This window comes from Shewanella sp. NKUCC05_KAH, assembly GCF_019345585.1.
Classification (GTDB): domain Bacteria; phylum Pseudomonadota; class Gammaproteobacteria; order Enterobacterales; family Shewanellaceae; genus Shewanella; species Shewanella oncorhynchi.
Genome location: NZ_JAHKQZ010000026.1, coordinates 1 through 57671, shown reverse-complemented (window position 1 = coordinate 57671; position 57671 = coordinate 1). Strand labels below are relative to the sequence as shown.

48 protein-coding genes and 1 riboswitch (1 of these 49 running past the window's edge) are annotated in these 57671 nt (G+C 46.2%); of the genes, 28 read left to right on the top strand and 20 right to left on the bottom strand.

Annotated elements, in window-relative coordinates:
* The 3 genes from KO533_RS19920 to KO533_RS19910 all read left to right on the top strand — a co-directional run.
* Positions 1 to 666, top strand: the 3' portion of a protein-coding gene (locus KO533_RS19920; RefSeq protein ID WP_219255822.1) for a 2-dehydropantoate 2-reductase. It extends 291 nt beyond the left edge of the window; only the last 666 of its 957 coding nucleotides appear in the window; the start codon falls outside the window, past its left edge; the stop codon is at positions 664 to 666.
* A 350-nt stretch (positions 667 to 1016) separates the two neighbouring features.
* Positions 1017 to 1355: a P-II family nitrogen regulator gene (locus KO533_RS19915; protein ID WP_105250140.1), complete on the top strand. Its 339-nt coding sequence runs from the start codon at positions 1017 to 1019 to the stop codon at positions 1353 to 1355.
* The gene (locus KO533_RS19910) at positions 1352 to 2665 is read left to right on the top strand and encodes an ammonium transporter (RefSeq protein ID WP_219255819.1); all 1314 of its coding nucleotides are present in this window, start codon (positions 1352 to 1354) and stop codon (positions 2663 to 2665) included. The genes KO533_RS19915 and KO533_RS19910 overlap by 4 nt, the downstream gene beginning before the upstream one ends.
* Before the next feature lie 102 nt (positions 2666 to 2767).
* Here KO533_RS19910 and KO533_RS19905 read toward each other — a convergent pair whose 3' ends face one another.
* From KO533_RS19905 to KO533_RS19880, 6 genes are all read right to left on the bottom strand, one after another.
* A complete protein-coding gene (locus tag KO533_RS19905; protein WP_219255817.1) occupies positions 2768 to 4288 on the bottom strand; it encodes an EAL domain-containing protein in 1521 nt (506 codons plus the stop codon).
* 159 nt (positions 4289 to 4447) lie between these two features.
* Positions 4448 to 5320, bottom strand: coding sequence for a DMT family transporter (locus tag KO533_RS19900; RefSeq protein WP_219255815.1), 873 nt, complete (start codon positions 5318 to 5320; stop codon positions 4448 to 4450).
* 188 nt (positions 5321 to 5508) lie between these two features.
* The gene (gene kdsA / locus KO533_RS19895; RefSeq protein WP_105250144.1) at positions 5509 to 6357 is read right to left on the bottom strand and encodes a 3-deoxy-8-phosphooctulonate synthase; all 849 of its coding nucleotides are present in this window, start codon (positions 6355 to 6357) and stop codon (positions 5509 to 5511) included.
* A 58-nt stretch (positions 6358 to 6415) separates the two neighbouring features.
* Positions 6416 to 7663 (bottom strand): DUF819 family protein, encoded by a 1248-nt coding sequence (locus KO533_RS19890; RefSeq protein WP_105250145.1) that lies wholly within the window; start codon positions 7661 to 7663, stop codon positions 6416 to 6418.
* A 156-nt stretch (positions 7664 to 7819) separates the two neighbouring features.
* The gene (locus tag KO533_RS19885) at positions 7820 to 8608 is read right to left on the bottom strand and encodes a tetratricopeptide repeat protein (RefSeq protein WP_105250146.1); all 789 of its coding nucleotides are present in this window, start codon (positions 8606 to 8608) and stop codon (positions 7820 to 7822) included.
* Positions 8608 to 9003 (bottom strand): SirB2 family protein, encoded by a 396-nt coding sequence (locus KO533_RS19880; RefSeq protein ID WP_006080263.1) that lies wholly within the window; start codon positions 9001 to 9003, stop codon positions 8608 to 8610. Before KO533_RS19880 ends, KO533_RS19885 begins: the two co-directional genes overlap by 1 nt.
* 119 nt (positions 9004 to 9122) lie before the next feature.
* Between KO533_RS19880 and KO533_RS19875 the strand changes: the two genes are divergently transcribed.
* Positions 9123 to 9536, top strand: coding sequence for a GNAT family N-acetyltransferase (locus tag KO533_RS19875; protein ID WP_219255813.1), 414 nt, complete (start codon positions 9123 to 9125; stop codon positions 9534 to 9536).
* Between the two features lie 202 nt (positions 9537 to 9738).
* On the opposite strand, the gene KO533_RS19870 is transcribed toward KO533_RS19875, so the two are convergent.
* Positions 9739 to 9942 carry a YheV family putative zinc ribbon protein gene (locus tag KO533_RS19870; protein WP_011788205.1) on the bottom strand — a complete coding sequence of 68 codons (204 nt, stop codon included), beginning with the start codon at positions 9940 to 9942 and terminating at the stop codon, positions 9739 to 9741.
* A gap of 253 nt (positions 9943 to 10195) precedes the next feature.
* On the opposite strand from KO533_RS19870, the gene KO533_RS19865 reads away from it, so the two are divergent.
* Complete coding sequence (locus tag KO533_RS19865; protein ID WP_219255811.1) at positions 10196 to 12109, top strand: ABC transporter ATP-binding protein; 1914 nt, start codon at positions 10196 to 10198, stop codon at positions 12107 to 12109.
* Positions 12110 to 12163: 54 nt separating this feature from the next.
* Complete coding sequence (locus tag KO533_RS19860) at positions 12164 to 12625, top strand: TIGR02444 family protein (RefSeq protein ID WP_219255809.1); 462 nt, start codon at positions 12164 to 12166, stop codon at positions 12623 to 12625.
* Between the two features lie 79 nt (positions 12626 to 12704).
* Here the strand turns inward: KO533_RS19860 and KO533_RS19855 are convergent, their stop codons facing one another.
* The 3 genes from KO533_RS19855 to KO533_RS19845 all read right to left on the bottom strand — a co-directional run bounded on the left by KO533_RS19855 (position 12705) and on the right by KO533_RS19845 (position 15338).
* Positions 12705 to 13115: a GFA family protein gene (locus KO533_RS19855; RefSeq protein WP_219255807.1), complete on the bottom strand. Its 411-nt coding sequence runs from the start codon at positions 13113 to 13115 to the stop codon at positions 12705 to 12707.
* 51 nt (positions 13116 to 13166) lie between these two features.
* A complete protein-coding gene (locus tag KO533_RS19850) occupies positions 13167 to 14762 on the bottom strand; it encodes a GMC family oxidoreductase (protein ID WP_219255805.1) in 1596 nt (531 codons plus the stop codon).
* A 69-nt stretch (positions 14763 to 14831) separates the two neighbouring features.
* The gene (locus KO533_RS19845; protein WP_105251529.1) at positions 14832 to 15338 is read right to left on the bottom strand and encodes a TAT leader-containing periplasmic protein; all 507 of its coding nucleotides are present in this window, start codon (positions 15336 to 15338) and stop codon (positions 14832 to 14834) included.
* A gap of 188 nt (positions 15339 to 15526) precedes the next feature.
* On the opposite strand from KO533_RS19845, the gene KO533_RS19840 reads away from it, so the two are divergent.
* The 3 genes from KO533_RS19840 (at position 15527) to KO533_RS19830 (ending at position 17777) form a co-directional block, all read left to right on the top strand.
* Positions 15527 to 16570, top strand: a complete 1044-nt coding sequence (locus KO533_RS19840) for a hydrolase (protein WP_219255803.1) — start codon at positions 15527 to 15529, stop codon at positions 16568 to 16570.
* Positions 16554 to 16799 (top strand): YheU family protein, encoded by a 246-nt coding sequence (locus KO533_RS19835; RefSeq protein WP_105251527.1) that lies wholly within the window; start codon positions 16554 to 16556, stop codon positions 16797 to 16799. The genes KO533_RS19840 and KO533_RS19835 overlap by 17 nt, the downstream gene beginning before the upstream one ends.
* Positions 16800 to 16889: 90 nt before the next feature.
* Positions 16890 to 17777 carry a phosphoribulokinase gene (locus tag KO533_RS19830; protein WP_011847692.1) on the top strand — a complete coding sequence of 296 codons (888 nt, stop codon included), beginning with the start codon at positions 16890 to 16892 and terminating at the stop codon, positions 17775 to 17777.
* 588 nt (positions 17778 to 18365) lie between these two features.
* Here the strand turns inward: KO533_RS19830 and KO533_RS19825 are convergent.
* Positions 18366 to 18875 carry a GNAT family N-acetyltransferase gene (locus KO533_RS19825; protein ID WP_219255826.1) on the bottom strand — a complete coding sequence of 170 codons (510 nt, stop codon included), beginning with the start codon at positions 18873 to 18875 and terminating at the stop codon, positions 18366 to 18368.
* Between the two features lie 177 nt (positions 18876 to 19052).
* Complete coding sequence (gene pepB, locus KO533_RS19820; RefSeq protein ID WP_198572876.1) at positions 19053 to 20345, bottom strand: aminopeptidase PepB; 1293 nt, start codon at positions 20343 to 20345, stop codon at positions 19053 to 19055.
* A 181-nt stretch (positions 20346 to 20526) separates the two neighbouring features.
* Here pepB and sfsA point away from each other — a divergent pair, with 181 nt between their 5' ends.
* The 10 genes from sfsA to KO533_RS19770 all read left to right on the top strand — a co-directional run bounded on the left by sfsA (position 20527) and on the right by KO533_RS19770 (position 30108).
* The gene (gene sfsA / locus KO533_RS19815; RefSeq protein ID WP_105251524.1) at positions 20527 to 21231 is read left to right on the top strand and encodes a DNA/RNA nuclease SfsA; all 705 of its coding nucleotides are present in this window, start codon (positions 20527 to 20529) and stop codon (positions 21229 to 21231) included.
* 163 nt (positions 21232 to 21394) lie between these two features.
* A complete protein-coding gene (gene dksA, locus KO533_RS19810; RefSeq protein ID WP_006082967.1) occupies positions 21395 to 21838 on the top strand; it encodes an RNA polymerase-binding protein DksA in 444 nt (147 codons plus the stop codon).
* A 197-nt stretch (positions 21839 to 22035) separates the two neighbouring features.
* Positions 22036 to 22950 carry a tRNA glutamyl-Q(34) synthetase GluQRS gene (gene gluQRS, locus KO533_RS19805; RefSeq protein WP_219255801.1) on the top strand — a complete coding sequence of 305 codons (915 nt, stop codon included), beginning with the start codon at positions 22036 to 22038 and terminating at the stop codon, positions 22948 to 22950.
* Between the two features lie 19 nt (positions 22951 to 22969).
* Complete coding sequence (locus KO533_RS19800; protein ID WP_173246716.1) at positions 22970 to 24493, top strand: polynucleotide adenylyltransferase PcnB; 1524 nt, start codon at positions 22970 to 22972, stop codon at positions 24491 to 24493.
* A complete protein-coding gene (folK, locus tag KO533_RS19795) occupies positions 24493 to 24975 on the top strand; it encodes a 2-amino-4-hydroxy-6-hydroxymethyldihydropteridine diphosphokinase (protein WP_173246719.1) in 483 nt (160 codons plus the stop codon). The genes KO533_RS19800 and folK overlap by 1 nt, the downstream gene beginning before the upstream one ends.
* Positions 24976 to 25031: 56 nt before the next feature.
* Positions 25032 to 25829 (top strand): 3-methyl-2-oxobutanoate hydroxymethyltransferase, encoded by a 798-nt coding sequence (panB, locus tag KO533_RS19790; protein WP_028761774.1) that lies wholly within the window; start codon positions 25032 to 25034, stop codon positions 25827 to 25829.
* 24 nt (positions 25830 to 25853) lie between these two features.
* Positions 25854 to 26699, top strand: a complete 846-nt coding sequence (gene panC, locus KO533_RS19785; RefSeq protein ID WP_173497277.1) for a pantoate--beta-alanine ligase — start codon at positions 25854 to 25856, stop codon at positions 26697 to 26699.
* A 388-nt stretch (positions 26700 to 27087) separates the two neighbouring features.
* A complete protein-coding gene (locus KO533_RS19780) occupies positions 27088 to 27615 on the top strand; it encodes a DUF4124 domain-containing protein (protein ID WP_168822497.1) in 528 nt (175 codons plus the stop codon).
* A 553-nt stretch (positions 27616 to 28168) separates the two neighbouring features.
* A complete protein-coding gene (locus tag KO533_RS19775) occupies positions 28169 to 28588 on the top strand; it encodes a curlin (RefSeq protein WP_105251518.1) in 420 nt (139 codons plus the stop codon).
* Between the two features lie 14 nt (positions 28589 to 28602).
* Complete coding sequence (locus KO533_RS19770; RefSeq protein WP_219255799.1) at positions 28603 to 30108, top strand: curlin; 1506 nt, start codon at positions 28603 to 28605, stop codon at positions 30106 to 30108.
* Positions 30109 to 30282: 174 nt separating this feature from the next.
* On the opposite strand, the gene KO533_RS19765 is transcribed toward KO533_RS19770, so the two are convergent.
* Positions 30283 to 30948 carry a LuxR C-terminal-related transcriptional regulator gene (locus KO533_RS19765; protein WP_014611267.1) on the bottom strand — a complete coding sequence of 222 codons (666 nt, stop codon included), beginning with the start codon at positions 30946 to 30948 and terminating at the stop codon, positions 30283 to 30285.
* A gap of 394 nt (positions 30949 to 31342) precedes the next feature.
* Complete coding sequence (locus tag KO533_RS19760) at positions 31343 to 31951, bottom strand: DUF2238 domain-containing protein (RefSeq protein ID WP_105251516.1); 609 nt, start codon at positions 31949 to 31951, stop codon at positions 31343 to 31345.
* Positions 31952 to 32105: 154 nt separating this feature from the next.
* On the opposite strand from KO533_RS19760, the gene serA reads away from it, so the two are divergent.
* Together serA and ygfZ are read left to right on the top strand one after the other, a co-directional pair.
* Positions 32106 to 33335 (top strand): phosphoglycerate dehydrogenase, encoded by a 1230-nt coding sequence (gene serA, locus KO533_RS19755; RefSeq protein ID WP_219255797.1) that lies wholly within the window; start codon positions 32106 to 32108, stop codon positions 33333 to 33335.
* Between the two features lie 154 nt (positions 33336 to 33489).
* Entirely contained in the window at positions 33490 to 34452 is a 963-nt protein-coding gene (gene ygfZ, locus KO533_RS19750; protein ID WP_219255795.1) for a tRNA-modifying protein YgfZ, read from the top strand.
* Between the two features lie 88 nt (positions 34453 to 34540).
* On the opposite strand, the gene KO533_RS19745 is transcribed toward ygfZ, so the two are convergent.
* From KO533_RS19745 to KO533_RS19735, 3 genes are all read right to left on the bottom strand, one after another.
* Positions 34541 to 35557, bottom strand: coding sequence for a two-component system response regulator (locus tag KO533_RS19745; protein ID WP_028759378.1), 1017 nt, complete (start codon positions 35555 to 35557; stop codon positions 34541 to 34543).
* A 48-nt stretch (positions 35558 to 35605) separates the two neighbouring features.
* The gene (locus KO533_RS19740) at positions 35606 to 40939 is read right to left on the bottom strand and encodes a PAS domain S-box protein (protein ID WP_219255794.1); all 5334 of its coding nucleotides are present in this window, start codon (positions 40937 to 40939) and stop codon (positions 35606 to 35608) included.
* A gap of 130 nt (positions 40940 to 41069) precedes the next feature.
* Positions 41070 to 42428 carry a sodium:alanine symporter family protein gene (locus tag KO533_RS19735; RefSeq protein ID WP_219255792.1) on the bottom strand — a complete coding sequence of 453 codons (1359 nt, stop codon included), beginning with the start codon at positions 42426 to 42428 and terminating at the stop codon, positions 41070 to 41072.
* Positions 42429 to 42678: 250 nt separating this feature from the next.
* Positions 42679 to 42808: riboswitch (glycine riboswitch) on the bottom strand.
* A 447-nt stretch (positions 42809 to 43255) separates the two neighbouring features.
* Between KO533_RS19735 and KO533_RS19730 the strand changes: the two genes are divergently transcribed.
* From KO533_RS19730 to napB, 6 genes are all read left to right on the top strand, one after another.
* Positions 43256 to 43930 carry an ABC transporter ATP-binding protein gene (locus KO533_RS19730; RefSeq protein ID WP_105251511.1) on the top strand — a complete coding sequence of 225 codons (675 nt, stop codon included), beginning with the start codon at positions 43256 to 43258 and terminating at the stop codon, positions 43928 to 43930.
* Complete coding sequence (locus KO533_RS19725) at positions 43920 to 46529, top strand: FtsX-like permease family protein (RefSeq protein ID WP_219255790.1); 2610 nt, start codon at positions 43920 to 43922, stop codon at positions 46527 to 46529. Before KO533_RS19730 ends, KO533_RS19725 begins: the two co-directional genes overlap by 11 nt.
* Positions 46529 to 47752: a lipocalin-like domain-containing protein gene (locus KO533_RS19720; protein ID WP_219255788.1), complete on the top strand. Its 1224-nt coding sequence runs from the start codon at positions 46529 to 46531 to the stop codon at positions 47750 to 47752. Before KO533_RS19725 ends, KO533_RS19720 begins: the two co-directional genes overlap by 1 nt.
* Positions 47753 to 48191: 439 nt before the next feature.
* On the top strand, positions 48192 to 48461 hold the full coding sequence (locus KO533_RS19715; protein ID WP_071940060.1) for a chaperone NapD: 270 nt from the start codon (positions 48192 to 48194) through the stop codon (positions 48459 to 48461).
* A complete protein-coding gene (gene napA, locus KO533_RS19710; RefSeq protein ID WP_219255786.1) occupies positions 48458 to 50953 on the top strand; it encodes a nitrate reductase catalytic subunit NapA in 2496 nt (831 codons plus the stop codon). The genes KO533_RS19715 and napA overlap by 4 nt, the downstream gene beginning before the upstream one ends.
* Complete coding sequence (gene napB / locus KO533_RS19705) at positions 50950 to 51381, top strand: nitrate reductase cytochrome c-type subunit NapB (protein ID WP_219255784.1); 432 nt, start codon at positions 50950 to 50952, stop codon at positions 51379 to 51381. Before napA ends, napB begins: the two co-directional genes overlap by 4 nt.
* Positions 51382 to 51649: 268 nt before the next feature.
* On the opposite strand, the gene KO533_RS19700 is transcribed toward napB, so the two are convergent.
* The gene (locus KO533_RS19700; RefSeq protein WP_081729124.1) at positions 51650 to 51802 is read right to left on the bottom strand and encodes a hypothetical protein; all 153 of its coding nucleotides are present in this window, start codon (positions 51800 to 51802) and stop codon (positions 51650 to 51652) included.
* A gap of 93 nt (positions 51803 to 51895) precedes the next feature.
* On the opposite strand from KO533_RS19700, the gene KO533_RS19695 reads away from it, so the two are divergent.
* Complete coding sequence (locus KO533_RS19695) at positions 51896 to 52783, top strand: LysR family transcriptional regulator (RefSeq protein WP_219255782.1); 888 nt, start codon at positions 51896 to 51898, stop codon at positions 52781 to 52783.
* 172 nt (positions 52784 to 52955) lie between these two features.
* Here the strand turns inward: KO533_RS19695 and fusA are convergent, their stop codons facing one another.
* On the bottom strand, positions 52956 to 55049 hold the full coding sequence (gene fusA / locus KO533_RS19690; RefSeq protein WP_105251504.1) for an elongation factor G: 2094 nt from the start codon (positions 55047 to 55049) through the stop codon (positions 52956 to 52958).
* 440 nt (positions 55050 to 55489) lie between these two features.
* Entirely contained in the window at positions 55490 to 56944 is a 1455-nt protein-coding gene (locus KO533_RS19685; RefSeq protein ID WP_173246758.1) for a diguanylate cyclase, read from the bottom strand.
* Positions 56945 to 57671 lie beyond the last annotated feature (727 nt).

Genomic DNA, 57671 nt, shown 5'->3' with positions numbered 1-57671 from the left:
GATGCACTTTTGCCCTTACTTAACCAACTGCCCAGACAATGCCACATTTTGTTGTTACACAATGGAATGGGACCTCATTTAGCCCTAGCGCCGCTAATTGATGCGCAAGCTGATAGCAGAGGGTTAAGCCTAGGGACAACTTCTCAAGGGGTGTTACGTCAAGCCAGTTGGCAAATTAGGCAAACGGGACAAGGGCTAACTCAATTTGGGCATTTTGCAGGTACAGAGCTCACTGAGCATTATCGCAATGCTTTACTGGCGGCTATCCCAAACAGTGAATGGGTGGATGCCATTGTGCCTTGTCTATGGCAGAAACTCGCCGTTAATGCCGCGATTAATCCACTTACAGCACTATATCAATGTCCTAATGGCACACTCGCCGAGCCAGGTTTTAGTGACATGATTAAAGGCATTCTCGACGAGTTAGTCACGGTTGCCACACTCGAGGGCGTGCCTCTCGATAAACAATTGTTACACGACAGGGTCTATCAGGTGATCCGACTCACTGCGGGGAATTTCTCATCGATGCACCAAGATATTGCACACCAAAGACGAACTGAGATAGACCAAATTAATGGTTATATCTGTGAGCGTGCACGAGCGCACGGTTTAAGTGCACCAGTTAATGCTGACCTCTGGGCGCGCGTCAAACAGCTAGAAGCTTAAGCAAGAAAACTCACATAACAAAACTAAATATAACATTATGTTTAATTGATATAATTTTTAATTTTTTGCTAAATCCCCACTTTTTATTTACCGCATTAAAACGCGAATTCCCCTAGTGCCATACTCACTCGGCTTTTGCCGCACTCATGCTAGTCAAGCAAATTTAACTTGCACCAACAATACGCACCAAATCAGGGCAGATTAACTTTGCCTTGCACCGTTTTGCATCAAAATTTTAAGCTATTTCGGTGCATTTTAATGTTAACGCAATGATAATAAATGCTTTATCTATATGGCCTAATTCCTGCTTTATTCCAATAAATTGAGTCTGCAGCTTGTTGGAGAGAAAATTGAAACTGGTCACCGCAATCATTAAACCATTCAAATTAGACGATGTACGTGAAGCTTTAACCCAGCTCAGCGTCCATGGCATGACAGTCACTGAAGTACGCGGTTTTGGCCGCCAAAAGGGCCATACGGAATTGTATCGTGGTGCTGAATATGCAGTGGACTTTTTACCTAAGATTAAACTCGAAGTTGCCATTCATTCCGATCAAGAAGATGCCGTTATTGATGCCATTATTGCTGCAGCCCATACGGGCAAAGTGGGTGATGGCAAAATCTTTGTGACTTCGTTAGAACAAGTGGTGCGCATTCGCACTTCGGAAGAAGGAGTTGATGCCCTATGATGCTAGTGAGCTTCAGACTCAGTATTAAATACCTATTGATATTATTCAGTATATTGGCGACGAATGCCGTCGCCGATGATGGTCAATTTAGCGCTGCAAATACAGCGTGGATCTTAAGCTCATCCGCATTAGTGTTGTTGATGACCCTGCCAGGATTAGCCTTGTTTTACGGCGGTTTAGTTCGCAGTAAAAACGTGCTTTCAATATTGATGCAATGCTTCTCTATTGCCGCCCTAGTATCAGTTTTATGGTTCGGGCTAGGTTATTCACTCGCATTCGACACAGGTAACAGTTTCATCGGTGGCTTAGACAAAGCACTACTGTCAGGTATTGGTCGCGATAGTCTTAGCGGGGATATTCCCGAGCCGCTGTTTATGCTATTTCAAATGACCTTTGCCATCATAACGCCAGCCTTAATCATCGGTGGTTTTGCCGAGCGAATGAAGTTTTCAGCTGTGCTTATCTTTTCAGGTGCTTGGTTATTACTGGTTTATGCGCCGATCACCCACTGGGTTTGGGGCGGTGGCTGGTTAGCACAGCTAGGACTGTATGATTTCGCAGGCGGAACCGTGGTGCATATCACCGCAGGGGTTGCTGCGCTCGTGGCAGCTAAAGTGCTAGGTCCACGCAAAGGATTTTTAAACTCGGCGATTATGCCGCACAACCTGACGATGACAGTCACAGGCGCGGGCATGCTGTGGGTGGGTTGGTTCGGTTTTAACGGTGGCAGTGCGCTCGGCGCTAATGGCACCGCAGCCATGGCGATTCTAGCCACTCATCTCGCCGCTTCTATGGGCGCGATGACATGGGCGGCAATTGAGTGGATTAAGTTTGGTAAACCCAGCGCCCTTGGCATAGTCACAGGCATGGTAGCGGGCTTAGGCACTATCACTCCCGCCTCTGGTTATGTTGGCCCAGCAGGCGGCTTAGTCATAGGTTTACTCGGTGGGATCGTGTGTTTTTACTCAACGGTTTATATCAAACAGAAACTTAAAATCGATGACTCCTTAGACGTTTTCCCCGTGCACGGTGTCGGCGGTATTCTCGGTACCCTTTTGGCAGGAGTCTTTAGCTCGACCCAATTAGGCGTCTTTAGCGGCTACGGTTTTGCGGCAGTGAACGACACTATGATAGACCAACTTGGGGTACAGATTATCGGGGTTGTGGCGACATTCACTTATACTGCAGTGGTCACTTGGTTGCTGTTTGTGATCATCCGTAAGCTACTTGGCGGCCTTCGCGTCAGCACAGAACAAGAAGTTAACGGCTTAGATTTATCGGAACACGAAGAAACGGGTTATAGCCTTTAATCAGAACCTCGAGCCAGAACCTCGAGCCAGAACCTTTAGTTAAGACAGTTGAATAGCCATAAGGGTACCAAGGCGCCCTTATGGCTGACTTACATCATGATGCTACTTTTTGAAATGTTCGACTAACCATAACTTTAAATCCGCCAACTTCATCGGCTTAGCAAAGAGATAACCTTGTAAAAAATGGACTTGGCGACTGGTCAAATAGTCCGCCTGCTCCTGCGTTTCAACCCCTTCAGCCACCACCACATAATTCATCTTATGGGAGAGCTCAATAATGGTATCGAGTACGTGGGAAGTCACGGAGTCCTGCCCTATGGTATCGATGAAGCATTTATCGATTTTCAAGTAATCTAATGGCATGGTTTGTAACAGAGATAAGGTTGTTTGCCCAGTACCAAAGTCATCGATAGCCACTAAAATCCCCAACTGGCGTAAGCTTTCAATGCGCTGGCAAATATCCGGCGTTAATAATTGCCGTTCGGTGATTTCGATTAAAGGCTTAACGCCAATACGATCCAAAGAATCCCGCAGATGAATAAATTTCGACTCGATATCATCTTGGGTAAAATGCTCTGGCGCCACGTTAAACGCGACTCTAAAGCCCGATTCAACCTTCATATTAGCAAAATCTTTTAATGCCTTTTCGAAGATATAATTGGTCAATGGAACAATCAACTTGCTCTCTTCGGCGATAGGAATAAACAAATCAGGCCGTACTAAGCCCATTTGTGGGTGCTGCCAACGCACTAATGCCTCGACTCCTTTGGCCTTGCCGTCCTCAGCACAGATCACAGGTTGATAAACCAAAAAGAACTCTTCGTTCTCTATCCCGCTACGAATATCATCTGCAAGGGAGTGACGAGATAACCGTGAATAGAGCACAAACAAGATAGAACCCGTAATCAAAATAATGCTAAAGGGTAATGAGATGGCAAAAAATATCCAAAAAAAATGCCTAAAAAAAGCAGGTGACATTTCTAGTAACACTGAAAAATTGTGCTCATCAGAATCTAAAGTCATTACCTCATTTTTGATAAATCCGAGTGATTCAGGAATCGTTTTACCATTGATTGATAAAGCGACATTGATAACTGCGCTGGGAAACACATCGGGCTGTACAAAGGAATCTACTAAATATTTCCCTTCAATAATCACAGCGGCGCCGTGTTTAGATTTAGGGTCCCATTTAGATGACACTATCGCGGGCACCTCAGGCATAAAAGGCGTGCCCGTAATAATAAACTGGTTAGATATTTCAAGATTTTCGGTAGCACTAACAATGCTCAGGGGAGTATCAATATCACCAGTTTTAGATGAGCAATAAACATGTTGTGAATCATATATTAAAGCCGAGCGAAAGTAGGGTTGGAACAACATATAGTTGTATAACTCTTGACACTCAGAATCCTTCAATGCCAATGCATAATGGCTGATTTCATTAGCATGGGACACCAAAGTATCAATATGACTCACATAAATAGCCCCCACACCTTTGACTTTATCTTCAACAAAATACTGTGCAGAGAGATAACTTGCGACAGCAGCAATTCCAATTGGAAACAATATGACTGCCAGCCATTGCCATAATGGCAGATTTAATTTTGCTAACTTTTTTCGCATATATCCTAACTCGCACTGCGCTCGGTTAAAAATGGTATCAAAATCTATGGAGCAAGACGTGTGTATATTTGTATCTCAGCGAATGTTTGCTTGATATAAACACACTGAATCTAGTTCTATTTTAGTCTAAAAAACCATCACACCTTCTATTAATTTAGTCTATTCCCACATCACCAAAATGGCGGCGATAGCGATCAAGACTAACCCTAGCATATCTTTTATCTTTACTTTTTCCTTCAGCCAAAAGGTGGCAATCAAGATCATAAAGAAAACTTCAACTTGACCTAAGGTTTTAACATAGGGCACAGCCTGCAACGACATTGCACTAAACCAACCGATAGAACCTAAACAACTGGCGGTGCTTGTCAGTAAAGTCAACTTAGGTCGTTGCCATAATGCTATCAGCGTAAATTTATCCTTAAGCAACAAATAACTGACTAACAGCAAAGTTTGTAGGCCTATCACAAATAGCAACACCCAAGCTGCGCTATGGGGGAAACCAATATTCAAACATAAACTCGCTTCTCGTACCCAAAGCGATGTCAGCGCAAACGAAGTACCACAGGCTAAACCAATCAATACCGTATTGAGCAACAGACTTCGCAGGCCTTGTTTGGCACTCATGAGAAAAATTGCCACACCACCCAACAACACTCCCGACCAACCTAAAAGGGATAAATGCGTCCCAAAAAACACTGTGCCTAAGATCGCCGCGACCACGGCTTCACTCTTGGCTAGCCCAGCACCAACGGCAAAGTTCTGTTGCTTGAACAATTTCACCATCAAGCCCGTCGCGAGAATTTGCATCGCCGATGCTCCGAGAATAAAACCGATAAAACGGTCGCTAAAATCGGGGATTCCGACATCCTGCCAAAGATATAAGCTCGCCAAATACACGGCGGCAATCGGCCCAGCCCAAATAAAACGCGCTAAGGTCACGCCCACAACACTCACTTCTTTACTCAGCTGGCTTTGAAACGCATTACGCCAAGCCTGCATAAATGCCGCCAGCAAAGTGAGTAAGATCCACATAAAGGTATTCCGTAAAGAATCTGATCGGCTATAAAAACAAGATTGTTAGGCAAAGCCCATCATAAAACATTAATGTTTCAGATAGCTACGGGGCTATACCAATCACATTCCTCGACTGAAAAACAAAAGCCCCGAACGAGTCGAGGCTTTGGGATTAAGTCACTAATTCATTAAGTCTTAGCTTGCGATTACTTACTGGTATCGATTGGCTCGAAGGATTTCACCAAATCGTCGATCGCTTTCATTTGCTTCAGATAATTTTCTAACTGATGCAAAGGTAGCGCACATGGGCCATCACACTTAGCGTTATCAGGATCGGGGTGCGCCTCAATGAATAGACCCGCTAAACCCAGCGCCATACCACTGCGCGCTAACTCGGTCGCCTGTGCGCGACGTCCACCCGCTGAATCTGCACGACCACCAGGGCGTTGCAGCGCATGAGTCGCATCAAAAATCACTGGGTAGCCAGATTGCTTCATCTCATCCATGCCCAACATATCAACGACTAAGTTGTTATATCCAAAGCTTGAACCACGTTCACACAGGATGATCTCGTCATTACCCGCTTCGTTAAACTTAGTGATGATATGGCGCATTTCATGTGGTGCTAAAAACTGTGGCTTTTTCACATTGATGATAGCGCCAGTTTTTGCCATCGCGACAACCAAATCAGTCTGGCGTGCTAGAAATGCAGGTAACTGAATAATATCAACTACTTCTGCCACTGGCGCACACTGATGCACTTCATGCACATCGGTGATCAAAGGTAAATTAAAGGTCTTTTTAATCTCTTCAAAAATCTTTAAGCCTTCTTCCATACCTGGACCGCGGTAAGAGTTGATCGAAGAACGATTCGCCTTATCAAAAGACGCCTTAAATATATAAGGGATCCCCAGCTTTTGAGTCACTTCGGCGTAGGTTTCAGCAATCGACATAGCAAGATCGCGAGACTCAAGCACATTCATGCCACCAAACAACACGAAAGGTTTATCGTTGGCAATCTCGATTGAACCTAGGTTTATGATTTTATTACTCATCGCAACTTCTCTCTAAAATGCTGGAACCTTTCCCAGCGGTGAATAGGAGCTAAGGCGGTTATACCGCAACTAACTGTAAAATTTGACCACAAATCCATGCCATATAGGTTCCTAACGCATAACCTAATACGGCTAACAGTACGCCCACGGGTGCTAATGCGGGGTGAAATGCCGCCGCAACTACAGGGGCCGACGCAGCACCGCCCACATTCGCTTGGCTGCCTACGGCCATATAAAATAACGGGGCTTTAATCAGCTTAGCCACCAATAACATAAAGCTTGCGTGAACGATCATCCACACAATACCAATTAAAAAGTACAATGGCGTATCAAGCACCTTACTCACATCCATATGTAGACCAATGGTCGCAACTAAGATGTAAAGGAAGGCTGAAGCCACTTTTGATGCCCCCGCCGCCTCTAAATGACGCACTGGGCTGAATGACATCGCCAAACCAATCGTTGTGACTATCACCACTAGCCAGAAAAATTTAGAGGTTAAACTGTAATCTGCGGTCCAAGGATAGTTCACTTCAAAAAATGGCCCCAGAAAATCAGCGGCGATATGAGCAATACCTGTGATACCAAAGCCTACAGCGACAATCAGCATAAGATCGCGCAGATTAGGAATGCGTGCATTTTCAGCGTGATACTTTTCAACTTTATCTTTTAACGCTTCAATAGCAGAAGTATCTGCACCGGTTTTAGCATCGATCTCTTTCGCTTTTGAGGCTAGGAACAGCAACACTGCCATCCAAATATTGGCGACTATCACATCGACTGTCACCATCACAGAGAAAATATTACCGCCCACGTCATAAATTTCTTTCATTGCAGCTTGGTTTGCGCCGCCACCAATCCAGCTCCCCGCTAAGGTCGTCATACCACGCCATACCGCATCGGGGCCATCGACCCCAATTAAAGAAGGTTCAATAACCGACACCAGCAACAAGGCGATAGGGCCGCCGATAACGATACCGACAGTGCCGGTTAAAAACATGATCAAAGCTTTCGGCCCTAAACTTAAAATAGCTTTTAAATCAACGCTTAAAATCAATAAGACTAAACAAGCTGGCAGCAAATAACGGGATGCCACAAAATACAGTTGTGAGGTATTACCATCGATTACCCCAAAGGTATTCAATAACGATGGCAAGAAATAGCACAATAAAAGGGCGGGAATAAAACGATAAAACTTCTGCCAAAAAGGATGACTACTGCTACTGGTATAAAATACAAAACCTAGAATTGTCGCGAGTATTCCTAACGCCGTGGCATCATTCGTCACTAAAGCCGTGCTTGTCATGCTAATTTCTCCCTGTTGATACAGTTATTATTTTTATTAGAGACTTAACTTTTAAGTCCCTGGGTCAAACTTCCATCTGCCCAGTGTTATTATTTTTGCGGTTTGAATTCGTTAATAAAAGTTGAATAAATAAGCAGAGCCCCGAAAGGCTCTGCTTTAGTGATAAACCTCGGCGTGTTCGTTTAATTCTTTGAGCTGCATCTTCACTATCTCGATCACGGGATCGTGAGGACTATTATCAACAAAATGCTGCAGATCGGCGGCGGCCACATTAATACAACCCAACTGCTGTGCAATAAACGCCCGCTCACGATTCAAATGCACATCGTCAACATGCCATTGCAACAGCAGGCTGCAACACTCCATCGCTGCCTCAAATTGATGCGACACTATGCAACCCGCCTTAAGCTCATGCAGCATACGCGTCAGCAGTTTTTTCACCGTTGCAGGCTTTAAGTAACTTGCCTTAAGTTCAGCAGCATTACCTAACTCGCCGCGCACTAACACGTGCAACTGGTGACGGGTGAGTTCCTTGCCCGTTAAAGGATCCAAATAACTCACTTCACCGCCAATCTTACAACGCAGAACCGTATTGCCAGGTAGCAATATGGGTTCGAGTTCAAGATCTAACTGCTTCGCCAGCAACATCAATACCGTCGCCAGCGTTGTACTATTACCTTGGCGACTAATTAAGCAAGTACCTAAATCTGCCGCCTCTGTACTGAAGTAGTTCTCACGAACACAAAAACCTAAATCCTCGTAAAACCAATGCAACAGCGCATTAAAACGCTGTTGTTGATCAACCAAGTAATGACTTAATACGGCTCCCGCCATTTCAAACCAAGCCCATTTAGCGGCTTCAAGTTTAGAAAATCCAAGGTGCGCACCTACATCCAATGCCGACTCGGGCAATGAAATGCCATCTTGCAGAGTGTAGTTACCCATTAACCCAATAATACCGCTTGTTTAAAATGAGCCAATTTAGCAGCATAAACCAACCAACCTATCGCGCCTAAGTAAGCAAACACTTTGAACAATTTGTTTCTATTCGCTTTTATGGCAATGGCGCCTAGGACAATGTAAGCAACTACAGCACCGATTTTTTCGGTCATCCAAGGATCCACAAAAGGAAATTGCTGGATCATAAAACATAAAGTTAAGCCCGACAGCAGTAGGAAAGTGTCGATAACATGGGGCGCTATCTTGAGCAGTTTCTTCTCCATCAGAGCCGATTGGCGCAGATGCAGGACAAAGCGAACGGTAAGCAGTAACACGCTCAACGCGATAAAGGTAAAATGCAGATGTTTAACCGCAGGATATAGACTGTAAAAAGTTTCCATTACGATACTTATGGCCAGTGACAAAGGCGCTAGTTTACCCTAATCCTTGGCGGCATACCAATGCCTATCAGCCTAGATATTCAGAGCTAACATCATAAAAAACCAAACGAGAAGTGACGATGAATTTAAGCTTAATTAACGATGAATCAACCGAGTTCGCCGACGCTGTAAAACAAAAAATTGTCGAGTTCAACCAAGTCCAATGGCAGGGGCTTAGCCGTAAAAATCTCGGACTCAAACTACAGGACTCCGAAGGTAAACTGTTAGCAGGGATCAGCGGTAAAACCTTCGGCAATTGGTTGTTAATCGACTATCTGTGGGTCAATGATTCTTTAAGACACCAAAGTATCGGCACGCGCTTATTATTAGCCGCAGAAAGCCAAGCAAAGGAGCGCGGCTGCCAATTTGCCCTACTCGATACCTTAGATTTTCAAGCTAAGCCCTTTTATGAGCGCCACGACTATCGCGTGCAGTGGATACAACAAGCCTACCCAGAAACCGGCAGTAAATTCTTTATGGTAAAAGTGTTGTGATGTTTAAGGTCAGCGGTCATAACCGTACCCAATGCTTAGGCTACCATTTCTGATATCTAACTCAGACCGTTTCAATGAACTTGAGCTAATTGCGAGTGGTTAATGATTTGCGCACCTTTTACTCGCAAAGCTACAAACGGAAAAATAAGAGATAGGACAGGCGTCCTCAGCCGAAGCAACCCAATTGAATTAAATCTTCAACCTAATCCGGCTTAAACACGCCGATCACTGCGCCGGTGGCTTTTTCTGCCACCTTTTCATCGGTTTGCTGTTCACGGTAATCACACTCTGTGCATTCAACGGTTTCGATGCCGTTTTCCTTGTAGAGTAAAATGCTGTCTTTGGCGCTGCATTTTGGGCACTTAGCACCGGCTACGAAACGCTTTTTGATTTTAGTGTTTGTCATAATAGATAAAGGACCAGATAGCAGGGCCAAGGGACTCGGCCGAAGAAATTGGCGCTATTTTGCCACACTGATGATTGAATGCCAGTGTTACCTGAAAGTATGAGGCCTTAGGTCGATGTGATGCGATTCGCTAAAGATCATCCTGAAAAGTCGAATAATTGTCCGAGTTATCGGGTCAGGCTGTGGTTTGATACGGGGTTGTACGCTATTATCTGTGCCCTGACGAATTTACGTTCTAACCAAGTTGTAGTTAATGATCAGCATCAACCAAGCGCAATTAATCCGTGGCAGCAAAACCCTGCTAGATGAGACCTCTCTCACGATTTATCCCGGCCATAAGGTCGGTTTAGTCGGTGCTAACGGCACAGGCAAATCCTCACTGCTCGCATTAATTTTAGGTCACTTAAGCCTAGATAAAGGTGAATTTAGTCTGCCTTCTGGCTGGCAAATTGCCACTGTGGCCCAAGAAACCCCTGCGCTCGACGTCTCGGCACTGGAATATGTGATCGATGGCGATAGCGAATATCGTCAATTAGAAGCCCTATTACACAAGGCCCAAGAAGATAACGACGGCAATGCTATCGCACTCTTACACGGCAAAATCGACGCTATCGGTGGTTATGCGATTCATTCGCGCGCGGGTTCATTGTTAGCGGGTCTGGGCTTTAGTGAAGCCGAGCAAAGCAATCCAGTAAAAAGCTTTTCGGGCGGTTGGCGTATGCGCCTCAACTTAGCCCAAGCGCTACTGTGCCGCTCTGACTTATTGCTCCTCGACGAACCGACCAACCACTTAGACTTAGATACCATGTACTGGCTCGAAGGTTGGATTAAGTCCTATCAAGGCACGCTGATTTTAATCAGCCATGATAGGGACTTTATCGATGAAATCGTTGATGAAATCGTCCACGTTGAAAATCAAAAACTCAATTTCTACAAAGGCAATTACAGTGCCTTTGAGCGCATTCGTGCCGAACGTATGTCGCAGCAACAGGTTGCCTTCGAACGCCAACAAAAAGAACGTGCGCACATGCAGTCCTTCGTTGACCGTTTCCGTTATAAGGCGAGTAAAGCCAAACAAGCGCAGAGCCGCTTAAAGGCGCTAGAGCGCATGACTGAGTTGTTGCCGTCTCAAGCCGATAGCCCATTTTATATGGAGTTTCGCGCCCCAGAAGCCCTGCCCAATCCACTGATTAAGATGGAGCAAGTCGCTATCGGTTATAGCGATAAGCCAATCCTGAGCAAGGTGCATTTAAACTTAGTGCCGGGTGCCCGCATTGGTTTACTCGGCCGTAACGGCGCAGGTAAATCGACATTAATCAAGCTGTTATCGGGTCAATTATCGCCAATGACAGGTTTGTATGAACCTAATCCTGGCGTCAATATCGGTTACTTTGCCCAGCATCAAATTGAATTTTTGCGCCTCGACGATACGCCGATGCAGCATTTAGTGCGTCTGGCCCCTAATGCCAGAGAGCAAGAGCTACGCAACTTCTTAGGTGGTTTTGGTTTTAACGGCGATATGGCGCTCTCACCTGTACGACCCTTTTCCGGCGGCGAGAAAGCCCGTTTAGTGTTGGCGCTATTAGTTTGGCAACGCCCTAACCTATTGCTGCTCGATGAACCCACCAACCATTTAGACTTAGAGATGCGCCACGCCCTGACAATGGCATTGCAAACCTTTGAAGGCGCTATGGTTATCGTATCGCACGACCGTCATTTACTGCGTTTAACCTGTAGTGATTATTATCTGGTCGATCAAGGTGAAGTGCGCGCTTTTGATGGTGACTTAGACGATTATCACCAATGGTTGCTCGATGCGGCGAAAGCCAACTCGAATCAAAACAGCACCAGTGACGAGATCAAACCTGCCGCCGATAAAAAACAGCAAAAACGCCTCGAGGCCGAGATCCGCCAAAAGGTATCGCCGCTCAAGCGCAAACAAACTAAGTTAGAAACCGAGCAACAAAAGCTGAGCGAACGCCTCGCCGAGCTAGAGCACTTGCTGGCCGATAGCGAATTGTATGATCAAGATAACAAAGCCAAGCTAACCTCGGTATTAACCGAGCGAACGAGCTTGACGCAAACCTTAGAAGACAGTGAAATGCAATGGCTCGAGTTGCAAGAAGAGATAGATGCAATGGAGCAAGAGGTCATGGAGCAACAATAACTCCAGCGTTCTTTTACATAAAAGTCAGTAGCAGCGGCAATACAAGGAAATAGTATGGCGGTTTTAACCCAGTTCGACAGTCAACTCTGGCAATGGTGTGATATGAGCTATGCGCAAAACAAAGCGCTCTGTCTCGAATTGCAAAATAGCTGTCAGGTGAACGTCAATCTACTGCTACTGGCACAATATTTAGATATCACTATGGATGTGTCTGGGCCGCAGCAATACAGCACGGACCAATGGCAAGCACTGATGACTGCTGTAGGTGAATGGGATGAAAGGTTTCTCACGCCCTATCGCAAATTACGTAAACTCGCTAAATCCAGCCTGAATGAGCAAGAGTATCAGCAGATGCTCGCCGTTGAGCTAATGATGGAACGTAAAGCGCAGCGAACCATCTTAAATAAACTCAACGAGCTCAGCCCAAGCGGCCAAGCAACGAATCTAGTGAGCTACTTAAGCCTGTTTGGACTCAGTGACATTGACGCCAACGAAATCGGCCTCATTGCGCCCTGATCTAAGTTAATCAAGTTAAAACAAGCTCAACCATGTTAGCTCAAACTCAATCAAATTAACGCTATGATCATCTGAGCCGCTAACAGCTGCGGCCTTGCGGATAGCGTTCACAGTCATCCTCGATCACCAACCAGTTCAACTGACTCTCAGTATAAATATGGTACTTAGGCTGAACTTGGTTAGCATCGTCCAGACTCGCTATGCTCAAGGTCGAATAATCGGGATATTGAGTATGTCGGTAAGTTAACGATGTACCGCACTTGTCACAAAATCCACGGCGAATAAACTCGGACGATGCGAACTCAGTCACCTGACCTTTAAGCCAAATCACTTGGCTGAGTTTAAAATCCATCCAAGCCCCAAATGCAGATCCCGTGCTTTTTTGGCATGAACGGCAGTGGCAATAATCCGCATCAAAGGGTTCACCTTCAACCTGATAACGAATCGCCCCGCATAAGCAACCACCTTCCCGTAATATGTTTTCAGACATTCACACCCCATCAAGCTTTATCAAGCTAAGCTGCATTTTGATAAGATAACATCAGGCTTTACCGTCAGTGAGCTTCTGTGCGAGTGCGGTGGCATTACGTGCCGTGATGCCATAAATCGACAGCTGCGGGTTAGCGCCAAGGCTGGTCGGGAAGATAGAGCCATCCATTACAGATAAATTCTCTAAATAGTGCGACTGTCCATAACTGTTGACCATAGAAAGCTTTTCATCTTCGCCGAAGGGACAACCGCCCATCACGTGCGCCGATGCGACGATAGTGCGCAGTGGCGCGAGTGACATCTGCGTAATGCTCTCTTTGGCGTCTTTCCACGAGGATAAGTAAGGCATGCCATCGCTGATCGGCAACACTTTTAAGGCGCCCGCCGAGAATTGTAACTCCGCCATGCTGGCAAAAGCGCGTCTCGCGGCCCGCCAAAAGGCATCGGTCAGCGGATAATCTAAAGCAAAACCCTTATCCGTTAAGTGTACTGCACCGCCTTGACTGTCGGGATGATAGCCATCGCGGATCAAAGCGATAGTCACTTGCAACTGATTGAATTGTGACATTAACTCAGCATGACTTGTACCATATCCTAAGGTTTTAGAGGCAATTAAAATCGGATGCACCGGCGGCACTTCAAGTTTATAACCCAGCTCACCATCGGCGCCATTGTTCCACACAAATTCATCGGAATAGATAGATTGCGGCGCACCGCTATGGCCATTGATCGAATCGGCAAATACGCCGCCGGATAACAAAGTAGGATGTAAAAAGGTGCGTTTACCCAAAAGTTGGTGGGGATCGGGCACTTGCGAACGCATCAAAATCGTCGGTGTATGGATAGCACCCGCACTCAAAATATAATGTTTAGCCTTAAATAACAGCTCAACGTCAGTGGGTCGTAAATTCACATCCAGCGCCTGCGCCTTTAACGCAAACACTTGGCCATTATGGTGCTCAATCTTAGTCACTTTAGCGCGACTGATCAGCTGCGCGCCTTTCTCAAGTGCCGCGGGAATCGTGGTGACTAACATAGATTGCTTCGCATTGACCGGACAACCCATTCCGCAATAGCCGGTATTCCAGCAACCCGCCACATTACGTTTAATCACAGTGTATTCCCAGCCAAGATTGATACAACCTTGCTTCAGGGCGGCATTATTGCGATTAGGCTCATAGTTCCATTCATGAATGTTGAGCCGTTGTTCCATTTGCTCAAACCAAGGATCTAAACTCTCGCGATTAAGCCCAACAACCGATTTATGTTGCGCCCAAAAAGCTAACGCCTCGGTCGGCGTGCGAATAGAAGTGGTCCAGTTAACTGTGGTTGAGCCACCGACTGCGCGGCCTTGAAAAATTCCAATCGCCTTATCGGCGGTTTTCATCGCCGCAGCTTGTTGATACAAGTTGGGGTAAGCGACCCGCTCTTCCATATTAAAATCGCTGGAGGATTTTAGCGGTCCCGCCTCAATCATGATCACGCTCAGCCCAGCTTGGGTGAGGATTTCAGCCGCCACACCACCGCCAGCACCTGTGCCGACAATAATCACATCAGCTTCAAACTGCTGGTTTTCTTGCAATTGGCTCGCATCAGTGTGCAACCAACCAGAGTTTAAACCATTCACTATAGGATCTATGATTGCCAACTTGAGTGCTCCACTGTCGCGGGTAAAATGCTTATTATTCGGCGTTTAATTAGGTTAAAAATGGACTCGCTATTTGAACAGCTCAGGCTTGGCATAATGCAGGCGGCTCCAGTGCTCAGGACAAGCGTAGTAACTTGCCATCACTAATTCCCGCAATCCGAGATAAGCCGTTTGTAACAAAGCAAAATAACTGTGGCGCCAGGTTTCTAACATATCAGTTAACTCGGCGGGAGAGCGCATCAATAGCGGCGTCATACTCGAAGTGAGCACCAGTAAACCAAGACGATTTTCGAGCATATCGAGCAGCTCAAACAATTCGGTCTGTTGCTCATCGGGTAACACAGCAATCGACTGTTTGATGGCATCTAAAGTGCGGTTTTGCGCCGCTAACTTATGAATGGCCACATCAGGCAAGGCGCCGTCGAGCATCACAGGCAAAAGCACGCTAAACAACAAACGATAATCTTTGCCTTCGCTATCCTCGGGCAAACTAAATTCAGGAGAATAGAGATTAACCCCTAAGGCTAACGCCGCCGTACCGGCAAACGCGCCCATTATAAAGGTTCGTCGCTTCATCTCTATCTCCTAATTATCAACCTAAATGTCGGCCTAAATATCAGCATAAAAAACAATTGTGCTACAATGGCCGCGAGTTTATACCCAAGCGACCTCAAAATACGAATTTCAGCATTTTGAGTTGGTTTGGGTATAAATTAAACACACGTTTTAATTTTCAGCAATAGCCGATACCAAGATAAACATCTATGCCAAATTCCTTTATGCCACCTTGGTGGGCCAAGAGTCCCCATATACAAACGATTTTACCCGTATTCACTAAAGTGGCCAAACCAGCATTACAGCGGCAGCGCTTAGAGTTACCCGATGGCGATTTTATCGATTTAGATTGGCAGGATGTTCCACAGTCTTGCAAACCAATCGTGGTGATCATCCACGGCTTAGAAGGAAGTGCTCAGTCCCATTATGCGCGGCGGATACTGCAAGCCTGTAAAGAACAGCAACTCGCTGCCGTCGTGCACCATCACAGAAGTTGTTCGGGTGAGGCCAATCGCCTCGCCCGCAGTTATCACAGTGGTGATACGGACGATTTACAGTTTAGCCTATCAACACTGAAAAGCGCGTATCCGCAATCGCCCTTATTAGCCGTAGGTTACAGTTTAGGCGGCAATGTACTGACTAAGTATCAGGGCGAATATCAGGATGACAGTTTATTAGCTCGCGCAGTGGTTGTCTCGGCGCCGCTGCAATTGTCCGCCTGCGCAAAACGTTTAGAAAATGGTTTTTCGAAGGTATATCAAAGCTATTTAATCAAACAGTTGCAGCAAAAAATCAGCCATAAACTGAATGATCCCGACTTAGCCATCTCTATGCCGCTGAGCCAGTTGCAGGTCGACCGTTTAAATACCTTCTATGATTTTGACGATAAAGTCACAGCGCCATTACACGGCTTTGACGGCGTAGACGATTACTATACGCGTGCCAGTGGCTTACCCTTTGTCAGCCGCATAACTAAACCGACGCTCATCATACATGCTAAGGACGATCCCTTTATGACCGATGAAGTGATCCCCCAATCAAGTCAATTGTCGGGCTATGTAGAATACGAACTGCATCCCTATGGCGGCCATGTCGGCTTTATCGAAGGCGGTACACCTTGGAAACCGCGCTTCTACCTTGAGAGACGGATTTTACATTTTTTATTAGGCGATCAAAGTGTTGACTCGCTTAGCGCAGACCCAATCAACGGCGACAATATCACCCAAGGAAACACCGATGCTCATTCCCTATGAAACCCTATTACAACTCCCCAAGGAAACGCTCGCCAATGTGATCCGCGAATATCTCTTAGGTCAAGTGGAGGATGGCAGCTTTGCCAGTCTCGATGAACAGGAGCTTGCTCAGGCGATAGTCCAATGTCAACAAGCACTTAAGCAAGGTAAGCTGAAATTAGAGTACAGTGAAGACGATGAATCCTTCGCCATACGTTCAGCGGAACAAATAGCACAGCAGCAAGATTGACCAGTCCTACCTCTGTACCGTATAAATAGTACTCGCGTTTTTATCGCTTCCCCATAAGCGGCTCTTTTGGTTCCTAGCTAGGTAGAAAAAATGTCAGCAAAACATCCCATTATTGCAGTTACAGGCTCATCAGGCGCGGGAACCACCACGACTACCACCGCCTTTAGCCATATTTTTCGCCAACTCGGGATCAACGCCGCCTTTGTCGAAGGCGACAGTTTTCATCATTTTACCCGCGCCGAAATGGAAGTCATGATCCGCAAATCCCAAGCTGAAAACCGCAATCTTAGCTATTTTGGCCCAGAGGCTAATAACTTTGCTCGTTTAGAGCAATGCTTTCGCGATTACAGCACCACAGGCCAAGGTGAAACCCGCAGCTATTTACACACCTTCGATGAGGCAGTGCCTTTTAACCAGATGCCCGGCACTTTTACTCAATGGCGACCACTACCTGAAAATACCGATATGCTCTACTACGAAGGCTTACATGGCGGCGTAGTTACTGGTGATGCCAATGTCGCCCAGCATGTGGACTTGCTGATCGGCATGGTCCCCATAGTCAACTTAGAGTGGATCCAAAAAATTATCCGCGATACTTCGGAGCGTGGTCACAGCCGTGAAAAAGTCATGGGCTCGATTGTGCGCAGTATGGATGATTATATTAAGCACATGACGCCGCAGTTCTCCCGCACTCACATTAACTTTCAACGAGTACCGACGGTCGATACCTCTAACCCATTTAGTGCCAAAGATATTCCGAGCTTAGATGAGAGCTTTGTGGTGATCCGCTTCCGCGGTATCAATAATGTCGACTTTCCCTATTACCTCAATATGATCCAAGGTTCATTTATGTCACGGGTCAACACACTCGTCGTCCCCGGCGGCAAAATGTCGCTGGCGATGGAGCTGATCCTCACGCCTTTGATTAAAGATTTGATGGAAAAACGTCAACAACTTAATACCCCAGAGGCGAACTGAAACCTTGAGGATTTACGGGTAAGTTTGACTAAAGGCTAAGGAAATAAAGTCTTTTTTTGCAATGGATTAAGTTTTATTTAAGCCACTAGCGCTAATCTTGTCGGCATCGTGATTTCAGGCGAAAGAACGATAGTTGGCATACTCTTGGGAGTTAATTCCCCCATCTTGATCTGTTGATTTCCTTGAGTATGTCAGCAACCTTTTTAACGAAACTATATAAGTTAATTCCACATCCATACTTGATCTGTTGATTTCCTTGAGTATGTCAGCAACCTTTTATGAAGAATGAATTCCACATCTATGCTTGATCTGTTGATTCCCTCGAATATGTCAGCAACCTTTTTAACGAAACTATATAAGTTAATTCCGCATCCATGCTTGATATATTGATTACCTTAAGTATGTCAACAACCTCTCAGAAAATAGGTTCTAGGCTCTAGATTCTAGGAAAACAGAACGTTCGTAAACTCACTCACAGAACGCTGCGCTCACCGTAAGAGCAAAGCCCGTTGCATAAATCGTGAGTCAAAAAGTGACGTTCTGTAGCCGTTTGATGCGTACCGTTATCCGTAGCCGCAACGCGGCGCCCTAGCAGGCCAAAGACCTCCCTAGATTTTTATACATCACCATACACTCTAAGGCTATTCCTCTGGGCGAACAGTAGATAGATTCCTCCTCTAAGCCTTCACCACCAAAACCACAGTGGCGATAGAAATCCACCGCATTTAAAGTTGATTCTAATCTGAGTTGGGCTATCCCCTGATTAAAAGCCATGGTTTCAATAAATCGCAGCAGCACTTTACCGACACCTAGCCCCATAGCATCGGGGGAAACAAACAAGGCTTCTAACTGGGCATAGGGTTCATCCAACATGGCAGTGCCGACCACAGTCTTAAGCTGCGACTCGTCAGAGGACAACTCTGCCACATAAAAATGTGCATCGACGATACGACTAAATTGCTCGGTCAGTTCGCCCTCGGTCCAAATAATCAGATCGCCCGCATCATAAAATCCGGCGCAACCTTTATTGATGGCAGCATTGCGGATATCCCAGCAGGCCTGAGCATCCACTTTCGTTGCTTTTCGTATAGTTATCATCATGTTTTCCAATTAAAAATGCTCAGCCATAACATGCCATGAAGCCGCTAAAACGCCAAGTAAACGAGTGTTCTAATCTTTCAGCCAATAAAAAACCGCCCGTAGGCGGTTTTAATCAAAGCTACAGAATCTTAATGGATCTTAGCTAACATATCTGATTTAGTCTTAGCGCTAGGCTTAGCCTTTAATCAATTCACTAATAGTCAATACGCCGTGAGTCGTTGCACCCGCGCCCCACATGGCAGAAGCTGAATCTTCAAAAGCGCCAGCTAAATCAACGTGTAACCATTTAGCTTCGGGTGACACAAAACGCCATAAGAAACCAGCGGCATTGGAAGCACCACCTGCACCGCCGCCTTTCATTGCGCGGCTGTTTGCGGTGTCAGCATAGGCAGATGGACACATTTCTTTGTGCCAAGGATCCAGCGGCAGCGGCCATACGCGCTCGGCAACGCTAGTGGCTTTTTGCTGGGCCAGTTGCAACACATCCGCCTGTGGCGAGAAAATCGCGTTGTAGTTAGAACCCACCGCCATCACAGCGGCGCCTGTAAGGGTCGCTGCATCGATAATAAAAGGTGCGCCTGTAGCAGAAGCGGCTTGTAGGCCATCGGCCAACACTAGACGCCCTTCCGCATCTGTGTTCACCACTTCAACTGTTACACCATTTTTGTAGGTCAGAATATCACCTAACTTATAGGCACGACCGCTGATCAAGTTTTCAGCACAACATAAGAAGAGTTTAACGCGTTTGTTGAGGCCAGACTTGATCGCTAAACCGAGCGCGGCAGTCACAGTCGCCGCGCCGCCCATATCGCATTTCATGCCTAACATGCCTTCAGAAGCTTTGATGCTGTAGCCGCCAGAATCAAAGGTTATCCCTTTACCCACAAGCGCCACAGACACGGGTGCATCGGCGGCTAATGGGTTGAAGTCTAACTCTAACATTGCTGGTGGACGCTCACTGCCGCGACCGACGGCATGGATACCAATCCACTGTTCTTCAAGCAGCGCTTCGCCTTCGATAATCCGATAACTTACCTTGTCGCCACCAACGTCAGCCAACCATTTTGCTGCTTGTTGGGCAAGCTTCACTGGCGACAGGTTTTCAGGCGTATCGTTGATCAGTTGACGGGCAAAGGTTGCCACATCGAGTCGACGTTGCAATTCTGCTTGCACAGACTCATCACCACACCAATGGATTTGATAGCCCGGTTTTGCCGTCGCGAAACCTTGGGCAAACACCCATTGGCTATTGAGATCCCAAAACTGCCCAGCTAATTCCACACTGCTAATACCTTGACTGCGTAGTTTACGGGCCGCCATTTGAATTTGACGTAGCTCATCGCCACCCGCTAAATGAATTTGCGCACCGTCGGCAGTATAAGTCACATCAGCCTTGCCCCAGTGCGCGGCGGGTGCTTCTTTGGTTAATTGCACTTTCATCAATTCAGTTACTTTTAGTTCACTCATTAGGGATCCTTATTTTTCGATTCGTTTTAGAATAATTAATCAGAACAAACTTTATGGCGGCAGTTTACTGCTAGCAGGCGATGACGCAAAGCGATTGGCTGAAGTTACTCAGGTAAAATCTGTAAACATTTGCGAAATTTGCTAGGCTTTGCGACCTAGAACAGCCGAGATAGGTCTACCTATGGAATTTACACCGCCACTACAACAGGGCATTTTATTGCGCCGCTATAAGCGTTTTCTGGCCGATGTGCAGCTAAGCGATGGCAGTGAGATCACCCTACATTGCCCCAATACGGGTTCTATGCGCAATTGCCTGTATCCCGGTGAAACCGTATGGTTTTCTACCTCTGATAACCCTAAACGTAAATATGCCCATACGTGGGAACTGATGACCACGCCAGATGCAGGCTTAATCGGTATCCACTCGGGTCAGGCGAACACCTTAGCCGAAGAAGCCATCAATAAAGGTATCATCAAGGAACTCACGGGTTATGATAGCCTCAGCCGTGAAGTCAAATACGGTGATGAAAATAGTCGCATCGATATCCTGCTACAGGGTGCTCAAAAACCCGCCTGTTATATAGAAGTCAAAAGTTGTACTTTGCTCGAAGATGGCCAAGGTTATTTTCCCGATGCTGTAAGCCTACGCGGTCAAAAACATTTACGTGAATTGATGCACATGGTGAGCCAAGGCCATAGAGCCGTATTACTATTTGTGGTGCAGCATAGTGAAATATTCAGTGTTGCCCCCGCAGCACATATCGACCCTGAATATGCTAAGTTACTGAAAATGGCTGTGTTAGCCGGCGTTGAAGTGCTAGCCTATCGCTGTAAAATCTCCCCTACTGAGATTCACCTAGCCCAAGCCTGCGATGTACGAGTATGATGTTAAGGCTGAGTTAAATTTGATTTCATTTGAATTAGCGAACATAGTCAAAAAATTCAATCAAAGCAGAATGAAAAGTTTGCCTCGATGTGAAGATTCTGCTATAGATAGCGGCCGTTCTTAAGGACGCCCTACAAACGCAAATGATTACAGGAGATGCGTTATGCCTGAAGGCACCAAAAAACTTGGCGTACTCGCTATCGCAGGTGTAAATCCTTACCAGGAAAAGCCGGGTGAGGAGTATATGAACGCTAAGCAACTGGGTCACTTCAAGACAATTCTTGAAGCTTGGCGCAATCAGTTGCGTGAAGAGGTCGACCGTACTCTTAGCCACATGCAGGACGAAGCCGCAAACTTTCCCGATCCTGTTGACCGTGCAGCACAAGAAGAAGAGTTCAGCCTCGAACTTCGTGCTCGCGATAGAGAACGTAAGCTGATCAAAAAAATCGAAAAAACACTGCAAAAAATTGAAGAGGACGATTTCGGCTTCTGTGATTCTTGCGGTATCGAAATCGGCATCCGCCGTCTCGAAGCGCGTCCAACAGCCGATCAATGCATCGACTGTAAAACGCTTGCAGAGATCAAAGAGAAACAAATGGCTGGTTAATCAAGCATACTGGGCGGGGATTTCCCCGCCTATTTGTTTCTAGCAACTTGTTTCTAGCAACTTGTTTCTAGCAACTCGTAAACTCGACGAGCTTAAGCCAAGCTCACTCCAATTTACCCCGATTCGCTTTTCTCTTGGCATCCCTCTAAAATACATCCACTTTTACCGTCGCGACTTTAAAACGCCATCTAGTTGTTATGTCAAAGCCATTACATTCCGATTTATCCAGCCAGCCCTATGTCGGCCGCTTTGCGCCTTCGCCTTCGGGTGCCTTGCACTTTGGCTCGCTTATCGCCGCCCTTGGCAGCTATCTCCGCGCCCGCTCGCAACAGGGTAAATGGCTGATCCGCATCGAAGATATAGACCCACCACGAGAAGTCAAAGGTGCCGCCGATGATATCTTACGCACCTTAGAAGCCTATGGGTTTGAGTGGGATGATGTGCCTCTGTATCAAAGCCAGCGCACAGCGGCTTATCAAGCGCAAATTGACTCGCTGCTCGCCCAAGATAAAGCCTATTTCTGCCAATGTAGTCGCAAGCAAATTCAAGCCATGGGCGGCGTCTACGATGGCCGCTGCCACCGATTGCCACAAACCCAGTCTGCAAATCTTGTTAGGTCGGGTGCGGTGCGAATCGTCAACACGGCGCAAGTGCAAGAATTTGATGACAATCTAATGGGCCATATTTGCGTTGATAGCCATTTTGCCGCAGAGGATTTCATCATCAAACGCAGTGATGGTCTGTACGCCTATCAACTGGCCGTGGTACTCGACGATGCTTATCAAGGGGTCACCGAAGTGGTTCGAGGCTGCGACTTAATCGAGGCCAGTTGTCGCCAACTGAGTTTGTATCAAAGCTTTGGTTTAGCCGCACCGCAATGGCTGCACTTGCCACTCGCCTGCTTAAGTAAAGGCTTTAAGCTCTCAAAACAGAATCATGCACAGGCAATTGATACGCTTAATCCACAGTCGAGCCTTAATGCGGCGCTGGCATTTTTAGGCCAAACACCCGTCGAAACCCGCGGCTCTGTGGCGCAAATGCTCGCTCAAGCCGTGGATCAGTTTCAATTATCCACTATACCGCAACAATCTGAGATACTGATCGAGCCCTGATATACTCATTAGGCCGCATTTGGTATATGATAGCCGCCAGATTTTTAATCAAATAACAGATCATATTTCGAGGTGTCCCATTTTTCGCCGTATCAGCCAATTCTGCAAACAGCTATTTGAAGACGCGCCTAAAACGACCGCTCCGACTCCAGCTCAGATTGAACCAACAACACCTGAACAAAGTTCCGGTGCTTTGAGTTTAGAGTTAGTACCAAGAGATGCCCATACCATCTCGCGCAAACAAATCAGCGAGAATGCCCTTAAGGTATTATACAGACTAAATAAATCTGGCTTTAAAGCCTATTTAGTCGGCGGTGGTGTACGCGATTTACTCTTAGGGATTGAACCGAAAGATTTCGACATAGTGACCAATGCAACACCGGAAGAAATCAAAAAATTATTCCGTAATTGCCGTGTTGTCGGTCGCCGTTTCCGCTTAGCGCACATTGTTTTCGGTCGCGATGTGATTGAAGTCGCCACCTTCCGTGGTCACCATGGCGAAAGCAATGAGAAAGTCTCGAAAGCCAATGCCGAAGGGCGTTTGCTGCGCGATAACGTCTATGGCGAAATCGATGAAGATGCCGAGCGCCGCGACTTTACTGTCAATGCCCTCTATTACGATATCAGCGATTACTCGATTCGCAGCTACGGCGGCGGTATGGCCGATCTCAAAGCGGGCACGCTGAGATTAATCGGCGATCCAGAAACCCGTTACCGTGAAGATCCCGTGCGTATGTTAAGGGCGGTGCGTTTCGCCACTAAACTCAACATGGGTATCGAAACAGTAACAGCAGCGCCGATTAAGCAATTAGCGCCGCTGCTAAAAGATATTCCCGCAGCGCGTATGTACGAAGAAGTGTTGAAACTCTTCTTTGCAGGCAAAGCCTTAGCCAACTTCGAACTGATGCAAGAATACAAGCTATTCGCGCCGCTGTTTCCGCAAGTGGCCGCTCTGCTAAAAGATGATCCTAAAGGTACGACCATGAAAATGGTGCAAGCCATCATGAAGAGCACAGATCAAAGAGTTAACGAAGATAAGCCGGTCACACCTTCATTCTTCTATGCTGCGCTTCTCTGGTATCCACTGCGTCAACGCGCCGAAGATATTGCCGTTGAAAGTGGCCTGACGTTATATGATGCCTTCTTTGCCGCCATGGGCGATGTGATGGAGCAACAATGCCAAACCATTAGCATTCCGCGCCGTTTTAGCACGCCGGCAAAGGACATTTGGCAGTTACAGTTACGCTTTGATCGTAGCCAAGGCACCCGCGCCTTTAAACTGATGGAACACCCTAAGTTTAGAGCCGCATACGATTTACTCTTACTCAGGGGCGAAGTCGAAGCGGGTAATGTCGCTAAAAGTGCCGCTTGGTGGCAACAATTTGTCGAAGCCGATGAGACGGAACGTTTAGCAATAGCGCGTAGCGGCAGTAAATCGCCAAACCGCAACCGTAATGCCACCCAACGTCGTCGCCGTCCTCGTGCACCGAATGCCGATGGTTCAGCGCCGACGAGCGCACCTAAAGTTAAAACGGCTGAATAATGCCCCGCGTCTACGTCGCATTAGGCGCAAATCTTGAAGATCCCAAGGCGCAATTGGACAATGCCGTGACGGCATTGTCCACCTTAGGCAATAGTCTCGTCGTTTCTCCCTATTACCATTCGACGCCCATGGGCGATGTCGTGCAACCCGATTATGTTAATGCGGTAGCGAGTTTCGATACTGATCTTGCGCCATTAGCTTTACTCGATGCACTGCAGCATATTGAAAACACCCAAGGACGAGTCCGTCTAGAGCGTTGGGGGCCGAGAACCTTAGATCTCGATTTACTCTTGTATGGTAATGATAACATTGACATTCCTAGACTCAAAGTGCCCCACTACGGCATGAAAACGCGCGGCTTTGTGCTCGTGCCTTTAGCCGCAATTGCACCGGATCTGATTCTGCCGTGCAACACTGCCATCGACAGTCTTATCGATACAAAAATGTTGGCCGAGTTACAACAACTGGGCATTGATCATTGAAGTCCGTCCTCAGTTAGCTTATAACACCACTTCTATTTGGTTTGAAGATCATCCATATGTCTAAAATTACTAGCTCAACCCTGTTGAAATACAAACAGGAAGGTAGAAAATTCACGGCACTGACAGCCTATGATGCCAGTTTTGCCAGCGCGTTCGATAGCGAAGGTGTCGATGTGCTGCTGGTCGGCGATTCTTTGGGAATGGTTCTCCAAGGCCATGACGATACCCTGCCCGTCACTACAGCAGAAATCGCTTACCATACTCGCTGTGTTCGTCGCGGTATTGAACGTGCCCTGCTGATCGCCGATATGCCCTTTATGAGTTACGCCACGCCAGAACAAGCTATGGTCAACGCCACTGAGTTAATGCAAGCTGGCGCGAACATGGTCAAGGTCGAAGGCGGCCACTGGTTACTCGAAACCGTCACTAAGCTTACCGAACGCGGTATTCCTGTGTGTGCCCACTTAGGCTTGACGCCTCAGTCGGTTCATGTGTTTGGTGGTTTTAAAGTGCAAGGCCGCGATGCCGAAAATGCCCAGCGCATCCTCGACGAAGCTAAGGCTTTAGAAGCCGCGGGTGCTCAACTATTAGTCGTAGAATGTATCCCTGCGCCTCTCGCTGCGGCGATCACTCAAGCCTTAACGATTCCTGTCATTGGAATTGGCGCAGGCGCATCGACCGACGGTCAAATCTTGGTGATGCATGATGTGTTAGGTATTTCAAGTGGTTACATTCCTCGTTTCTCGAAAAACTACCTAAAACAAACCGGTGAAATTCGTTCTGCGGTACGTGCTTATATCGACGAAGTTGCCCAAGGAACTTTTCCTGGCGAAGAACACACTTTTAACAAATAACAGATTTATGCAAGGTAAGGCTCAATGATCACTAGCGCCCATATTGATGATATTCGCACTCAAGTGCGTGCATGGCGTGCCAAGGGCGAGACTGTCGCCTTTGTGCCGACCATGGGCAATCTCCATCGGGGACACATCACCTTAGTGAAAGAAGCGGCTAAACGTTGTGATCATGTGGTGGTATCGATTTTCGTCAATCCAATGCAGTTTGGCCAGAACGAAGATCTCGATGCCTACCCACGCACACTCGCCGCCGACAGTGAAGCCCTCACCGCCGCTGGCGCTGAGTTGCTGTTTACCCCAACGCCAGCCGTGATGTATCCCAAGGGCTTAGCGCAACAAACCTATGTTGAAGTGCCAGGTATTTCAGATCTGCTCTGCGGCGCTAGCCGTCCGGGGCATTTTCGTGGCGTTGCGACAATCGTCTGTAAACTATTCAACATAGTACAGCCCGATGTGGCACTCTTTGGCAATAAAGACTATCAACAGCTATTAGTCATTGAAACTATGGTTGAAGACTTGTCATTACCGATTGAGATTATCGGTGTTGATACCATACGTGAGGACTCAGGTTTAGCCATGAGTTCGCGCAATGGTTATCTCACCACCGCAGAAAAAGCCGCGGCACCAGCGTTAAAACAGGCAATAGATGCTATGGCTGCAGGGATCAAACAAGGTCAGAGTGTTGATGCTGTCACCGAGCAAGCGAAAATCAGTTTAGTGGCGGCGGGCTTTACGCCGGATTATCTGGAAATTCGTCATGCTCACACGCTTGAGAAAGCGCAGAGCCAAGACCAAACCTTAGTCATTTTGGCCGCAGCCTATATAGGTAAAGCGCGACTTATCGACAACTTAAGGTTCGATCGCTAATCTCTTAAGCGTTATCAATAAATAAAAAGGAGCAGTCGCTCCTTTTTATTTACCTAATGACCGACCAGAAGCTATTTTCTTCTTTAGAATCAATCCCAGCGCCAAAAATTTGAAGCGTCAAAAACTGGTTTTATCCCTAAATTTACGCCATAGTATGATGCAGATGTTAATTTAAGGTAAATGATTAGCGGCAGACATTGACGAGTGAATTTGACCTTCTAATGATGCATGGCTAATCCTTTAATTTATTGGACTTAACAGCCGGTTAAGCCTAATAAAAACGATTATAAAGGCATAATAATGTAAACGTCATAATCATTATTTATCATGCTTAATCAAACAATTAAATCATAATAGCTATGCAAGTGTACAAAGGATTTGTGGCCTCATGGCAAGACTGATACTCACCCTAATTTGTGTTATTTTGCCCACTGCAATACAGGCAAATACCATTTATAAATGCCGTAAAGATGACAAAATTGTCTTTAGCCAAACCGCTTGTCCGCAAGAATTTAGCCAACATAAAATCGAATACCAGTTAGGGATAACGACTGAAGTAGACTCTGATAAAAGGGACATTCCTGTCGATCCTTTACACACTCTACTGAATAGCCGAACCATTTCTAAAGAAAAATTATTGCAGTTACTCGACGGCGAGATATATCGTCTTAAGCAGGAAAATAGCTATTTTGAAATTCTGCGCGCCAGTGAATTGCAGAAATTAGAACGTAAGCGTTATTGGCAAAATAAAGAGAAAACCGATCCTGAATACATTAACGAAATGGACGATATCAATACTCGCTTCAATGCGTTAACTGTGAGTAATAACAGTGCGATGCAACAACTGGAAGACCGTAAAAGCCAAATCAGTACCGAAGCATTCCATGAAGAGTTAAAAAAACCAGAAAAGCACTGATCTCGCATAAAACAGTAGTATTAATCTTCTCTCTACCTCATTAAGGAATTTAATCATAATAATGGTTAATCTTCCGCTCACAGCAATGTCCCTTTGTTTAACCTAGGATTCATTACTGCAAGGACAAGAAGCCTGTTGTTACAAACAGGGTAAATGACATAGCTTGCTACAGTTGATTAAACTCCACAGCAGTTTCTCACAGGCACAAATGCGTGCTTTTTTATCAAGAAAATGCAAACGCGATAGTCGATGTATTTCCCTTCACTTGTTATCGCATTGTTTAAAAATCAAATGTTCACTTCACAACAAATACGACTTAACTACTAGGACAACTAGGCTAGACCCCTTAAATAAAAACACGTCAATAAACATATAAAATCTATTTAATCAATATGATATTAATACAGCCATCATTTACCTTCCGTTAATCCTTTCTAGAATAAATACCCGTTTGGCCAATTGCGACATATTAACGGGACTCGTATCTTCAGGTCTGAATTTGGGATGCAAGTTGCTTTAAGCAGCCCAAGATATTTGATGCAAGGAGTCACCCGTGCCAAATACCTCTATACGCTTTTTGGTGCCGCTGATCTTGCTCTGTAGTTGTATGACTTCAGCACAAGAGCTGAATGTCAACGAGTTACCCGTAACCCTTCAGGCATTACTGGAACGTTCCGGTCGCGATAACCTTATCGAGCTGGTTCAACAAGGCACTGCCAACCAAGGATTACTGTTCCAGTCAGGCAGCGATAACAAGGCCGATGTAACACAAGTGGGCAATGATAACGATGCGCTAATCACACAGATTGGTTCAAACAATGAAGTCCAACTACTGCAAGTCGGCAGTCAAAATACGGCTTCAGTGACACAAATTGGCAATGACAATCTCGTGCAACTGAACCAACTAGGAAGCGGCAACTTTTCGATTCAACAGATTGCGGACGGTGCTGCAATCTCAATAACTCAATATTAAACAGGGAGCGTCACATGAAATCACAAGCTAAAAAATCACTTATTGCTTTGGCCATTGCAACAGGTTTAAGCGGTCAAGCTTTTGCTGCCAGTACAGTGAGCGAAATTAGCGTAGTACAGTCAGGCCAAGCCCAAGACACTTTAGTCTCACAAACGGGTGGCCTTAACGCTGCTGCGGTTGTGCAAACAGGTACAGCTCAAACCGCAACTGTCATCCAAGACGGTGTGTGGCATGAAGCGGCTATTAATTCAACGGGTGATGATAACAAGGTCCAAATAACGCAACAAGTTGACTGGCATGTGGCAAGTGCAAATGTTGTAGGTGACAACAACAATGTAAATGTGTCGCAAGATGGTTTCTTTAACCAAAGCAGTAGCGATGTTACTGGCAACGATAACACGGTATTCGTTAACCAATTAGGCGAAGTCAACGAAAGCCAAGTTGAAATCACTGGCGCTGAAAACAGCGTGTTTGTTGAGCAAGAAGGCGACGCAAACTTTGCAGTTTTTCGCGTTGAAGGCAGCAACAACGACGGTAAAATCACACAAATCGGTGACAACAACCAAGCGGGTTTAATTGCCCTTGATTTAACCGCTAACGTGGGTAACAACAACGACGTTTCTGTTAATCAAGCGGGTAACAACAACTTTGGCGCGGCTAAGGGTATTGCAGGCGACAACAACAAAGTAGACATGATCCAAAAAGGTGATAACCATGTAGGCTTCGTTTACGCACTGGCGGGCAGCGAAAACGATATTTCAATGGATCAAAAAGGTAACGGCAACACGGCTTATCTTGCGATGACTACGGGTGATGACAACAGTGTCGATATTACCCAAAATGGCAGCGGCAACACTATCGGTGATACTTTAGTGGCCGATATCCAAGGTAATGATAACGATATTACTATAACTCAAAAAGGCGATGTCAACGGTGCGGAGTTCCAAGTATGGGGCGATAGCAACGACGTTGACTTGAAACAAAAAGGCGATGCGAACTTCGCAACCTTTGGTGCATACGGTACAGATAATGACTTCGATTTATCTTCTAAAGGCGATAACAACGAAATCATTGCCTTCGCTGATGGTCAAGATAACAGTATTGAAGTTAGCCAAGAAGGTGATGAGAACTTTGCTTATGTAGATGCCGTGGGTAGCGATAACGAAGTTGATGTTGAGCAAGATGGCGCTGAGAACGAAACATTGATTTCTGTTGCTGGCAACAACAATGCCGATGTCAGCGCACTTCAAAGTGGCGATCTTAACGTTATTGACCTGATTATTGAAGGTGATGAAAACACCGCGCAAATTACTCAATCAGGTAACGGTAACTGGGTAGGCGGCGATAACGACACTTCATTTGCATCAAATTCATTTGGCGTTAGCGGTGACAATAACAGCCTGTCAATCACTCAAACGGGTAATGACAACTTAGTGTTAGGTTCTCAAGCAGGCACTAACAACAGCATCAACGTGAACCAATCAGGCAATATGAACGTTGCCACTGTAGTGCAATACTAGTCAATACTGTTAAACCACCACAGCTAAACTCTTTGGTGGTGGTTTATAAAAAGGGTGTTAAACAAAAAGCGGGAATGTTTAAATAAACATTCCCGCTTTTCTATGTTGATATGCTAGTAATCATTAACATTAACCACTCACAGCGAAAAGCTAACGACCAATATCTTTAACTGACTAACTGCACAGCTCAAAGTGAGTTTGATAGGTTTGCGCCCAACGTAAAAGCTCAACCCGATTACGAGACTGTGTCTTGCGGAAAATAGAAGAAATATGCGCCTTCACTGTATGTTCGCTGATACATAACCTATGAGCGATTTCTTTATTTCTCGCACCACTCGATACGAATTGAATGATAGTGCGTTCACGGGATGTCAGCATCTGCAGCATAGCCACAGTATCAGAGGGCATTTCATTATTACCTTCTAACTTTTGTACGACACGGCGGAACATTTTGCTTAGCAAAGTTCTATCGTACCAAAGTTCCTCTGCCACCATTTTACGTAAACCCGTTAACATCAGATCCATACGTTGATCGGCAAATAAAATACCTCGAATGCCGAGCAACATTGCAGATTCTTGGTCTAAGGAGTCTCGCTCAACTTGATACAGCGCCACAGGAAAATGTGACACTAATCGCGAAGCTAACAGAGGTATCCCTTTGTTATCTAATGCAGAACCTTTTTGGGTGATCAGATAAAAACTACGGCGACTCTTGTCTAAATCCAGTTCTGCCGCATGCTTTACTATACGCGTTTTCAAACCTATGGATTCAGCGAGTAACGCTAAATGACATGGCGCGGCCATTTGGTGTAAAAAAACCAATTCATTAATTGTGCTCAATGACTCTCCTCCCTGAAAAGTATTCTCTATTGCAAAATGGTATGTTTGACTCGTCTTTTTAGTTAGATTTTTCAACATTCCATTAACCTAGTTAATTCTGACTAGTTAACGATTGAAAAACATCACCCAAATGTACTATTCCCTGTTTAATGCTAGTAGGTTCGACTAACTCACCACAATAAAATGGAATAACAGTCAAAAATACCGTTTTACTTGGCCAACGCCCAGCACCTAATACTTTCCAACTATGACGTTATCAATCCAAAGTTGCAACACAAAGAAAACACAATAACAACACTAAAGTATGACAACTCAATGTCATCACACTCACACCATACATTTCAGGGAAGAAAGTCTTACAACTCGAACAGAGAGCATCACCCACTTTTAGCCGCTAAATCCTCTGCTTGAGTCTCGCGATTTGTTTATCTTGAAAACGAGACAGTAAAGCTAACGCGACAATTGCACCAATGAGGGCAAGAAACATGTCAGATTGGGTATCCCATACATAGCCTTGAGTCCCTAAAAAGGCTTCCGCCCCTTCGCCGGTTGCCACGGCAACCCACCATTCGATCAGTTCATAAAACGCCGAAAAAGCGAGCACAAAACAAGTGGCAAGAAACGCGCACCAAGCCCCAGGTTTGACAGCTTGATTACGCAACATAATTTCACGGGCGAGCATGGCTGGGATAAAACCTTGCGCAAAATGACCTACTTTATCGTAATTATTACGTTCTGAACCCATCCAATCGGCAATCGTGTCGAATAACGGCACTTCAGCGTAAGTATAATGAGCGCCTACAAACAACACACAGCAGTGTATTAAGACGAGAAAATACACTAAAGGTGTCAGTGGAAAACGTTTGCGAGTAAAGAATAAAATCGGTACAGCAATCAATGCAGGCAAGGCTTCGAGCCACCACGTGAAAGGATCTGCGGGTTTTATCGCCGACCACACCAAAACTGAGAGGTAAATACCGCACCATGCGATTTTGTTATTCAATGTTTCTTCCTCTTATGCGATATTGTTCTAAATTTAGAATATTAACTTTAGCCATCTAGCCCTCCACACTGAGCAAAAAAAGTGCTACTTTGGTGGGTGAAGGTTGTGAGCATATCATAAGAAACATTTCTATTAATTAGAGGGTACCCATATCATGGCGAAACATTCGCTGGACAAGGATAAGATCAAGATCCTGCTGTTGGAAGGCGTCCACCAATCTGCGGTCGATGTATTTGAACGTGCGGGATACACCAATATCGAATACCACAAAGCTTCCTTAAGCGATGAAGCCTTACTTGAGTCCATTAAAGATGCGCATTTTGTGGGACTTCGTTCGCGTACCCAATTAACTGCAGAGGTGCTGAAACGTGCCGAGAAGTTAATCGCGATAGGATGTTTCTGTATTGGAACCAACCAAGTTGACCTTGCCACCGCCGAATCCCTTGGTATCCCAGTATTTAACGCTCCCTTCTCAAACACTCGCAGTGTTGCCGAACTCGTGATTGGCGAGATCATTATGTTGATGCGGGGTATCCCTGAGCGAAACGCTATCGCTCACCGTGGCGGCTGGATGAAAACCGCAGCGGGCAGCTATGAAGTGCGTGGTAAAACCTTAGGTGTGATTGGTTACGGCCATATTGGTACTCAGCTTGGCATTCTGGCGGAAACCTTAGGTATGCGCGTCGTGTTCTTCGATATCGAAGACAAACTGCCACTAGGTAACGCACAACAAGTCCATTCGTTAGAACTCCTATTAGCACAAGCTGATGTGGTTAGCTTACATGTCCCTGAAACTCCACAAACAAAAGACATGGTAGGCGCTGCCGAGTTTGCAGCAATGAAAAAGGGCAGCATCTTTATCAACGCATCACGCGGTACTGTAGTCGATATTGAAGCTTTAACCGTTGCGTTAAAAGAACGTCACCTCGCAGGTGCCGCAATCGATGTATTCCCCGTTGAACCACAATCGAATGACGATGAATTTATCAGTCCTCTACGCGGTTTAGACAATGTTCTCCTCACGCCGCATGTCGGTGGTAGCACGGCCGAAGCCCAAGAAAACATTGGTATCGAAGTCGCGGGTAAGCTCGCTAAATACTCAGACAACGGCTCAACCGTTTCTGCGGTTAACTTCCCTGAAGTGTCATTACCAACCCATAAAGGCACCTCGCGCTTGCTGCATATTCACCAAAACCGTCCGGGCGTGTTGATCAAGATCAACCAAGCCTTCTCGGAAAAAGGCATCAACATCGCCGCCCAATATTTGCAGACCACCGCAGAAATTGGTTATGTCGTGATGGAAGTCGACACAACTCAAGCGGAAGAAGCCTTAGTTGAACTCAAAGCCATTGAAGGTACATTACGTACCCGCGTGCTGTTTTAAACTTTAAACTCCACTCGCTTTAAGCCTATCGACTAAAGCACACATAATAAGGCGCACAGATCATTCACAGATATGTGCGCCTTATGCTTTTGAGCCAACTGGAATTCCGTTACAATCTAGCCTCTCACATCGTCTTCATTTTCAGGATCTCGCTATGACTATTTCAGTTTCTACGCCCCATTGGGATCTGGACGCTACCTTGCCTCCACTTATGCTTGCCAACTTATCTCATTTGGGCCTCATCAAAGTCGTTGGAGAACAAGGCCGCAGTTTTATCCATGGCCAAGTGACCACAGACATCAGCTCATTGGCCACGGATCAATGGCGCTGGGGCGCCCATTGCGATCCTAAAGGTAAAATGCTGGCCAGTTTCAGAACCTTTGCCATTCAAGATGCACTCTTTATGTTGATGCCAAAGGATGCCATCGAAGTCGATTTACCCCAGTTACAAAAATATGCCGTGTTTAGTAAAGCCACCTTAAGCAATGCATCCGCTGAATGGACTCTGCTCGGGGTTGCCGGTGAACAGGCAAGCCAATTCGTGAACAAACATTTTGGTGACATTCAGCAAGAGCTCACACTCATTGAAAATGGTGCGATTTTAAAAGACACTGAACGTTTTATTTTAGTATTAACACCAGATGCCGCAGCAGCTTTAGTTGCGCAATCGGAACTGAGTGTATTTGACGCCAGTGCATGGCAAGCGTTAGAGATTGCAGCAGGTTACCCCAACCTTGCCGCCAGCCATGCCAGTCAGTACGTACCGCAGATGTGTAATCTACAAGCGGTTAACGGTATCAGCTTCAATAAGGGCTGTTACATGGGACAAGAAACCATAGCGCGCATGAAATATCGCGGTGGTAATAAACGCGCCCTGTATATTTTGCGCGGTCACACTAGTCTTCAAATCACCCTAGCATCAGGCCTCGAAATCGCGATGGAAGACAGTTTTCGCCGTGGCGGTCAAATCATTGAGTTTGTGCAGCGTGGCAATCAAGTCTTGTTAACCGCCGTACTTCCTAATGACACGGCTAATGATACTCAGCTACGTTTTGCCGACGATGAACAATCACATTTAACGCTCCAAGCCCTGCCCTACTCATTAGATGAAGCGTAATGCTTTGATTTAATATGATTAGTATAAAATATTGAAGCAGAATAAAGGCGCCAATGGCGCCTTTACCTTAGTCAATGCACTTCGAGCATCAATTTTCTAAATAAGTATCTCTAATGGCAATTGCTTCTGGCAGGATTTGCTTGAACTCCTCCACCAGCTTAGGATCGAAATGTTTTCCCGCTTGATTTTCAAATAGCTCCATAGTTGCTTCAATCGTCCAAGCCTGCTTGTAAGGCCGTTGCGAAGTCAGCGCATCGAACACATCCGCAATCGCGGTGATACGCCCTTCAAGGGGAATTTCTTCGCCAACCAAGCCATTGGGGTAACCTGAACCATCCCACTTCTCATGGTGAGTTAAGGCGATACGACGGGCCATTTGCAATAACGGATCGCTATGTTCACCAATAATCTCTGCACCTATGGCAGCGTGCTGCTGCATAATTTCCCATTCCTGCGCATCAAGTTTCCCTGGCTTTTTCAGCACTGCATCGGGCGTACCGATTTTACCAATATCGTGCATAGGCGCCGCATTAAAAATCAAGTCACAAAAGGTCGTCGGTAAGCCGAGCTTTATCGCTAATATGCGGGCGTAATGGCTCATACGCACAACATGTAGACCCGTCTCGTTGTCCTTGTATTCAGCAGCACGGCCAAGACGACGGATAATCTCGAAACGGGTTTCTTCTAATTCGTGGGTACGAACTTTAACTTGTTGTTCGAGTAGACGTTTTTGATCATAGAGCGCAAGATGCGTTTTAACCCGCGCTTTAACGACAGGCGCACTTACGGGCTTAGTAATGTAATCCACCGCGCCCAATGCAAAACCTTGGGCTTCATCAGCAATTTCAGATAAGGCGGTCACGAAGATCACCGGAATATGGCTGGTCAGCGGCTCTTGCTTTAGCAGCTTGCAGACCTCATAGCCATTCATACCTGGCATCATGACATCGAGCAGAATCAAGTCGGGCCGCGATTTTGTCACTAACGCTAATGCCCTTGGCCCATCGATCGCCACTTTGACTTTGTAATCATCACCTAGAATACCGATCAAAATATCAATATTCTCAGGTGTGTCATCGACGACTAATATTGTTGCTTTTTCCATTAACAACTCCACTCAGTGTCACGCATTATAAATTCGCGCTACCGCTTTCTATCCTAACTGTGTAATCACATCGTCAATTAAGTCGATTGCCTCATCAAACTGATACTGATTAATCATAGATAAAGCGGGGCTTAATGTTTGCCACATTGCACTACTCACCTTCGGCTTTAACGCATCAATTTTTGCCACTGCGCTGGCATCGGCATCATCTAAGTTCTGCCGCAAGGCCTGTAATGCCGCCCTTAAATCTTCAGCAGATAATAAATCAACGGCTTGAAGTTCGGCTTGATTCACCGCTGCTGGTTTGGCGTGTTCAATCGCATCGCAGATAGAGGCCACTAGCGGTTGAATTTGAACCAATTCATCTTCATAGGGCACTTTCTCTGTTAAATGCAACTCAAGCAAACGCGCTAATTCCACCAACTTTGCCGAACTTAAATTACCCGCTAAGCCTTTAAGGGTGTGGGCGATACGCACCGCATCTTCGACTTGATTCGCCGCAATCGCTTTGCGAACCTGCTCCACCACATTACGTTGACTGCTCACAAAACGATCAAAGATTCGTTGATAAAGACGCGTCGAATGCTGCACCAGTTGCAAACCTCTATCGATATCCAGCTCAGGGTGTTCTGGCCATTTGAGCAATACCGTTTGATCAGCGCCATTGCTGACTTCACCCTGTGTACTGGACGAAGTTAACCGAGTTGAGGCTTCCGCCCTTATCGCAGCAGAAATTCCAGAAGAAGATCCGAGGTATTTCAATAGGGTTTGATAGAGCACATTCACTTCTATGGGCTTGGCAATATGGTCATTCATCCCAGCACGAAGACACATATCTCTATCACCAGCCATCGCATTCGCAGTCATAGCGACGACAGGTAAATTTGCCAACTCAGGCCTTTTCCTTATCGCTTTAGTGGCTTGATAACCATCCATCACCGGCATTTGGCAGTCCATTAACACTAGATCGAAATGCTGTTGGGATAGCTTATCTAAGGCAATTTGTCCATTGGTCGCTATGGATAAAATAATCCCCACTTGCTCTAAAAACTCGCTGGCGACTTCGAGATTCATCTCGTTATCTTCCACTAATAAGATACGCTTCCCTTGAAGTGGTAATAATAACTGCGGCGCCAGGTCTTCGGTACGGCGTCTGACTGGCAATATGCCTTCACGGCCAATCGCATTCATTATGCCATCGAGCATGCGTGAGGCGCTGATGGGTTTACTGATGTACCCCGCCAGTGCTAATTGCTCAATTTGAGTGATAAATTCATGATTCGCATGGGCGGATACCATCAAGATCTTAGGCTGAGACTTAGCCTGTAGTTGGATCTGACGGGCGGTTTCTAACCCGTCCATACTGGGCATTTTCCAATCGATTAATGCCACTTCATAGGTCTGCAGTAAACAGCGGCTTATTGCTTCTTCACCTGAACGAACCGTATCGACTCTAAAGCCCATACTTTCGAGCGTTGTACGCATTATGTCCCTAGCGGTCGCGTTATCATCTACCACCAGCACAGACATGCCCTCAAGCTCTTGCTCAAGCACTAATTTTTGGCCCTCGGAAATTTGTAACTTCACAGTGAAATAGAAGGTGCTGCCATGACCAAATTGACTTTCGACACCAATATTGCCCCCCATGAGTTCAACGAGTTGCTTGCAAATAGCCAAGCCTAAGCCTGTACCACCGTATTTACGGGTGGTTGAAGTATCCGCTTGGGTAAAGGATTTAAATAATTTTGCTTGCTGCTGCTCAGTTAAGCCTATGCCGCTATCACGCACACTAAAACGCAGCACGACATCATCATCTTGCTGTTCAACAAGATTTAACGACAGTAATACTTCACCCCGCTCGGTGAATTTAATGGCGTTATTCATCAAGTTAATCAACACTTGACCTAAGCGTAGCGAATCACCATATAAATAACGCGGCACGTTAGGGGCGACTGCAAATAACAATTCAATCTGCTTATGTGCGGCTTTCTCAGAGAACATATCGCTGAGATCTTCCAGCATAGTATCGAGCTGAAATGGCACAGATTCGATGTCGAGCTTACCCGCTTCAATCTTAGAGAAATCCAGAATGTCATTGATAATAGACAGTAAAGACTGCGATGCCCTCTCAATCTTCTCCACATAGTTTTTCTGTTTTTTATCTAATTCGGTCTGTAAGCACAGCTGGGACATGCCAATAATGGCATTCATTGGGGTGCGTATTTCGTGGGACATATTCGCCAAGAAGTCACCCTTTGCTTTACTGGCGGCATCGGCTTGCTCTTTGGCAAGTAACAGTTCATCGGAGAGCAATTTAAGCTCTGTCATATCGACCATGCTGATCACAGCCGATTCAAATTGTCCTTGGGCATCTAACAATGCCGACACATTGACCGTCATCCATAAAGGCGCACCGGAAGGACGAATAAAACTCCTCTCGCCACGATAATGGTCAATTTTGCCACCGACCAATTCCTTAAATTGCGCCTTGGCAATATGCTTATCTTGCGCGCTAAGGACCTCAAAAATTGCGGTATTGCGTAAACTCTCCCGTGACCGCGCCATATCGGCACAGAATTGGTCATTACAATCTAAGATAACGCCTTTAACATCCACATTGACGATACCAATGGTCGCACCATCGAACAGTGCCTTAAAGTGCGCTTCACTGAGGGCTAACTCTTGTTCTATGCTCTTGCGTTGGGTAATGTCCATTACATACCCATTCCAAGTAATGGCGCCATCCTCTTCTACATGGCCGCTCGCACCCGCCTCCATCCAACGTATGCTGCCATTGGGATGGCGATAACGAAACTCGCGTATCCATTGCAGTCTGTCTTCACTCTGACCCGACAATGCCCGCACGACATCGGGCCTTTCTTCATCAAAAATCCGCTCAGCTATGATGTCAAAATTACTCATTAGATCATCGCGATGCAGCCCCAGCATTTTCATTGCCGCACCAGAGAGAAAGGTAAATCTGCGATCAGTAGGCGAGTGCCACAACAATTGGTACACGGTACAAGGAATAGACTCTGTAATATTGGTCAATTGCAGGCGCGAAGCCTCCAACTGCCCTATAGCAAGTTTACTCTCTGTGATGTCATCAATACTGCCGTCGAACCAAAGTGGAACGCCCTCTTCGGTATAACTTGCCTTACCTTTCTCATGTACCCAGCGAATACTGCCATCGCGATGGCGAATACGATATTCCACTTCAAAGGTTTCTTGCTGCGCGAGCGCTCTATCAATATGCAAATGACATGTAGGCCTGTCCTCCTCTAAAATCAGCGAAGCAAAGGTACGTTGGCGATTTTCAATAAACTGACTCGCTGCATAACCCGTAATCTCAGCAATATTGTCACTGATATATTCCATGAACCATACATCCCCGATGCGAGTCCGATAAACGGCGCCGGGAATATTAGTCACTAAGCCACGAAAACGCTGTTCGCTATCACGGATCTTCTGCTCAACGGCCAGTTTTTGTGTCATATCGCGTATTGAAGCCGCCACTTGCCTTCGTCCATCAAAGGCAGGGGGAAGAATACTCAGCGCTATTTCCGCAATAAATTCATTACCATCGGCTTTTAACGCCCGTACATGACGGGCATTTGCCATGCCTCTATCGCGGCCTTCGCGCAGGAATGTTTGCCGCTCAAGTACATGCCCGTTTCCTAACTCTTGCGGCAATAACGCCTCAACCTGCAAACCCAGCATAGCGCCCGTTTCGTATCCAAAGAGCTGCTGACAGCGACTGTTAGTAAAGACGATTTTCCCAAGTTCGTCGACAATGAGCATGGCCTCTGGAGCGGCTTCTAGTACGGCATTTGACCAGACTGCCGCTGAAAACTGCTCAGTAACATCGGTAAATAACATCTCCACAGACATTAACTCACCCGTATCTGATAATAACGGCTGCATAAACACATCGAGTCTTCTTAAATGCCCTTTTTCATCCAGCATTTCCACTTGGTGCGAAGGCACATTTTGGCCCTTTAAGGCTAAATCGGTATATTCCCAGTTCTTCTCATTGAGGGGATTAGCCGAGAAGAGCCTTTGATATTTGCGCTTGAGCAAATCAGGGGTAATCCCCAACACCTTAGTTACCCCCTCACTAACCTGGGCGAGTTGACCATTGGGTTCGAGGGAACAGTAGAAAGATTTATCGCTCATACCATCAATTAGGCGCGCAAAGCGGTTGCCACGGGAATCAAGAATGGCTTGTTCACGTTCTGCGAGTAATTCCGCCATTTGATTGAAGGTAGTACTCAGCGTCACTATTTCACTCACGGCACCTTTAGGTACAATGAGCTGCTGAGCTTTACCCTGTCCAAAGGACAAGATACCCGACTCGAGTAGCTCTAACGGCCGAGTTAATCGTTTCGCCGCCAGATAACAAGTCAGCAATAATAAGAGGGTTAATAAACTTAAATTGAGGATAATAGATGCTAGATCATCAAGTAGGGAGTTGAATAAATCTTGTTCTGGCGCGAATACAATCACACGCCACTTTAATTGAGGGACAGTCGCAATACTCGCAAGATAAACAACATCTTGGTTATCAACAAACCTTGCTTGACCATCAAGCCTTTTATCCTGTAGCGTCCAAAAATCGGCATTTTTATCTTTATTCTTATCGAGCCACAGGGCTGAAGTCGTTGCCAGCACTTTTTCTTTATCTATATGATAAATAAGCCGCCCTTGGTCGTCTAAAACCACCAGACGATTTGGTGCAATCCCCAATTGTTTTGGCAATCCATCTAAGGCTAAATCAACCGTCGCAACCCCAAAATAATTATCTACCGCACCAAAAGGAGCCGAATAGGTCAACATCAGAATATTCCCCGCCCCCTCATCAAAGTATGCCTTTGACCAATAACCGTTCGCTTGATTGATAGCCTTGCTCCACCAATCCCAAGTACCATCGGTATAGTCGTAGCCTTCGGCGCCAATATCGAGGTAGTGTAAATCGTTACCACCACTTGTATCGCGGTAAACATAGGGGGAAAAGAGCTTTCGATTGGGGAAGGTATTAGGTTTAAACGCGACTGCGGAGCCAAAAAAATCAGGATGACGTTTGACTCGATTCATCAAGACACTTTTAACACTCTCAGTGTCATTCATGTCTTCTTTACTTGACAAAAAACCAATAAAATCAGCAAGGCCTTGGGTGTTGGCCTGCGCATGTTCGAGCAGAAACTGCAGACGAGAAGCCGAATGACTCGCCTCTTGTGTCAGGCTATGGTAAAGCCGATTCTCTGTGGAGATATAACTAAACCAAGCGTTTACACCATAGACACTCGCCATAATTAAAATGAGAGGCAAGGCTATGTGGGATAATATCCTGCTGCGAAAAGTACGAAGTTTACTTTTTTCCATGGCGTCGCCCTAAAGCCCTCGATTTTATAAGCACTGCATTTAAAAATAGCACTTATAAAGTAAACGAAGAATTTAGTGGCGACAATGTCAAAGTTAAAATAATGTGAAGTAATTTATTGTTTTAAAAACACTAATAAGCCGTCTCTAAGGTTTGATTAGGTAAGATACGAGCAAAATAGCTTTGGGTTTCGGCGATAATGATATGCCTCAAGCCCACAATGGCAATCAAGTTAGGGATAGCCATCAAACCATTAACCGTATCGGCCAACAACCAAATCACATCCAGTTTGATAAAAGCACCACCCGCAATCAGCACCAAAAACAACACTTGATACATGCGTAACCCGCGCTCACCGACTAAGTAATACCAACAGCGTTCACCATAATAATGCCAGCCCAAAATCGTTGTAAACGCAAAACACACGAGCGCAATCGTCACCAAATACTGACCCACAAGCGCTGAGCCTCCCAGAGCAAAAGCTGCACTCGTCATCGCAGCACCTGCCGTCTCACCACTCCATACCCCAGTGATGATCAGCACTAACCCCGTCATAGTGCAAATGATAATAGTATCGAAGAAAGTACCCGTCATACTGACGAGACCTTGCTCAACGGGTTCATTGGTCTTAGCGGCAGCGGCGGCAATGGGTGCACTACCTAATCCAGATTCGTTCGAGAACACACCGCGGGCAATACCGATTTGAATCGCCTGCGCGACTGTCGCCCCTAAAAAGCCCCCCGCAGCTGAGAGTGGCGTAAAGGCAGATTCAATCACTAAAGCTAAGGCGGGTAAAATCTGCTCGGAGAAACCGACTAAGATCCACACGCAGGCCAGCACATAACCAATCGACATCGCAGGCACAAGTTTTTGCGCCACATTTGAAATGCGCTTTACGCCACCCAAAGTGACTGCGGCAACTAACACAGTCAACACGGTCGCGGTCAACCAAGTCGGCACTTCAAAGGCAATCGTCAGTGCATCGCTGATGGCGTTAACCTGTGCAAAAGTACCGATACCGAAAAAGGCCACACCAACCCCAAAAAGAGCGAACAATTTCGCCATCCAAGGCAGACCAAGGCCGCGCTCGATATAATACATAGGGCCACCCGCAATCTGCCCACGAGCATCGGTGGTACGGTACTTTACCGCCAACATACATTCAGCATATTTAGTCGCCATGCCGAAAAATGCCGCCAGCCACATCCAAAATAACGCCCCAGGGCCACCCATTTTTATTGCCGTCGCCACGCCAACAATATTACCGGTACCGATAGTGGCGGACAGCGCAGTACAAAGCGCGGCAAAGGAAGATAAATCCCCATGACCTTTGGCGGGTTTAAACAACAATCCCATCGCCATCGGCAGACGAAATACTTGGATAAGCTTGAGACGCACAGTGAGGTAAACCCCTGTACCCACCAGCAAACAAAGAGTAATTGGGCCCCAGACGATGCCATTAATACTGGCAAGTAAAGCTTGAAAACTCATGATATTCCTCGAATATTAAACAACAAAATTAATAAACGGAGGAGGAAAAGAAATGGCTGTGACGCGCCGCAGTCGGACGCTATAGCGAGCTATTTTGACCTAATCTCGGCCGAGAATCGCCTAAGCTGAACGCTAAAAGCGTAGCAAGCGAGAGCTCTACACGAGTGCTTTCAATAAGAGCAAAAGTGCTCCATCTCAAGCAAAAGAGTAAAAATAGCCCACGACGACAAACGACAGGGACTGTGCAGTCATCCTCTCCTCTGTCCTTTTGCCTGAGCGTTTCGCGTCGCAGGGTATACAATAACACCACGACACTTTCGCCTTCGGCGCCACCTGATTGCACAATGAGTGCAACTGGTAGTCTCTCCAGAGGCTCGTCCAGTAACAGTCCACGCCTATCGGCACCTGAAAGAGTGCTTTGTTTTTATAAGAAGACTCGCTTCTGTAAAACCAAAGTTGCCTCGTCGGTGTGGGGTCTATTCCCCACTCTCCTGCTACCTTCATCCGAACGGATTGCTAGATTGAGATTTACTCCCAAGCTAACAGGACGCACAGAATGCAACAAATGCGGCGTCAGCTCAAGCCGTTTGCTCACAGTTCGCGGAGGATTTAATCCAGTTGACTATTTTTACACCAAATGACGATTTATGTTTTGTTACTCAGTGGATGATCCTATTACAAGAAAAATCAGTATCTATCTGAATAGAAAATGCTTTATCTTGAACATAGAATGGCAATGCTAAATTGCGGCCACTAAGTAAGTTGCCGCCGCAGTTTGAAACACTGCTTACCACACCCGCCGCCAATGGATATAAAGGAGTTGCTCAATGGCCGACGTCGCTAAGCTTAACCAAGTCACCAAAGGCTTTCGTGATGGTGAGCAATATCATCAAGTACTGCAAGCGGTTAATCTACAGATCCACAGAGGTGAAACCGTGGCGCTTACAGGTCCCAGCGGCAGCGGCAAAAGCACCTTACTCAACCTGATCGCCGGTTTTGAAATGCCAGACTCGGGTGAAATCTTGCTAGAACAAGCATCCACCTCAACTTGGCAAGATAAAGAGTGGAGCCGTTTCAGACGTAATTCCTTAGGTGTCGTGTTTCAGCAATTTAACTTACTCACGCCACTCAACGTGAAAGACAATATCGCCTTCTCCTTAAGTTTAACCGCGCAGCCATGGTCGCCTTGGTGTGACTATCTGGTTGAAAAACTTGGGCTGATGCCATTACTTCATCGGCAAGTTGAAGCCCTGTCAGGCGGTCAACAACAGCGCGTCGCCATCGCCCGCGCCTTAGCCCATAAGCCAACCTTATTGTTAGCCGACGAACCCACGGGTAACTTAGATGATGTATCGGGTAAGCAAGTCATGGCATTACTGTGTGAACTGGCACGGGAAAGCCAAACCAGTATCTTAATGGTCACCCACAGCGAAGAGTGCGCCGCCTTTATGCAAAAACGTTGGCACTTATCCCAAGGTGCAGTCGCTATCTATGAACAATAAACTGCTCACTAAGGCGACTCCCTCGGGGCTTAGGCTGACGTGGCTCAGCCTAAAGGTTTTTATCGCCCATTATCGCCATGCGCCCATACAAGCAGGTGCCATTCTGCTCGGTATCGCCTTAGCTGTGACTCTGCTCATTGGAGTCAAGGCAACCAACGACAATGCCGTGCGCAGCTATAGCGAGGCGACTGAGTTACTGAGTCAACGCGCCGATGTGCTACTCACGCCGCCCCTTGGACAAAACACTTTAGATGAATCCGTCTATTTCGCCTTGAGACGAGCCGGATTAAGTCAGAGTCTCGCTATCGTAAGTGGTAAAATCTCCGGTAAAAACGGTCAGTTCTGGCAACTGGAAGGCAGCGATTTAGTCGCCGCATTGACACTACAAAAATCGAAACGTAACACCTCGACTGGCACACAATTAGCCACCTCGCCACAGATGAATGACTTACCGCTTGCCGATCTCCTCAACGGCGCAGCCACAGTAATCATGAGCCGCAGCCTAGCTGCCAAAGTGGCGCCCAACGGTAAACTTGTTTTAGAAAATAGCACCTTAGATGTCATTGCAATTGATGACAGTTTTGGTCTTGGCAGCGCCATATTGGCCGATATGTCCCTCGCCCAGCGATTACTAAACATGCAAGGCCGACTGAGCTATATCGCCATGTTCAGTGAGCGAGAAAACCTACCTAAACTAAAATCCCAACTCGACGCTTTAGGGATTACGCCCCAAAAGGCCAGCTTTAGCCAACAGGATCAAGGCCAAGCACTGATAGCATTGACCCGCAGTTTTCACCTTAATCTTAATGCTATGAGCATGTTAGCCTTTGTTGTCGGCCTCTTTATCGCCTACAACGGTGTGCGCTACAGCCTAATGAAACGGCAAAAATTGTTAGTACAGTTATTACAACAGGGAATTGAGCGCCGCGCCTTGATGACGGCACTGATGTTCGAATTAATTTTGTTAGTTGTCATAGGCTCAAGTCTGGGCTTTATCAGTGGTTTGCAACTCAGCCACTGGCTGCAACCTATGGTCGCCATGACCTTAGAGCAAATGTATGGCGCCCACTTGCTCCCCGGTATTTGGCAATGGACTTGGCTTTTTGAGGCAATTATCCTCACCTTAATTGCCGCGCTCGCCGCTTGCTTGCCCTTGTATTTAGATCTTACGCGCCAAGCATTGGCACAAGGGGCGAATCGCTATCAGCAAATGCAGGCACACCGCAAAAACCATAGCATTCAATTTGCCTTAGCCTGTGGCTTATTGACCTTAGCGGCTCTGCTGTTTCCCTTCAGCCAAAGCTATAACATCAGCTTAGTGTTGCTCGGTATCGTCGCTATCGCTATTCCCTTATTGTTACCGCAATTATTGCATTGGGGCGTCAGTGCGTTAATGCCCTTGGCACGTCCTGGATTATGGCAATATCTGCTCGCCGAAACCCGTGAGCTTATTGCACCGCTTTCCCTTGCTATGATGGCTATCTTACTGGCACTCAGTGCCAATGTGTCGATGAACACCCTCGTTGGAAGCTTCGAACAAACCCTGCGAACTTGGCTAGAAACTCGCTTGCATGCTGATCTCTATATCCGCCCACCGAGCCAGCGTATCGACACGATTCAAACCCAATTGATACACGATCCTAGAGTCAGCGGTCTTTATCAGCAGTGGCAGATTGAAGCCCAGCTTTCACTCCCAGCATCGACGGATAATTCGAGCGAGTTGACGATTCCAATTAGCCTACTCAGCCGCGATGAATTTTCGACTCGGCACACCAGTGCGCTTAAGGAAAGCCTGCCCACATTGTGGCAATCCTACTTTAATGCACCCGTTGTATTGGTGAGCGAACCTCTTGCCATCAAATACCAATTACAGCTTGGTGATACTGTGTCATTGGATGTGCTCGAGAAAACAGGTAACAGCAAAGCCATTATTGGCGGCATTTATTATGACCACGGCAATACCCGAAACGAGGTCATTATCAGCCAGCCACTTTGGCACCGGGCCCAGTTACCTGTACTGCCGGTGAGTTTAGCGGCGAGTTTTCACGGTAAAGAGCAAGGCAGTAGGATAAGCGAAGCAGAACTGGATCAACTACAAGTCCAACTGGCGACTGAGTTAGGTTTATCCCAAGCGCAAATCTACAGCCAAACTAAGATTAAAACCCAAGCTATCGCTATGTTTAAACGCACTTTTTCCATTACCTTAGTGCTGAATAGTTTAACCTTGATTGTCGCTGCGATCGGCCTCTTTAGTGCCTGCTTAATGTTGACTCAGGCAAGGCAAGCGCCACTGGCACGGCTGTATTCCCTCGGCGTCAGTCGTAATGCTCTGCGCGGTATGGTGTTTATGCAAATGCTGATTGTGGTGCTGATCACTTGCCTGCTCGCTATGCCAACGGGCGCGCTGCTAGGTTACCTGCTTATTAATAAGATCACCTTGCAAGCCTTTGGCTGGACGATAAAAATGATTTGGGATTGGCAAGCTTACGGCCATGCAATACTGATTGCCTTAACCACCTGCACCTTAGCCGTACTTTTACCGCTGTATTGGCAAACCCGCAAACCACTGGTCGCCAGTCTGCAACAGGAGACACTGTGATGAAAACACTCAATCTAAACAGTATTGTATGGGCAGTAGTTGGGTTAATGCTGATCGGCGGCTGCGATAAAACGCCATCGACGCAAAACACTCAGTCCAAATCCATGGCCAATGTGGTGGGGAAAACCTCTACTAATCAAGATGATTTAGCTTTTACGCCTGTTGTTCCCGGCTATAGATTTGAATTTCCGCGGGATCACTTGGCGCACAATGGCTTTCGCCAGGAATGGTGGTATCTAACCGCGAATTTGACCACAGAAAAAGGTGAGCAACTCGGCGCTCAGTGGACGCAGTTTAGGGTCGCCCTTAACCCCCCTGCTCCGCAAGAAACAACTCTGCAAGCAACAGATCCACAAACAGCAGCTCCGCAAGCAACTGATGCAACACCCAAAAGTGAATCCACGTGGGAGACTCAGCAGCTTTATTTAGCCCACAGTGCATTAACCTCGAGTAATGCTCACTTGGCCCACGAAAAGTGGTCACGCCGCCATAGCGAGTTTGCCGAGGTGAAATTAGATCCTTATCAAATCCGCCTCGATAACTGGCACTGGCAGAGCGAAACCAATGCACTCTTCCCCGCGACCTTAACGGTGGAGAATCCTGATTTTAGCTATCGACTTCAGCTTAACAGCCAAGCACCATTACAATACCAAGGCGCTAACGGCTATAGCCTTAAAAGTCGCGATGGCCAAGTAGCCTCTTACTATTACAGCCAACCCTTTATTGAAATTTCAGGTGAAATCAACCGCAATGGCAAAGTGGAGCAAGTCACAGGCCAAGGTTGGCTCGACAGGGAATGGAGCTCGCAATTTCTCACTAAAACGCAACAGGGATGGGATTGGTTCGCGCTCAGGTTAAATGATGGCTCGACGCTGATGTTGTTTCAGTTACGGGATCAGTCGCCAGCAGAGAACACAAAGAATACGCCTATCTCAGCATTTTATAGCGCCAGAAGAATGTTTGCCGATGGCACTGGGCGCAACATTAATTCCACTGACAATCCCAATGACATTCAGATGACGCCTCTTAAATGGCAACACACAGTCAATGGCGACTATCCCGTTAGCTGGCAAGTCAAAATCCCCAGCGAAAATATCGATCTCACTATCACCCCGCTCAATCCCAATAGCGCTATGCCATTATCAACGCCCTACTGGGAAGGCCCAGTGCATCTCTCTGGCAGCCATACAGGTACGGGTTATATGGAGCTAACGGGCTATTAACGTCTTATATATACTAAACAATGTGAATATAACTAATTATTCCTAAATATGTTCTATCGCAGGATTTTGCAAGCATGCACGTCAGCTATTGCTCTTACTCAGAAATTTTATAAACACCTGTAATTGGTAAAAAAGTATAGGATTCCTATCTACACACTTGTGCTTCCGTTAATGTTCACGGGTTCCAGATATACACAATAGTATTCTCCATAAATGTACTCCTCACTATGTCCTAGTGAGGACAGTGCTAAGCGCTTAAATATCAAACTGGGAGTTAGATCACTCGCAAAACTTTGATCCGGATCGACTATCGCTTTCAATACCTCTTGTGAGGTATACCCACATTTTTTATCAGGTCTAGACTCGCCAGTATCAGCACTCGGTTACCCTCCTTTTTAATCTTAAGTAACCGAGTTTACGCTACTACAGGTCATCCAATATGAGTCAGGAATACCACGTCACCAGCCTTGTGGTGCATGCCACGCCTAAAACCTTACAGCAGGTTGAAGCCAATATCCGCGCATTAGTGGGTACTGATATTCATGCAATTACACCCGAAGGAAAATTGGTCGTTACCCTAGAAGGGAGTAGCCAAAGAGCGATTCTTGACAATATTGAAGCCATCAATGCCCTGTCCGGCGTGTTATCTGCCAGCTTGATTTACCACCAAGTAGAACCCTTAGTACAAGAGAGTGAGGAAATATTATGAGCATAAGCCGCCGCGAGTTTCTCAAGGCCAACGCAGCGGTTGCCGCTGCGACGGCCGTTGGCGTCACACTTCCCATTAAGATGGTCGAAGCCGCCGAACAAGCTGACAGTATCAAGTGGGATAAAGCTCCCTGCCGTTTCTGCGGTGTGGGGTGTAGCGTATTAGTGGGCACCCAAGCGGGCAAAGTGGTCGCCACTAAGGGCGATCCTGAAAGTCCAGTCAACCGTGGCCTTAACTGTATTAAAGGTTATTTCCTATCAAAAATCATGTACGGCAAGGACAGATTAACCACGCCATTGCTGCGGATGAAAGACGGCAAATACCATAAAGAAGGTGAGTTCACCCCAGTCAGCTGGGATGTGGCCTTCGATACTATGGCCGCGAAATGGAAACACAGTCTCGCCACCAAAGGCCCAACGTCGGTAGGTATGTTTGGCTCTGGTCAATGGACTATTTGGGAAGGTTATGCCGCCTCTAAACTTCATAAAGCAGGCTTCCTTACCAACAATATAGATCCTAATGCGCGCCACTGCATGGCCTCAGCCGTAGGCGGCTTTATGCGCACCTTCGGTATCGATGAGCCCATGGGTTGTTATGACGATTTAGAAGCCGCCGATCAGTTTGTGCTCTGGGGCGCAAACATGGCGGAGATGCACCCAATTCTGTGGGCACGAATTTCCGATAGACGTTTAAGCAGTCCAACGTGCCGAGTGCATGTGCTGTCGACCTTTGAGAACCGCAGCTTCGATTTAGCCGATAACCCTATGGTGTTCCGCCCACAGTCGGACTTAGTGATCCTCAACTTTATCGCCAATTACATTATTGAAAATAAAGCAGTTAATACCGACTTTGTTAGCAAACACACTAAGTTTGCCTTAGGCGTTGACGATATCGGCTATGGCCTGCGTCCAGATCATCCATTAGAGAAAAAAGCTAAAAATCCAGGCAATGGTAAATCCACGCCCATTAGCTTTGACGAGTATGCCAAGTTTGTCAGCACTTATACGCTGGAATATGCCGCCAAGATGAGTGGCGTCGAGCCAGAGAAGCTGGAGATTTTAGCCAAAGCCTATGCCGACCCTAACGTTAAAGTCATGAGTCTGTGGACCATGGGCATTAACCAACACGTTCGCGGCGTGTGGGCGAACAACATGCTTTACAACATCCATTTGCTCACGGGCAAAATTGCCACACCGGGTAACAGTCCTTTCTCATTAACAGGTCAACCTTCGGCTTGCGGGACTGCCCGTGAAGTCGGTACTTTCGCCCACCGTTTACCCGCCGATATGGAAGTCACTAACGACAAGCACCGCGCCATTACCGAAAAGCTATGGCAAGTGCCTGAAGGGACCATTCCCGCCAAACCTGGCTACCATGCCGTACTCCAGAGCCGTATGCTCAAAGATGGCAAGCTCAACTGCTACTGGACCATGTGCACCAATAATATGCAGGCAGGCCCCAACATCAACGATGAAATCTATCCAGGTTTCCGTAATCCAGAAAACTTTATCGTAGTTTCAGATCCCTACCCAACCATCACAGCTATGGCGGCAGATTTAATTTTGCCAACGGCAATGTGGGTTGAAAAAGAAGGAGCTTACGGCAATGCCGAGCGCCGTACTCATATGTGGCATCAGCAAGTAAAAGCCCCAGAAGGCGCAACCTCAGATCTGTGGCAACTAGTCGAATTTTCGAAACGATTCAAAGTCTCCGAAGTTTGGCCAGCCGAACTGATAGCCAAACAACCGGAATACGCGGATAAAACCTTATATGAAGTGCTATTTGCCAATGGCGTGATCGACAAGTTCCCAACTTCCGATTGCAAAGCCGAATTAAACGATGAGAGCGAACACTTCGGTTTCTACCTGCAAAAAGGCATTTTCGAAGAATATGCAGCTTTCGGTCGTGGCCATGGCCATGATTTAGCCGACTTTGACCGTTACCACGAAACCCGCGGCCTACGCTGGCCAGTCGTTAATGGCAAAGAAACTCTGCGTCGTTTCGTTGAGGGGAGCGATCCTTATGTCAAAGCGGGTGAAGGCTTTAAATTCTATGGCAAGCCAGATGGCAAAGCGGTGATTTTCGCCCTACCCTATGAGCCCGCCGCCGAAGAGCCGAATGAAGAATACGATTTGTGGATGTCGACTGGCCGCGTGCTGGAACATTGGCACACCGGCTCGATGACAGCCCGCGTACCCGAGCTTTACCGTGCCTACCCCGACGCGCAGATTTTTATGCATCCAGAAGATGCGAAAGCTCGCGGCGTACAACGTGGTGACGAAGTCATAGTGGCCTCACCGCGCGGTGAAGTGAAAACCCGAGTTGAAACCAAAGGCCGTAACAAACCGCCACGCGGCGTAGTATTTATGCCTTTCTTCGATGCGCGCCAGTTAGTCAACAAACTGATATTGGATGCGACCGATCCCCTGTCAAAAGAAACTGACTTTAAAAAATGCCCAGTGAAAGTCTTCAAGGCGGAGAATAACCAATGAGAAAAATACTCACCTTAACTGCGTTACTCGTCGCCATTACCGGCTGTTCAGGTCAGCAAACCGACACCAACGTAGCACCAGTTAATATTCAATCCCTCGCAGGAAACATGGCGATCACAGACACTCGCCCAGCCGATGCCATGGCGATTTATCCCAGTCGCGGCACCGCCATTGAGCGCAGTTTTAGCGAGCAACCACCGCTCATCCCACATAAGGACGATTACAAGATCACCTTAGATAAAAATGGCTGTTTAAGCTGCCATAGTTGGGACAAGGCAAAACGCATGAAAGCCACGCCAGTAGCTAAGTCCCACGTGATTGATGATAAAGGCACAGTGAACGGGCATAACTATTTCTGTACTCAATGCCATGTCGCTCAGGCCGAAAACAAGCAACCACTCGTCGAGAATCAGTTCTCCGGCAAGTAAATCTCCATCCCCTGCAAAGCCAAGCCACCCGAATTGATTAGGGTGGCTTTTTTGCTATTTAAGCATCCAATTCTAATGAGTTAGCTTAGAGCCAGTAATGAGTATTCAAGTAAACATAAGACTAAACGTCTATCGCTGGTTCAGCGTCCGTTGCTGAACAGTACTTTCACCAAGGAAGGGATTGAGCAGAAGTTAAAAAGGCAAAGTGAGAATCGAGGGAAATGAAAATAAGAGCAGAATCTAAAACACAGAAAAGTAAAAACCCAGCCTAGGCTGGGTTTACTTGTTGTTTTGCTTTATGCAAATCACCCGCTGGAGCCGTTTTAGTTACTTGCGCCGCTTTAGCGTTTTGCACATCTTTTGCCACAGGCATAGCCGCCTGCCACAAAGCACCTACCCACAGACTTGAACTTGATTTCATCGGTATTCCCCTGTTTTGTTAACAAGGTCAAAGTAATACTTAGGCTATCATTAGTAAAATGAATAAATTCCATAATATGGATTCCATTTGAGCATGAACATCCCAATCAAGACCTTACAGTGTTTTCTGACCTTAGTGGAAACTGAAAACTTTACCCGCGCCGCGCAGAAATGTTTTATCACCCAGCCGACACTAAGCAAAATAATCCAGAGACTTGAAGAAAGCCTTGGTGAAACCTTGCTGATCCGGAATAACCAAAAGGTTGAGTTAACTCAAGCTGGTCAGCTCTTTGAGCACAGTGCACGGGAAATCCTCGGCCAATGGCATAGACTGCAAGAGGACATGAGTAACCTTAGCGGTCTCAAATCGGGGCGGTTGCGACTGGGTGTATGTCCTATGATGAGTAGTCTTATTATTGGTTTGCTCACTAGCTATCGTAAGCGTTATCCGGGAGTTGAACTACACATGTATGAGTACGGTGGATTCGGCTGCGAACAAGCATTGCTCAATAACAGTCTCGATATCGCCTTTACCGCGCTACCCACGACCCATGAGACAGAACTCGTCAACCAACCCCTGACTAAGTACCCTTTACTCGCATGCCTGCCCGAGGGACATCCCCTAGCCGAGAAAGACCACTTAAAATGGCAGGACTTCCAGCCCTATCCTTTTATCCTCTATAACGAAGACTTCTCCCTCGCTAAACTGATTAATCGCATCAGTCGCAAAGCAGGTGTTCAACTCAATATAGCCTTTCGCAGCGGCCAGTGGGATTTCCTTGCCGCCATGGTCGAAGCCGATATGGGCGTCGCTATTTTACCTGAGCCTATCTGCAATCGATTAAGCACCAGTAAACTGGTCTTTAAACCTATGCAGCCCGCAATGACATGGGATCTGGCGCTTATTTGGCGCCAAAGTTTACCTTTAACACCGGCGGCCAAGGCCTTGCTCGAATTGAGTAAACAAAAAACTGAACGCTGAGAAAATAAAGCGAGAACTGACATTTTTTAAACAACGGGATACGGACTTTAAACAAAGAGATACGAAACTTCGTCAGCCGTATCGGGTGATTACAGTTGGATCTCTCCCATAAAAAAACCGCTGCGAGCCTAGGGGCCGACAGCGGTTTTTATTAGCTAAGGTAAGTTAAGAATTACTTCTTAGCTTCAGCAGCCTTACGTTCTTTAACTTGAGCAACAACTTTCTCAGCTACGCTAGCTGGACATTGGCTGTAGTGTGAGAACTCCATAGAGAACTGACCACGACCAGAAGTCATTGTACGTAAAGTACCGATATAACCGAACATTTCTGATAACGGTACGTCAGCTTTAACGCGAACACCTGTCACACCAGCAACTTGGTCTTTGATCATGCCGCGACGACGGTTTAAGTCACCGATCACATCACCCACGTTGTCATCTGGGCTGAACACGTCAACTTTCATGATTGGCTCAAGAAGTTGTGGTTTAGCTTTAGCGATAGATTGACGGAAAGCGCCTTTAGCAGCGATTTCGAACGCGATTGCTGATGAGTCAACTGCGTGGAATGCACCGTCAGTTAATTCGAACTCAACGTCTAACACTGGGAAGCCAGCGATAGTACCTGTGTTCATCATGCTCGCGAAACCTTTCTCAACTGCTGGCCAGAATTCCTTCGGAACGCTACCACCAACAACTGAAGATTTGAACACGAAACCAGTGTTTGGCTCACCTGGGCGGATGATATATTCGATCTTACCGAATTGACCAGAACCACCTGATTGTTTCTTGTGAGTGTATTGATCTTCAACCATTTGAGTAATGGTTTCACGGTAAGCAACTTGTGGCTCACCTACGATCAATTCAACACCATAAGTACGCTTCAGAATGTCTACTTTGATATCTAAGTGAAGTTCGCCCATACCTTTAAGGATGGTTTCACCTGAATCTTCGTCAGTTTCTACGCGGAATGATGGATCTTCAGCGATCATCTTACCGATAGCGATACCCATTTTCTCAGAACCGCCTTTATCTTTTGGCGCTACTGCGATAGAGATAACTGGCTCTGGGAACACCATAGCTTCTAAGGTAACTGGGTGTTTCACGTCACATAAAGTGTGACCAGTTTGAACGTTCTTCATACCCACGATAGCGATAATGTCGCCAGCTTGAGCTGATTCAATTTCAATACGGTCGTCAGCGTACATTTCACACATACGGCCGATACGTTCAGTTTTGCCAGTCGCGCTGTTCAGGATGGTATCACCCTTCTTCAGACGGCCTGAGTAGATACGTACGAAAGTCAGGGCACCGAAACGGTCATCCATGATTTTGAACGCTAACGCTTTTAATGGCTCATCAGCAGAAACGATAGCGAATTCGCCAGTTTCGTTGCCTTCTTCGTCAGTCAATGGTTGTGGATCAACTTCGTCTGGTGCTGGTAAATAATCAACAACAGCATCAAGAACCAGTTGCATACCTTTGTTCTTGAACGCAGAACCACAGTATGTTGGGAAGAATGCTAGTTTGCGAGTACCAGTACGAATACAACGCTTGATGTCTTCGATAGATGGCTCTTCGCCTTCCATGTACGCTTCCATCACTGCATCGTCTTGTTCAACTGCAGTTTCGATCAGCATTTCACGGTATTCTTCAACCATGTCAACCATATCAGCAGGAACGTCTAATACTTCAAAGTTTTCTGGAATACCAGAATCATCCCACACGTATGCTTTACGAGTTAATAGGTCAACAACACCAGTGAATTCGTCTTCAACACCGATTGGCAGAACCATAACCAGTGGAGTTGCAGCTAATACGTCTTTAGTTTGCTTAACAACGCGTAAGAAGTCAGCACCCATACGGTCTAACTTGTTTACGAAGATAATACGCGCAACTTCAGATTCGTTCGCATAGCGCCAGTTAGTTTCTGATTGAGGCTCAACACCGCCTGAACCACAGAATACACCGATACCGCCATCAAGCACTTTCAGAGAACGATAAACTTCAACGGTGAAGTCAACGTGTCCTGGGGTGTCGATAACGTTGAAACGGTGATCTTTCCAGAAGCAACTTACAGCAGCGGACTGAATAGTAATACCGCGCTCAGCTTCCTGTACCATGAAGTCAGTGGTAGATTCACCATCGTGAACTTCACCGATTTTATGGATTTTACCGGTTAGCTTAAGGATACGCTCGGTGGTCGTGGTTTTACCCGCGTCAACGTGAGCGAAGATACCAATGTTTCTGTATTTGGATAATTCGGTCATGATTCAACTTTAATGAGTAGTTTAAGAAGTAGACGGAGTATGCGACAAACACCGACACACCGCACATCAGATTATTTTAGGCGCATATTGTAAATTGGAACCCTGCTCGGCGCAAATGGCTAGAGTACTTTTTCACGATAAAGTCGCGTAATAATTTAGGTAAATAGCCATAAACACGAACTAAAACAGATAAGTAAAACACTTTAGCTTATTTTTCACTCAATCAATAAAAAACCTTAAATAAACCTCATTTTAATGGGATAAAGCGATTTTCAAGGGATTTCTATCATATCGTCAGTACAAACATCAAACATTAACCTGCAAGCATGGATGCTAGAACAATCATGTTATACCTATCTCCAAAATAGAGATGACATCCGCGACTCACTTCAATCACAGTCTTTTAGCCAAATAACCACAAATCAGTCTTGAGTAAACCCTTACGTGTCGATGCACATTTGATTACGCCCTTGTGCTTTAGCACGATAAAGGGCTCGATCTGCCCGCTCAAAACACAATTGTATAGGTTCGTTTTCTGCGAGCTTAGCGACACCAAAACTACAAGTTAAGTGAACATTGTCAGTAAATTGATAATTGTTAATCCTCTGCGCAATCCGCACACACAAGCTTTCAACTAATGGCAATGATGACTGTTGGCAGAGGATAACAAATTCTTCGCCACCCCAACGTGCAACCACATCAGAATCACGCACACAGTGCTGTAATACCTGTGACACTTGCTCAAGAATGCGATCGCCGACGTTATGCCCTAGCGTGTCATTAATCTCTTTAAAGTAGTCGATATCAATCATTACAAGGCACATGCCTGCCCCAGCAGATTTATCATGCTGCTCGTTATTAATAAAAAAGCGATTAAAGTAATGTCGGTTATACAATTTAGTTAAGGGGTCGTGGGTAGATAAAAATTCGAGTTCGGCATTTGACGCTTCAAGCTGTTCGCGTAAAGTTTCCAACTGTTTATTCTTATCGGTTAATCTTCGATTATATTGACTCATAAAGTAAGTTCTCGCCCCCAACATTAGGAGCAACAGACACGTAGCGCAGATAATTTGATACACAAGCGAATAGTTAGTCTCATCTATCACAGTCACATTATTCCACTTCTGATAAATCGTGATCCGCTCTTGCTCACTCACAGTGTTTAAGGCTTTATTTATCACAGGTAACAAGGACTCTTGACCATAAGCGACCCCCATCCGTAACTCATCTTCCGGCCCGCCCCAACCCGCAATTTTTAAATGTTCAAATCCCATTTGTTGAATGTAAGCGTTAACCGAAAACATTGACCCAACAAACAGATCTGCACGTTTATCCAGAACCGACTGCAATCCCGCAGGTTCACTGGCAACAGTAAGCATCTCTATCTGAGGATAATAATGCTGAATATACTCAGCTAAACGATAACCTTTGGGCACGGCTAAAATACGCGTATTGATATTCTCCAATCCTTGCAGAAAAGGCTGTTCTTTAAGTGAAACAAGCACATTTGGTGAGCGGAAATAGACATCACTGAAGTGCAGATAAGTCTCGCGTATTAGCGTTTTATTCAACATAGGGGTTAAATCGCACTGACCACTTTGCAAAAAAGATAAAGTTTCGGTCCAAGAAGATGTCGGCACTAGCTGAAACTTAAGGGAAGAATGTGACTCAACATGACGAATATAGTCCGATGAAATCCCCAGATGCTTACCTTCTCGTATTCCTTCATAGGGCAGCCAATCAGGATCAACGCAATAACGGACTATCACAGCAGACTTGACGCTAACATCTTGATCCGCAAGTTTAGTACTAGACACCAGGAAACGATCCGCATTCACCAGTAATGGCATACACAGCAATAGCGACACTAACCTCAATAAGCCACGCAATTCCATTGAAATTTCAACCTAAAAGCTGATGCTAGATGGGGAATGTAAAAAAGTGTATACGTGAAAACCACACAATACCAATTCCCATCATTGCTTATACGAAACGCTCGTTTGTCCATTGTGTCTTAACGCCTTCGTACATCAGCAAAACTTATCTTCATAAGGTGATCAGTTGATGGGAAAGAACGTTGCTAAGTTCACTCAGTCCTAAATTCACTCAATCTGAGTTTGGTATCACATTTAAAAAAGCCAATATTTATCGCTTGCTTCATCAGCAGGACTATCCTAAATAACCCCCCTTACTCGCCATCCAAAGCCATCACAGCGCCTTTTGCAAACCGCGATTATATGCAGCTGCACCTCGCCTTAACTTCTACAGCTACGTTCTTTGGCCGCTATACCGCGATCATGATGGACTGTGCGGGGGCATCAAATAAAGATGGCAGAAGATTTTATAATCTGAGATAAAACTGCAGCCTTATTCTCCGGAACTGAATCTGATAGAACAGTTGTCGCGGATATTAATAGAATTGATATAAAGCCAAATGGTGCAAATTATTCGTATCGTGGAAGGTAAAAAAGGGATTATCGAGAGAAAAATAGGAGGAAAACTGACTAATTGAATAGACACTAGGCTGGATTTCACAAATTACAGACGCAAAAAATCCAGCTTATTCAGCTGGCTTCGTTGCATCTCAATGAGATAATTAGGCGCTTGGCGATGACCTACTCT

Coding starts and splice junctions, on each gene's coding strand:
- KO533_RS19890 (WP_105250145.1), bottom strand. CDS start 7,663: ATGACAAGCACGGCTTTAGTGACGAATGATGCCACGGCGTTAGGAATA.
- KO533_RS19910 (WP_219255819.1), top strand. CDS start 1,352: ATGATGCTAGTGAGCTTCAGACTCAGTATTAAATACCTATTGATATTA.
- KO533_RS19840 (WP_219255803.1), top strand. CDS start 15,527: ATGCCAAATTCCTTTATGCCACCTTGGTGGGCCAAGAGTCCCCATATA.
- KO533_RS19845 (WP_105251529.1), bottom strand. CDS start 15,338: ATGAAGCGACGAACCTTTATAATGGGCGCGTTTGCCGGTACGGCGGCG.
- pepB (WP_198572876.1), bottom strand. CDS start 20,345: ATGAGTGAACTAAAAGTAACTGAATTGATGAAAGTGCAATTAACCAAA.
- folK (WP_173246719.1), top strand. CDS start 24,493: ATGCCCCGCGTCTACGTCGCATTAGGCGCAAATCTTGAAGATCCCAAG.
- KO533_RS19695 (WP_219255782.1), top strand. CDS start 51,896: ATGAACATCCCAATCAAGACCTTACAGTGTTTTCTGACCTTAGTGGAA.
- KO533_RS19735 (WP_219255792.1), bottom strand. CDS start 42,428: ATGAGTTTTCAAGCTTTACTTGCCAGTATTAATGGCATCGTCTGGGGC.
- KO533_RS19700 (WP_081729124.1), bottom strand. CDS start 51,802: ATGAAATCAAGTTCAAGTCTGTGGGTAGGTGCTTTGTGGCAGGCGGCT.
- serA (WP_219255797.1), top strand. CDS start 32,106: ATGGCGAAACATTCGCTGGACAAGGATAAGATCAAGATCCTGCTGTTG.
- KO533_RS19730 (WP_105251511.1), top strand. CDS start 43,256: ATGGCCGACGTCGCTAAGCTTAACCAAGTCACCAAAGGCTTTCGTGAT.
- napB (WP_219255784.1), top strand. CDS start 50,950: ATGAGAAAAATACTCACCTTAACTGCGTTACTCGTCGCCATTACCGGC.
- KO533_RS19885 (WP_105250146.1), bottom strand. CDS start 8,608: ATGGGTAACTACACTCTGCAAGATGGCATTTCATTGCCCGAGTCGGCA.
- KO533_RS19825 (WP_219255826.1), bottom strand. CDS start 18,875: ATGATAACTATACGAAAAGCAACGAAAGTGGATGCTCAGGCCTGCTGG.
- panB (WP_028761774.1), top strand. CDS start 25,032: ATGTCTAAAATTACTAGCTCAACCCTGTTGAAATACAAACAGGAAGGT.
- KO533_RS19835 (WP_105251527.1), top strand. CDS start 16,554: ATGCTCATTCCCTATGAAACCCTATTACAACTCCCCAAGGAAACGCTC.
- kdsA (WP_105250144.1), bottom strand. CDS start 6,357: ATGAGTAATAAAATCATAAACCTAGGTTCAATCGAGATTGCCAACGAT.
- gluQRS (WP_219255801.1), top strand. CDS start 22,036: ATGTCAAAGCCATTACATTCCGATTTATCCAGCCAGCCCTATGTCGGC.
- KO533_RS19725 (WP_219255790.1), top strand. CDS start 43,920: ATGAACAATAAACTGCTCACTAAGGCGACTCCCTCGGGGCTTAGGCTG.
- KO533_RS19740 (WP_219255794.1), bottom strand. CDS start 40,939: ATGGAAAAAAGTAAACTTCGTACTTTTCGCAGCAGGATATTATCCCAC.
- KO533_RS19905 (WP_219255817.1), bottom strand. CDS start 4,288: ATGCGAAAAAAGTTAGCAAAATTAAATCTGCCATTATGGCAATGGCTG.
- sfsA (WP_105251524.1), top strand. CDS start 20,527: ATGGAATTTACACCGCCACTACAACAGGGCATTTTATTGCGCCGCTAT.
- KO533_RS19880 (WP_006080263.1), bottom strand. CDS start 9,003: ATGGAAACTTTTTACAGTCTATATCCTGCGGTTAAACATCTGCATTTT.
- KO533_RS19720 (WP_219255788.1), top strand. CDS start 46,529: ATGAAAACACTCAATCTAAACAGTATTGTATGGGCAGTAGTTGGGTTA.
- KO533_RS19780 (WP_168822497.1), top strand. CDS start 27,088: ATGGCAAGACTGATACTCACCCTAATTTGTGTTATTTTGCCCACTGCA.
- KO533_RS19900 (WP_219255815.1), bottom strand. CDS start 5,320: ATGTGGATCTTACTCACTTTGCTGGCGGCATTTATGCAGGCTTGGCGT.
- KO533_RS19870 (WP_011788205.1), bottom strand. CDS start 9,942: ATGACAAACACTAAAATCAAAAAGCGTTTCGTAGCCGGTGCTAAGTGC.
- panC (WP_173497277.1), top strand. CDS start 25,854: ATGATCACTAGCGCCCATATTGATGATATTCGCACTCAAGTGCGTGCA.
- KO533_RS19865 (WP_219255811.1), top strand. CDS start 10,196: ATGATCAGCATCAACCAAGCGCAATTAATCCGTGGCAGCAAAACCCTG.
- KO533_RS19745 (WP_028759378.1), bottom strand. CDS start 35,557: ATGGAAAAAGCAACAATATTAGTCGTCGATGACACACCTGAGAATATT.
- KO533_RS19830 (WP_011847692.1), top strand. CDS start 16,890: ATGTCAGCAAAACATCCCATTATTGCAGTTACAGGCTCATCAGGCGCG.
- dksA (WP_006082967.1), top strand. CDS start 21,395: ATGCCTGAAGGCACCAAAAAACTTGGCGTACTCGCTATCGCAGGTGTA.
- KO533_RS19770 (WP_219255799.1), top strand. CDS start 28,603: ATGAAATCACAAGCTAAAAAATCACTTATTGCTTTGGCCATTGCAACA.
- fusA (WP_105251504.1), bottom strand. CDS start 55,049: ATGACCGAATTATCCAAATACAGAAACATTGGTATCTTCGCTCACGTT.
- KO533_RS19715 (WP_071940060.1), top strand. CDS start 48,192: ATGAGTCAGGAATACCACGTCACCAGCCTTGTGGTGCATGCCACGCCT.
- ygfZ (WP_219255795.1), top strand. CDS start 33,490: ATGACTATTTCAGTTTCTACGCCCCATTGGGATCTGGACGCTACCTTG.
- napA (WP_219255786.1), top strand. CDS start 48,458: ATGAGCATAAGCCGCCGCGAGTTTCTCAAGGCCAACGCAGCGGTTGCC.
- KO533_RS19860 (WP_219255809.1), top strand. CDS start 12,164: ATGGCGGTTTTAACCCAGTTCGACAGTCAACTCTGGCAATGGTGTGAT.
- KO533_RS19685 (WP_173246758.1), bottom strand. CDS start 56,944: ATGGAATTGCGTGGCTTATTGAGGTTAGTGTCGCTATTGCTGTGTATG.
- KO533_RS19875 (WP_219255813.1), top strand. CDS start 9,123: ATGAATTTAAGCTTAATTAACGATGAATCAACCGAGTTCGCCGACGCT.
- KO533_RS19855 (WP_219255807.1), bottom strand. CDS start 13,115: ATGTCTGAAAACATATTACGGGAAGGTGGTTGCTTATGCGGGGCGATT.